Origin of the sequence: Rothia mucilaginosa (genome assembly GCF_964210535.1) — a bacterium.
Taxonomy (GTDB): domain Bacteria; phylum Actinomycetota; class Actinomycetes; order Actinomycetales; family Micrococcaceae; genus Rothia; species Rothia mucilaginosa_F.
This window is the reverse complement of the sequence record NZ_CAXOMR010000004.1, coordinates 1-57,671: the sequence shown is the minus strand read 5'-3', so window position 1 is coordinate 57,671 and position 57,671 is coordinate 1. Positions and strand designations below refer to the sequence as shown.

Here is a 57,671-nt window from a genome sequence, read left to right as displayed (position 1 = left end):
GGTTCTGTATGAGCCGTATCTCATCTTACCGTACTAACGACCGTAACGGGGGTATGTGTTCGGTTGGTGGATACCCTAAGAGGCTCGAATCACGTCTTTTACGCCTCGAGGGGTGGAAGATAGCGCTCGCACACCCGCAGCAGACGCTCACGCAGCTCAATCGAACGCTCCGACAGCTCACGCTGAATCCGCACGTACTCAGCCTTACCCTCGGTCGTCTCCACCGGAATCGGCTCATACCCCCAGTCACGAATATCGTAGGGGGCTGCGCGCATATCCAGTTCACGCGCATCCCACGCCAGGTCAAAACAATCCATGACCAGAGTCGAATCAACCAGCGGAAGCAGCTTGTACGCCCACTTGTACACGTCCATATTCGCGTGCAGGCACGCGGGCTGTTCCAGGACGCGCTGCGTCTCGCGGGTCGGCTGCAGCTCGTTCAACGGTGCCGCCTGCGGCATGAAGAAACGGAACGCATCAAAGTGCGAGCAGCGGATGCGGTGCTCCTCCACCACGCGGTCCGTGCCCTCCGCACCCAGGCGCAGCTGTAGGTAGTCGTGGCGAATATTGTTCTCCACCGACTTGTACGCCATCGCCCACTCGTGCATGCCGAAGCAACCGAACTGGCCCTTCTTTGCGGCCGTGTTACGCAGGATCTCGTGGGTGAAGGCGAGGGCGGTGGCGCGGCGCTCCACGAAGTCGGTGACGTCCACGGTGACGGCGGAGGCGGCATTCACCTGGGCGCGCGCAACCTGCAGGGAGCAACCAGCCTCAAGGAGTTCCTGCTCGGTTGCGGGCCGGTAAAAACGCCAGGAGGCGCGCTCGGGCGCATCCAGCAGGATGATGCCGGCTCCGGGGTGCCAGCGCTTAAACTGGCCGGGTTTGAGCGTGTAGTAGGTGAAGAGGAAGTCCTCCACGGGGTGCACTTCGTGGCGGGCGCGACGCTGCGCAAACGGGTCGGCGTAGCGGCCGGCACGCGCCTCATGGGCGGCCGCGGCGGCACGCCATTCGCGGGCATCCATCACCGGGGAAAATACAACACTACTCATGCTTCTAGCCTAAACGATGCTGTGACAAGGTAGTGGACGTAGCAATGTCTATCTAGTTACTAGAAGACCGGGCTTTAAACTCACGTTCATAATCGTCAAACTGTGGGCTATTAATCACTGCAGTCCGAAGATAACGGGCAAATTGACCCGCTCCTGCTCGTTCAAGTGCGCGAGGAATATCAGTCTCCGTGAATCCCTTAGAGTGAGCATAAGATTCCTGGGAAAGATAGACCTCGGCAAATAAGGAGGGATGAGCGTATTCGGTGAATTGCATCAGAAAATCATCCGCGCTGAGTGTCTCATAATTTTGAATATTCTGAGCTTCTTCCGTGGAAGCATAATCGAGCAGTTTGCGGTCATCGGTGACTAATGCGTGCATGCCGCCGTGTTGGGCGGCAGCATGCACATGAAGATCGTTTATATCGGGAAAGCCAGCAACTGGTTCAACAGGGAAACCTGCGATTAGGGACTTGCAGGATGTCAGGATTTGTTGTTTCCATTTCTCAATTTTTGCATCATGAATCATTGGGTCCTTTCGGCGTGTGTGGTATCCAAACTCATCCATGATTCCGGTGGATACGTATGGAGCGAAAAATCTGTAGTCACTCTCCTTTGTCAAAAGGAGAATCCAATCGCGAAGAGTCTTAGACATCAGAATGTTCGTATCCAGTAGGACAGATTCAGCATCTGATAATGTGCTCTCTTTTACCACGCAGGTCCTCCGATAATGTCGTTGAGATTGTTCTCTTCCTCAAATTTCCAAAGATCTTTGAGAGCTTGTTCCTTCTGAGCGATGGTCTTCTCCAAAAGGGTCTTGCGGAAAACTTCTGCGTCCCCGGTGCGGATGCGGAAATGGCTTCCTACTTTGAACGCGGGGAGCTCGCCGGAACGAATAGCCTTCATAAGGGTCGGGCGTGAGATGCCAATGCGACGAGCTGCCATAGTAGTGGTCAAGTACTGTGGGTTGGTCTGAATCTCGATGCGCTGGCCCTGTGCTAAAGCATGCAAAACCTGTTGAATAACTTGGCTAAGCGCATCACCGATTTCCTGGCTTTCATTCCCTGAAACGGTCAGAGTAACGGCAGTTTCGTTTGAGTCCCCGAGTAGCTTTTTTGCTTCGGTTTGGGCTTGATTAAGGGTTTCCTCCTGCAGGAGTTGGGTGTTGGGCATCTTTGTTCCTTCCTTGTATTACTGGATTGCATTTGGTGCTTAGCTCAAGTAAGTTAGAACCTCGCAAAATGTAGTCCAGTAGCTATAACTCTACCTTGTATCTGAAATAACTGTAAAGTGTTTCAGTTATTTCATTTGTAAACAGAAAAGGGGAGGGGCGGTGCTGAGAAAACCCAGCACCGCCCCTCCCGAAGCGTACAGCCCACAAACGAGCTAAACCCTAGCGGCCAGTACCACCGTAAACAGTAGCCTCGCCCTCAGCATCCAGACCGAACGCAGTGTGCACCGCGCGAACAGCCTCATCCAGCTTGCTCAGCTCAGTAATCACCGAAATACGAATCTCAGAAGTCGAAATCATGTCAATGTTCACGCCAGCGTTAGACAGGGCCTCAAAGAAAGTGAACGAAACACCCGTGTTAGTCTTCATGCCTGCGCCAACCAGCGACAGCTTACCAACCGACTCGTTGTAAATAACCTCCTGGAACCCCAGCTCCGCCTTAGCATCCTCCAGCGCCTTCAGCGCGGTGGGGCCCTGATCCTGATCCAGGGTGAAGGAAATATCGGTCACGCCGGGGCGGTCAGTCGGCACGTTCTGAACAATCATGTCCAGGTTAACCTTCGCCTCATTAATCAGACCGAACACCTTAGCTGCCGAACCGGGAACATCCGGAACACCAACAACAGTAATCTTTGCGCGGGTGCGATCATGCGCGACACCAGAAATCAGGGGCTGTTCCAAGGGAATCTCCTTCAGATGGGTGGGGGTCAGTTCCGCGGACTCCTCCGGGATCACAATGGTGCCTTCAAGGTTCGAGAACGAAGAACGCACGTGAAGCTTCAAATTAAAACGACGAGCATACTCAACACTGCGCAGGTGCAGAATCTTCGCACCGTTCGCCGCCATCTCCAGCATCTCTTCACTGGTGATGGTATCCAGCTTGTGCGCGGTCGGCACGATGCGCGGGTCGGCAGTGAAAACGCCGTCCACATCCGAGTAAATCTCGCACACATCAGCGTTCAGAGCAGCAGCCAGAGCAACAGCAGTCGTATCAGAACCGCCGCGGCCCAGAGTCGTAATATCGCCGCTCTGACGGTTCATACCCTGGAAACCGGCCACAATCGCAATATTTCCGGCCTCAATCGACTCACGGATACGCTCCGGGTTGACCTCCACCAGACGTGCAGAACCGTGCACGCCGTCGGTAATCATGCCAGCCTGAGAACCAGTGAAAGACTGGGCCTTAGCACCCAGGTCGTTAATAGCCATCGACAGGATGGCAGTTGAAATGCGTTCACCGGCGGTCAGCAGCATGTCCAGCTCACGGGAAGGAGTGACATTGCTGGTGACCTCTGCGGCAAGGTCGAGCAGCTCATCGGTGGTGTCACCCATAGCGGACACCACGACGACCACATCGTTACCTGCCTTCTGAGTGTCCACGACGCGGCGGGCAACGCGCTTTACGCCCTCCGCATCAGCTACGGAGGAACCGCCGAACTTTTGGACGATCAGGCTCATTGATATCTCCAGGTCAGTTACTTGTGTGCCACCGGCAGAGCGCCGGTTCCTCACCTATAGTAGACGGCGTTCAGTCCGCACGGCTAACTAAGCCCCCGTATGTATTGATTCGTGGAATATTACCGAATGTTACGCGGGTCGTGGCGGGCCCGGGAGCGCGAACCCTACCGCGCACGTACTAGTGGTGGAAGGCTAGGTCCACGGGTTCACGTAAGTCACGCCCGGCAGCGGCGGAACGTCCGGTTTCGGGGTGCGTAACGGGGCGTTCTGAATCGAGCGGATGCGCTCCTCGTAGTCGGCGCTGCGGAACACCTCGTGAGCCTCCTCGGGCTCTTCGGGGTTCTCGGAGGCAACGGAGCCCTGGGAAACGGTGGGGTCCTCGGGGCTTTCGGACGTCTCAGGGTTTTCGGGTGTTTCGGCGTTCTCCGCTGCGGGTTCCTTGGCGGCGGGTTCGCCCTCGGGGGCCTCAGCCTCGCCGTTTTCGGCGGCCGGAGCCTCCCCGCCGTCCTGCAGGACCCGTTCGATGAGCTGCTCATCTACCGTGGCCTGCACGCCGGCGGGCGCGGGAACCTCACCGGCGGGAGTACCCGGTGCCTCCAGGTCGTCGAACATGCTGGAGTTCCAGCGGCGGCGGCTCTGCTTCGCCTCCTCGGCACGCACCGCGGCGGCCTGCTCGCGCTCCTGTTCTTCCTCGCGGTTAGCCCGCTCAAAATCCTCGGCGGCGGTGTGAACCGCGGCGGTGCCCTCGCTGATCACGCGGCGACCCTCCAGCGCGCGACCCAGGGTGATTTCGTCGGCATACTCCAGATCGCCGCCCACCGGCAGGCCCGAGGCCAGGCGCGACAGGCGCACACCCAGCGGCACGAGCATGCGCGAGAGGTAGGTTGCGGTCGCCTCACCCTCAAGGTTCGGGTCCATCGCCAGAATAATCTCCTGGATGCGCTCATCCGCCAGGCGGGATACCAGCTCGCGGATGCGCAACTGCTCCGGGCCCACGCCCGCCAGCGGGTTAATGGCGCCGCCAAGTACGTGGTAGCGGCCGGTGAAGGAACGGGTGCGCTCAATCGCCACGACGTCCTTGGACTCCTCGACCACGCACAGCACCGACGGGTCGCGGCGCTCGTCGCGGCAGATGGGGCACAGCTTCGTCTCGGAGACGTTGCCGCACTCCTCGCAGAAGCTCACGCTGGTCTTCACCGTGGAAATCGCGTTGGCCAGGCGCGCCATATCGGCGGCGTCAGCGTTCAGGATGTGAAAAGCGATGCGCTGAGCCGACTTGGGGCCCACACCCGGCAGGCGGCCGAGCTCGTCAATAAGGTTTTGAACTGCTCCCTCGTACATGGCTTCTCCTTCAGATGCGGTGCGTTGCGCTGGTGTGTTGTGCTGGTGCGTTGCTCTTGGGTGACGTTATGAGTATGCACCCAACCCCTGACAGTTTAGGGGCGTTTCGCGTAGCGGGTAGGTGCTGGAATGAGTGCGCCCGCCATCGGTGCGATGGCGGGCGCGGCACCTGCCGGGTGTTAGATTCCCGGATTAGGGCTGGTGCAGGGGGCGTTCGTCAATGACGGTGCCACCAATAACTTTTTCGATAGCGCGCAGGCCGATGAAGGTGCTATTTTCGACCTTCTCATCATCCTCAGAGACGTAGTCCTCATCGGATGCGGCGCGTGCCGGACGAGCCGGTGCCGCCGGTGCGCTGGGAGTCGGCGCGTTAGGAGTCGGTGTGGCAGGTGCGTTAGAAGCCTGTGCTGCGGGCTTCTCATCGCTTGCCGGAGCAGTATCAGCCGGTGCTGCCTGCAGTGCCTCTGCCAACGGGCCTGCCGCCGCGAGGGGCCCCGCGGGGGCAACCGGAGCAGCGAGCGGGCCAGCCGGTGCTACAGGCTCAGCGGGGATTGCGGCCGCAGCGGGTGCCTCAACCGGTTCAGCGTAGGCGGGCTCATCCTCAAAAGGGGGCTCCTCCTCATACGGAGGTTCCTCCGCGTGAGGAGGCTCCTGTGCGAACGGGGGCTCCTGTGCACGCTGGGGTTCAGCAGCGCTCTCCTGCTGCGGAACTCCACTACCGGAGGCCGCAAAGGAATCACGCTCACCAAAACCACCCGCCGGAGCAGTCGGAACCTGCTGAGCTACCGGAGCAACCGGGGGCTCAGGCGCAAGCGGGCCAGCCGGGGCTTCCTGAACCGGTGCCTGCACTGCCGCCTGGGCAGCCTGCTGAGGTGCCTCCTCGGGGGCGCTCTGCGGAATCGGGGCAACCTCCCACGCACCCAGGGGCGCATCCACGCTCGTAGACTCGGGGGTGTTTGCGCCGGTCAGCGGCTGACCGTGGCGACGCCACGCATCCTCACCGCCGCGCGGACCATCAGCCAGAGGCGCCGGCTGAGCGGGCTGCGGGGGAGTCTGCTGAACGGGCTGCTGAGGCACCTGCGGGGCAACAGTCGCAGGAACTGCAGGCTGCGCTGTGGGCGCACTGGGCGCTGCGGGCTGAGCAGCAGGCTGAGCTGCGGGCTTGACCTGCTCACCGGGCTTCGCCACCTGAGCGTGAATGGTCACCTGACGGCGCAGAAACTCACTCACGCGGGCGGTCAGCTCGGGCACAAAGCCCTTGACCGCGCGCAAAGTCGCAATGTCGGCGCTCACGTACAGGGTTGCGCCGTCCATGCGGGCGGGGCGAACCTTCATCAGCTGCTCCGCCGCACCGGGAACGCTCATTCGGTTAAGAATGGCGCGCCAATTACCCTGAACCGCCGCCAGGGGATCGTTCGGGTCAAGCTTCAGAGGCGCGGAGGGGGCACCCGCCGCAGCGGCATCAGCTACAGAAGAAGCCGGGGCATGAGGCGCCGCCGGGGTGTTACCCGCTAGGGGAGCACCAGCCGCAGGTGCGGACTCCTGCGCGGTCGGTGCCAGAGGTGCAGCACTAAGGGGCGCACCTGCCAGCGGGGGAGCACCCGCGCTAGCCTGCTGAGAGCCGCCCCGCTGAGGGGCTACCTGCTGCGCGGGCTGAGCTGTCTCCTGAACCGGGGCGCTAGGAGCCTGTGCACTAGGTACCTGAGCTTCAGTAACCGGAGTCTTAGGTGCCTGGGTCTTAGGCATTAGACCAGCCGCCGCCATACCCGCCGCACGAGCCGCAGACATGCCGCCCTGCGCCGGGGCAGAACCAGCGGAACCCGAGGAACCAGCAGTACCAGAAGCCACGCGGCGCTCCAACACCTGCAGGCGAGAAGCCAACGCCGCAACCTCCGCGCCACCGACAGAACCCTCCACCGCAGGCAGAAGCAGACGCGCACACAGCAACTCCAGCTGAAGCTGCGGATTCGCCGCACCCGTCATACCATTCAGAGTCTCATTCGCCGTACCCGCAGCAACCGTCAGCTCACGCTCACCCAAAACCTGAGCCTGCTGAGCCAGACGCTCCAACTGATCCTGCGGAACACCCTGCAAAATCTGGCCGGCAGCCTGCGGAACAGCCTTCACCACAATCAAATCACGCAGACGCTCCAGCAGATCCTCCACAAAACGGCGAGGATCCTGACCGGTAGCCACCACACGAGACACCGCACCAAAGAGAGTCGGCGCATCCTTCGCACCCAACGCCTCAATAACCTCATCCAGAAGCTGCGCGTGGGTATAACCCAGCAGCGCCACCGCACGGTCATACTCAATACCGTTCTGCGAAGACGCACCAGCCATCAGCTGATCAAGAATCGACAGCGAATCACGCACCGAACCGCCACCAGCACGAATCACCAGCTGCAGCACACCCGGCTCAACCGGCACCTGCTCCTGCTCACACAGACCCTGCAGGAACGGCAGAAGAACCTCCGGCGGAACCAGACGGAACGGGTAATGGTGAGTACGCGAACGAATCGTACCCAGCACCTTATTCGGCTCCGTCGTCGCGAAGATAAACTTCACGTGCTCCGGCGGCTCCTCCACAATCTTCAGCAACGCATTGAAACCCTCACGGGTCACCATATGCGCCTCATCAATAATGAAGATCTTGTAACGGTCACGCACCGGCGCCAAAGTAGCGCGCTCACGCAGGTCACGGGCATGATCCACGCCGCCGTGGCTCGCCGCATCCATCTCAATCACGTCAAGAGAACCGCCACCATCACGCGAAAGCTCACGACACGAATCGCACACACCACACGGAGTAGGAGTCGGACCCTGCGCACAGTTCAAACAACGCGCCAAAATACGCGCCGACGTGGTCTTACCGCAACCACGCGGACCCGAAAACAGGTACGCGTGATTCACACGGTTCTTTTCCAAGGCGACCATAAGAGGTTCGGTCACGTGCTCCTGCCCGATAACCTCAGCAAAGGTTTCGGGGCGATAACGACGATAAAGGGCAGTGCTCACGGCAACCTCTTCAACTCGGGGGTGCGGATAGGACAATCCCTACCATTTTAGACGCTTTACCCCTCAGCCCGAGTGGCCGACAGTCACCGGTGAACACGCCACCGCACCGCCGCCGCCGTGACACCTACCATGGATGCTCACCCGGGTGGCATGTACGCCCACAGAAATACCGTGGACGCACCGAATTCCCAAGAACCCAAAAATCCGGTACACTGGTTCTTGCCTCTTACGTGGCGTTATCTTGGAAAACTCCCCCAGGACCGGAAGGTAGCAAGGGTATTCGAGCTATGACGGGTGCGTAGGAGGTCTTTTTTTACCCAAAATCGGCTACCTGATACTCGTGCACCCGTCATATGCACTGCGTGCCCGCTCCGCTGGCGCTCCGCGGCTTCGGATCCGGATTCCGCCTCTAGAGCTCGGCGGCTTCGACGCAGGATTTATTACCTCGCGCGCTCGGAATCCTGCGCCTCAGTTCGCGAGCTCAGAATCCGGATCCTCAGCGGTTGCGTAGGAGGTTTTTTCATGCCCAAAAACAGGGGCACAAGCATCCACAAATGTGCTTTCTGTTACTTTTCCCATCCAGGACTTGCGTGCTTCGCAAAAGCGTAGTAAAGTTTTATTCGTTGCCTGCGCAATGCGTAGAAAACATAGCTGGAGGATTCGCCTAGCGGCCTATGGCGCACGCCTGGAACGCGTGTTGGGTTAACAGCCCTCGGGGGTTCAAATCCCCCATCCTCCGCCACCGATCCCCGGTCTTAGATTCTAAGACCGGGGATTTTTTATACCCCTTGGTACTATTTCTTCAGAACCCCACGGTTACACGCGCCGCCGAGGCGCCCCACACCTGCAGAAAGCACCACCATGATCTTCAAAAAAGTAGGCGACAGCCGCCCCTACCCCCAACACGGCATGACCCACGCCGACTGGGGAGGAATCCCGCCGCAGCAGGTACGCCTCGACACCCTCATCACCACCCAAAAAACCCTCAACCTTGAGACCCTACTCGCCGAAGACTCCACCTTCTACGGTGACCTCTTCCCGCACGTGGTCAAATGGGGCGGCGAACTCTACCTCGAAGACGGCGTGCACCGCGCGCTACGTAACGCCCTGCACCGCCGCGCCGTCATGTACGCGCGTGTACTGGACCTGGACTCCATCTCACCGGCGCTACTGCCTGGCGCGTAAAAACCTACCCGAATACAGAAAAAGCCGCGGACCGATGCAAAGAAGCATCAGGTCCGCGGCATTTTTGTGACGTATAACTGAGCTACGTTCCGCGGTTCAGGTTCCACGGTTCAGAGGTGCCACGCTTAGGATGCGACCTTCAGGTTCGCTTCCTGCACCGGGGACTGCTCCGGCAGAGACTCCTCGGAATCCAGACGAACAGGGTTGCCCTCGGCGTCAAAACGCGCTCCGAGGCCCATCTGAATAAAACGGATAGTATTCAGGATCTGGCGCTCGCGGGTCTCCTCATCCGGTGCGTCCTCAGCGCGGCCAGCGCTCGAAGAGAGTGAACCGTGCACGAGCATCGCCAGCTCGCGAATATCGTTCTTGGGAATGTAGTTCTCGGCAATCGCGGCAGAGAGGATATGCGCCAGCACCATCTGTAGCTCGTGCACGTGCTTGCCGAGCTTTGCGTAGGACTCGGGGGAGAGCATGGAGCGCATTGCCGGGCCCGGGGGCAGGTGGCGGCGCGCCAAGTCGTTGATCTGCAGGCGAATGTACACGGCGAGCTGGTCAATCGGGTTTTCGATGCCCTCCAGGCCGACGCGCAGTTCGTTGAGGAAGCGTTCGGTCTCGTCCAGGGCGTAGGCGACCAGCAGTTCGCCCATGTCGGCGAAGTAGTTGTAGACCGCAGTGCGGCCGATGCCGGCGTTCTTGGCGACGTCGGTCATGGTCAGGCCGGAGAGGCCGCGGTTGTAGAGAATCTCGCCGAAGGAGTTGAGGATAGCGCGCTTGGTGTTTTCGCGCTGGGCGGCGTTGGTTGCTGCAGAAATACGAGGCATAGTGACACTCTACCCCAAATCGTCAGCAAATGACGAATTTATCGAATGTGTCACCAAGAAATTTGCGTAATCCATGCAAATTTTCACGAATGTGACAAAATAACCGGTCCTACAGGAACCCCAAACGCGTAGCCGCCGCCAAATCAGCACCCACCAACGACGCAATCGGATACCCCGTATGGCCACGCCCCGGAGTCACCTGCAGAAGAGTCCGCGCACCCAACCCCTCGTAGAACGCGCTACCCTCCTGCGCCGCAATACGCGCCGACCAGCTCCCCTCAGCACTCGTCGCCATACGCCGCCGGCCCGAGGGGGAACGCCCATCCAGCACACCCACATGCCAGCTCATCAGCAGACGCTCATGCGAAGAAGGATTCAGCGCAGCCTGCTCACGCACCCGCGCGGGCACACCGTCAGCGCCGCCGCCGCCGATGAAGGTGGCGCCGCCTCCGCGAATCCAGTCAATATCGTGCGAGAGCAGCTCGTAGCTGAGGAATTCCGCGCCACCCGAATAGCCTGCAAGCCAGACGCGACTCATATCCACCCCGTACGCCAGGGCAATCCCTTCAATGAGAGCGCGGACCATCCTGCCGTTCGAACGGGCGCGAACCCACCAGTTATAGGTCAGCGGAGGCGCATAAGAGCCGGCATCGGTCAGTCGAGGCTCCCGCAGGCTACCCGGCGAAAGCACCGGCACGGACAGCATATTGAACTCAGCCGCCACCTTCGCCAACTCTGCACGCAACGGGGAAGTGCGGCGCAGCAGACGGCTACCGGCACGCGAGAGATGATCACCATCAAAATAGAACAGCACACCGGGCGCAGACTCAGACTCGGTCAGAAGATGCAGGTTATCGACCCTGTAATAGATATTGCGGCCGCGATGCGTAAACGACCGATACCCGAGAAGTTCAGAGGACGCCAGCAGCATCGGCTCAAGAAGGGAAATGCCGGTACGAACCGCATGCGCCGCATAGGTCAGCAGCGGATGCAACCGCGGGATATGTGCGCTGAGCCTACGCTGATTGCGGTGCCGCCTCTTCTGCGCTCGACGTGCAGAACGCCGTAGCGAACGTCGTATCGAGGCGCGTAGAGCACGACCCGTACCCGCTTCCAGCAGGGATGCCACCTGCTCAGTACGGTGAGCGCCGCTGCGGTAAACTCCGCTACGGTGAACTCTGCGGCTCAGTCTCTTCATATCTCCATTGTAAATGTGAGGGTTCTGCCGCTACCGGGATGAGATGGTGCCGCAGGCATCCCACGCCGGGTAACCGGGTGCATGCGGCGTCCACACTCTTGAAAGAGGCGCAGAAACCTGCCGCCGCCACGGCATATAGGTACTATTAGATAGGCTCGGGTGGCAGACGAGCCGGTGAGTAGCGCCCTGCATAGCGTGCTCACCCACCATGCGTGAGGGCGGTGTCCTCGCGTCAAGAAACACATCGCATGAAGAAAGACTTGGGGAAAGTAATGGCTAAACCCGTTAGCGAATCTAAGGCTCAGACGAGCACCGTCAAGGTGCCCTGGGCTGGTCGCCGCGGCTACTTTGATCTGCTGCTGGGCGCGTCCTGCGTCATCCTGATTATCTCGAATATTGGCGCAACCAAGGGCGTGGAGTTCGGCCCGCTGCCCTTCGATCTGCCCGTTATCGGTAACACCATCGTGACCGACGGCGGTTTCTTCCTCTTCCCCCTGGCCTACGTGATTGGCGACCTGCTCTCCGAGGTGTACGGCTTCAAGCGCGCTCGCCGCGCCATCGTGGCTTCCTTCGTGGCAGCCGCCTTTGCCGCCGTGTGCTTCCTAGTCATCATGTACCTGCCGGCCGCGGGATTCTACGAGAACCAGAAGTCCTTTGAGGCGGTGCTGGGCCCCGTGTGGCAGATTTACGCCGGTTCTCTGCTCGGCTACCTGTGCGGCCAGACCCTGAACGCCTGGGTGATGGTGTCCATGAAGAAGGCTACCAAGGGCCGTTTCCTGTGGCTGCGCATGATTGTCTCCACCCTGGTCGGAGAGCTGGTTGACACCGTAATTTTCTGCTCGATTGCGGCTCCGGTGCTCGGCATCGAGACCCCCGAGGCTTTCCTGAACTATGTGCTGGTCGGCTACGTCTACAAGTGCCTGGTTGAGGTTATCCTCATGCCCATTAGCTACCCGATTATTGGTTGGTTCAAGCGTCACGAACTCGAGTACGTGGCATAGGCTAACCTCCTTACAGCTGATGTGCAGAGCCGCCCGGCCTAACGACTGGGCGGCATTGCCTTTTCAGATTTGTTCAATACACAGCATGTCTAAGAAAGAGATACGTTATGTCTAAACTGCAGGGGAACACCCCCGAGCAGTCGGAGAAGAACGACTCGTTGAATCGTTCCCTCTCCCACGGCCAGTTGACCATGATTGCAATGGGCTTGGCGCTGGGTACGGGCCTGTTCCTGGGCTCCTCCTCCGCCATTAAAATTGCGGGCCCTGGCGCAATCCTCTCTTACGCTATTGGTTCGATGATTGCGGCAACCATTGCTGCGTGCGCGGGCGAAATGTCCGTGCGTCATCCCGTCCAGGGCGGTTTCGGCACCATTGCGAGCCGATACCTGAACCCCTTTAGCGGCTATCTGACTCGCTGGGCGTATTGGGCGTGCACCGTGCCGCTGGCTGGTGCTGAGCTGGTGGCGGTTGGCCACTACATGGCGTACTGGTTCCCGGATGTTCCCCTGGCTGTGTTCGTTGCTCTCTTCGGCGCGATTATTCTGGTGCTGAACCTGGTGAGCGTGAAGTCCTTCGGCGCCCTGGAGTTCCTGCTCTCTTCGATTAAGGTTTCTGCCGTCATCGTGTTCATGGTGATTGGTGTACTGCTGGTGTTCGTGGGTCTGCCCGGTCACACCGCTGCGGGTACCGCAAACCTCGTGAACGACGGCGGCTTCCTGCCGAACGGCCCGGCATCCATCTGGATTTCGATGGCTGTTGTCATGTTCTCCTTCGGCGGTGTGGAAATGATTTCTCTCTCCGCCGCGGAGGCGAAGGACCCGGCACGCTCGGTGGCAACCAGCGTGAAGGCAATGATTTGGCGCCTGTCCACCTTCTACGTGGTGTCCATGGCAATTATTCTGTGCCTGGTGCCCTGGCAGACCGCCGCACAGAACTCGGAGCTGACCGAGTCGCCGTTCGTGCTGGTCTTCTCTGAACTGGGTATCCCCTTCGCGGCGGACATCATGAACTTTGTGGTGCTCGTTGCTGCGCTCTCTGGCGCTAACGCCTCCCTGTACGCGGCAACCCGCCTGCTGCATGCCCTGGGCTCCGACCGTATGGCTCCCGCAGTGGCTGCCCGCACCTCCTCGCGCGGCGTACCGGTCGTGGCTCTGCTCATCTCCTTCACCGGCGTTGTCGTGGCAACCGTGATGGCTGTTGCCAAGATTGGCGACATCTTCGCCCTGCTCATGGCGCTGGTGACCCTGTGCATCCTGGTCGTGTGGATTATGATTCTGCTGACCTATCAGGCGTACAAGAAGGACCAGAAGAACGCATCCTCCTTCACCGTGCTGGGTGGTCGCGTCACCGCAGGTCTGGCTCTGGCGGGTGTTCTGGCGACCCTGGCGGCAATGTTCATGCTGCCCGGCTCGGGTGTTCAGGAATCCATCATGGTCGGCATCGTCTTCTTCGTGCTGATTTCTATTGGCTACGCCATCTCCTCGAAGGTTCAGGGCGGTTATGAGCGCCCCGATTTGGACGCTATGCACGCCGACGAGGAAACCAACGCGGCACAGCACTAAATAGCGTGAAAGCCTCGCGAGGCTGAACCATGAAAGGCACCGGATGGGGGAGCACCCCTGCCCGGTGCCTTTTGCTTTCTGCGGGTTCTGGCGGTGCCGTTCTGAACGGCTCGGGCGTGCCCGTAGAATAGTTAACTATTCGCACCTGTCACCGAGGATATGAGGCCGCGGGAGCCGGGTGCGAGCACACATTGCACATCACGCCCCTAAGGCGTACTGACGGAAGGCACCTTCGTGTCCCACAACGACGATACCCGCAGCCACGCTGTAGCGGGGACCGCCGGGCAGCGCACCCTGAAGCGTTCTCTGTCCCACGGACAGATGACCATGATTGTGATGGGTTCCGCGCTTGGTACGGGCCTCTTCTTGGGCTCGGGCACCGCTATTGCGATGGCTGGTCCTGCGGTCATTCTCACTTACGCTATTGGTTCTGCGCTCGCTTCGGTGATTGGTGCGGCAACCGGTGAAATGGCGGTTCGCTACCCTGTCCGCGGCGGTTTCGGCACTATTGCTACCCGCTACCTGGGCCCGTTCGCGGGCTTTTTGACTCGCATCGCCTACTGGACGGCGACTGTGCTGATTGCCGGTGTTGAGCTGGTGTCGGTGGCGACCTACCTGAATTATTGGTGGCCGCAGCTTCCGCTGTGGACGGGTATCGCCGCGTTTGGTGTGGCGCTGATTGTGCTGAACCTGACGAGCGTGAAGTCCTTCGGCATGCTGGAGTTCTTCCTTTCGTCCATTAAGGTCATTTCGATTGTTGCCTTCCTGCTGGTGGGCCTGTGCCTGATTTTCTTCGGTCTGCCCGGCCACGCTGCGGTGGGTACCGCGAACCTCTTCAATGACGGCGGTTTCATGCCGAACGGCCTGCAGTCGGTGTGGCTGTCGCTTGCCGTTGTGATGTTCTCCTTCGGCGGTATTGAGATGATCTCGATTTCTGCCGCGGAGGCGAAGGACCCCTCCCGTTCGGTGCGTTCCTCGGCGAAGGCGATGATGGTTCGCCTGGCGACCTTCTACGTGCTGGCGGTTCTGATTGTTGTTGCCGTCATCCCGTGGCGTTCGGCGTCGGGTCTGGGCGACGCTGTGGATGCTTCCCCGTTCGTTCTGGTCTTTGAGCAGTTGGGCGTGCACGGTGTGGCGCACTTCGTGAACTTTGTGGTGCTGATTGCGGCGCTGTCGAGCGCGAACGCGAACCTGTACGCGGGTGCGCGTCTGCTGCACTCTCTGGCGGCTGACGGCATGGCGCCTATCCAGCTGGCTCAGGTGAACCGCGCTGGCGTTCCGGCTCGTGCGGTATGGCTGTCGACCAGCGGCATGGTCATTGCTATTCTGCTGGCGCTGTACAGCCCGAAGGAAGCATTCCTTTCCATGATTTTCGTGATTATGGTCTGCGCGCTGACCGTGTGGGTTCTGATTCTGTTCGCCTACATTGTGTACAAGCGTGTTGAGCCTGCAACCGATGGTTTCCGCTTGTGGGGTGGCCAGTTCACTGCCGCGGTCGGTGTTCTGCTGCTTTTCGCGGTGTGGGTTGCGCTCTTCATGGTGCGCGGTTCCATGATTCCGGCTGTGGTGGGTGTGGGCTACTTTGTGGTCCTGAGCCTGCTGTACTTTGCTCGTATCCGCCACACTCACGTGATTGATGAGCAGACCTTCGTGGAGGCTCAGCAGGCAACCGGTGAGTACGACGCCATGAAGTACGACGCTGATCATGCTCTGGAGACCGCGGCGAAGCTGGGCCGTTAGGGCCTGCGGTTCTGTGTCCTGGGGGCTTTTCCCTGAGGCCTTGAGCGGGGTAGTCCGCGGCTAGTGCGGGTAATAAACGAAAAATACGGAAAATTTCTGGAATTCCTCGTAATAAACCCGTAAAAATACCGTGGGCTCCCGAAGCCGGTCTATCATGGACAGTGAACCGTATGATCTTGTATGCGTTCAAATGTCTGTGTGTTGGATGAGGCTCGAAAGCATCGTAGCTTTCGAGCCTCATCATTTTAATTTCTGAGCATATTTTTAGAGCATTAAACCTAGATAATGTGTTCATTTGTTTTATAGTGCGAACCTGTGTGAACAGCCCCCTCAAAGCGGCGGGGGAGTAGAGTTAAAACCATGCAAAGCCACGAAAACACCCCCGAAAAGAACTCCGCCTCCGAGGCTGGTACCACCGACGAACTGCTGGTGCACGTACCCGCCCGCTGGGGCGACATGGACGCCTACGGCCACGTCAACAACGTCGCCATGCTCTCGATCATGGAAGAAGCCCGCGTGGCGCTCTTCGGCCCGCCTCCGTCGTCTGGTGAGAAGCCTACCGTGGCACCGCAGCCTCCGATTCCGCTTTTTGACCTGGTTGCCGAGGGCGTGCAGGCGCTCATTGCCGAGCACGGCATCCGCTACCTGGCGCAGCTGCCCTACACCGGCGAGCCCGTACCCGTGCGCCTGAGTGTGGAGAAGGTCAGCGCCGCGTCCGTGCGTATCGGCTACTCGATTCTCTCCCCGGTGGACGGCCGCGAATGCGTGCGTGCCTTCACCGTGTTGGCGTTCTGGGATTCCGTGGCGGGGCGACTGACTCGACTGAGCCCCGAGCAGCGTGAGCTGTTGAGCTCCTACCTGCCGCAGAAGTAGAGGCTGGCGCTCCGCTGTAATAAAACGGCATTGAACGGGGGTAAGCGTATGCTTTAAATACCTTCTGCAAAGGGTGCAAAAGGTTCATTCCCGGGAGAGATAACAATGCCGTTTCACCACACTCAGGCAGGCTCCGCCGGCTGGGGTCGCCGCACGATGCGCGCCACCGGATGCGCCGCCGCCCTGCTCCTCGCCCTGACCGGCTGCTTTGGCGGTTCTAAGAGCGAAAACTCCTCGTCGACCCCCAGCCCCTCCAACACAGCTAACCACTCGAAGTACCCGCTCCCTTCCTCCACGGCGTCGCCCACGAAGAAGACCGAACCGACCGTCACCGAGACCCGGGTATCAGCCCCCGCAGAGAGCGCCGAGGCGAAGGCATCCGAATCCTCCGCACCCGCTGAGGCGAAGGAAACCCCCACCGCGGCCGCGACTCCCACCGGTGACACTCCCCGCGCGCCCGAAAAGGTAGAGGCTGAACGCGCCTCCGCAGGCGAGCGCTGCGGACACATCGGACGCAAGGGCTACCTGAAGACCGGCGCGGAAATCATCGTGCTGCGCGGTACCGTGGACTGCGCCCACGCGCTGGATGTGCTGACCGAGTACGTCACCACCCCGCGTGCTGACGACAACCTGACCCAGCATCAGGTTGCGAAGGTTCAGGACGCCACCTGCTACTGGAACCCGCAGTACGAGATGGCGGAGAACCGTCGCGAGGACCGCGGCGCCCCCGAATGCACTATTGGCGATGATGTCGCCTTCGTGGCGCGCCTGCAGAACCCGGACGCTCCCGACATCCCATTCCTCATGGATCCTGCCCGGTACGATTCCGGTGCCGGCTACTACCGTTTCAAGAGCTACGATGAGCGCACCGTCTGCGAGTTGAACGCCGCTGAGTCGACTCTGACCTGTGAGCGTCGTCTGGGCGGTCAGCTCACCGATGGTAACGGCGCGGTGGGTCGTACCTTCTCGGCGCCGGTGCGCATCACCCGCATGAATTTTGCTACGGGTGCCTACGATGAGCGCGTGGAGGATGTCGCCCCCGCGACCCTGCATGCCGAGAGCACGACTGCGAACACGCTCATGTTGCGCCCGAATAATGTGACGACGTTCCCAGCTGCTTCCGGCAAGCAGATTACCTGCTACGGTGAGCCGGAGGATGGCATGATGACCTGCCACGATGGCGGAACCTACTCGGTGCCCATTGGTGGAGGTCAGTTCTAAAACGGAGCGCGCAGGCATAATGGTTTGTCGATAGCTCAGGAGGGGCTCCCCGCAATGCCGGGGAGGCCTCTCCTTTCGTGCTCTTGGGGCTACTTCGCGAGTTCTTGAGATGTCATATCCACATAGCTAGCTCACAGGTAGCGTCTTTAGAATACTGGTTAGGAACCCGAACCGAAGACGCAGAAAGGTCACCATGCATCCGGCACAGAAGCACTCTACCCAGACTTCTTCTACTACTCTCCGCACCGCTAAGCGTTACAGCCCCGTGGCGCTCGGTGCCACGCTCCTGCTGGCGCTGTCGGCATGCTCCGGAGGCGCAACCACCGCCTCCCCGAGCGCTACCGTAGCCCCCAGCCCGAGCGCTACGAGTGCAAAGGCGACCCCGTCTCCCACTCGCACCGTAACGGTTACTGAGAGCACCCCGACTGCGGGCACTGTGCACACCCCCGCCGCGGAGGCGACCGTTACCCCTGGCACCATCACCACCGTAAGCCCTGCAACGACTGCTCAGGCGAGCGCGAAGGCGAGCTCCTCCGCATCGGCGAAGGCCGGTTCGAACGCTTCGGCGAGCGCATCGACCACCGCTAGCCTGTCCAGCTCGGATGTTCAGTCTGCTGGCGGTAGCTGCGGCAGCATGGACGCTACCGGCTACCTGAAGCACAACGGAGTTGTTCAGGTGACCTCCGGCGCGGTGGATTGCCTGTTTGCGCGTGAGCTGATCCGCCAGTTTGTGGTGCAGAACCCCGCCGAGGTGACCGATAAGGCGAATGGTGAGCGTACCGTCATGTCGGCGCGCTGCTACTGGAAGCCGGGCGACGGCGCGGATCGTGCGACCCCCGAGTGCGTGTCCCTGGATGGTGGCAGCACCGTCATTACCGTGAAGCTGACCAACTAGTTTACGACTCACACCCGGCAGGGCACACCCCAGAAGGAACCCCCCCGCAAGCACGGGTGTTAAACACAAGCGCCGCGTTGACGACTCATTCGTCAACGCGGCGCTTTCGTGTCTCGAAGCTATCTCAAGCAGCTGGCGCGGCGGGTTTTAGAGCTCCCCGCGGGTGCGGGCGGCGAGCACGTCATCCAGGCGGGCGAAGGTCGAACGCCAGGTGGTGCGCACCTCCTCGTGGACCGAGGCGGGCATGGGTCCAATCTCGATAACGATGCGGGTACCGGAGCCCACACCGTCGGCGGTAATCACGGTTTCGGGGAAGAAACGGTGACGCTGGTACACCAGCACGCTACCGGGGTTGCCCAGGTGGTCGGGCAGCTGCTCGGCGTACTCAATCTCCTTGAACGGTTCAATGCTCAAAAAGCGGCTCTGCAGAATGCAGGACACCGAGGGGTCAACCTCGTTGATCATGGACAGGCGCTGCATGCCGCCGACGACGGGCTCCACGACAACGTCGGTGGGGCGCACGTGCCAGCCGGCGGGGCCGTACCAGCGGACCAGCAGTTCGGGGTCCAGGTAGGCGCCGAAGACGTCCTCGACCGGGGCTGCGATCTCGTGGTCGAAGACGAGAAGCTCCTCATCGGGAACATGAGTGATGCTCATAGGGTTCTCCTTAAATAGGTTGAAGAGCGGGTTTAGGGCTTCTTGCCGGAGTAGTAGTTGCCGAGGAACTCGTCACGGTACTCGAAGTAGGTGCCGTCCTTGATGGCTTCGCGGGCGTCGTCCACCATGCGCACGATGAAACGCTCATTGTGGATGGAGGCGAGGGTCGCCGCCAGACGCTCGTCCGCCTTGAAGAGGTGACGCAGGTAGGCGCGGGTGTAGTGGGTGCAGGTGTAGCAATCGCAGCCCTCGTAGATGGGCGAGAAGTCCGCCTTGAAGCGCGCGTTGGTGATGTTGTAGCGGCCGGTGGGGGAGTAGACGGCGGCGTTGCGTGCCACGCGGGTGGGGGAGACGCAGTCGAAGGTGTCTACACCGTTCTCGATGCCGACGAAGATGTCGTCGGGTTCGGAGATGCCGAGCAGGTGGCGGGGCTTGGATTCGGGCAGCTCTTCGGCGCACCAGCGCACGATGGTACCGAGGTTTTCCTTCTCGAGTGCACCACCGATGCCGAAGCCGTCGAAGGGCATGGAGCCGAGATCCTGGCATGCCTTGCGGCGCAGGTCTTCGTACTGGGCGCCCTGAATCACGCCGAACAGTGCCTGGTAGGGCTTGCCCACGCGCTCTGCGGTGAGACGCTGGTGCTCAGCGATGCAGCGCAGCGCCCACAGACGGGTGCGTTCGAGCGCCTCCTCCTGGTAGCCGCGGGAGTTGTAGAGGGTGGTCAGCTCGTCGAAGGCGAACATGACGTCGGCACCAATCTGGTGCTGAACCTGCATGGACACCTCGGGAGTGAAGCGGTGAATCGAGCCGTCAATATGCGACTTGAAGTTCACGCCGTCGTCGTCAATGTGGGCGAGGCGTTCCTTGCCCTTCGCCACGTCGTCGTCGCCGAGGGGGCGGCCGTCGGCGCCCTTAGCGTCCGCGACGGTACCCATATCGATAACCTTCTTGAAGCCGGAGCCCAGGCTCATGACCTGGAATCCGCCGGAGTCGGTGAAGGTGGGTCCGTCCCAGTTCATGAATGCGCCCAGGCCGCCTGCCGCGTCGAGGATTTCGGGGCCGGGCTGCAGGTACAGGTGGTAGGCGTTGGAGAGCAGAGCCTGAGCGCCGAGCTCCTTCATGGATTCGGGCAGGACCGCCTTGACGGTTGCCTTGGTGCCCACGGGGGTGAAGGCGGGGGTCTGGATCTGTCCGTGCGGGGTGGTGATGACACCGGTGCGTCCGCGGAACTGTCCGCCGTTGGCTTCTACACGTTCAGCGCTGGGGGAGGCGGTGTCCGCCAGGCGGCTGGTGATGGTGAAGCCAAAGTCCTCGGTAGGGAAAGAATTATCTAGAACGCTCATTCTTCTCTCGATTGTTTGCTTTCCGTCTGAATGTCTACACCCTAGCCTACCGGAAAACCCCGCCTCTCTTGCCGGAGGCGGGGTTCACGAGAATTTAGCTGAGGGTAGCTGGGTTTAGCTCGCCTTAGCCGGCGAAGTCGCCGAGCATATCCACAGTCGGCACGAAGAAGAGGGTGCCGGTCACCGCAGTGCTGAAATCCAGCAGACGGTCGTAGTTGGCGCCATCCACGCCGGTGAACATGTTCATGAGCATCTTCCGGACGGTCGAGAAGGTGCTGGCGTAGCAGATGAAGTAGGTGCCCAGCTCGTTGTTACCCACGGTGCCGAAGGGCATGTTGTCGCGAATAACCTTGAAATCGTCACCGATATTGGCAATAGCGGAGTGCGAGTTGGCGGGCTTCTCGTCCTCGCTCATCTCGATGTCGTCGTGCTTGGAGCGGCCAATGACCTTCTCCTGCTCGGAGACGGGCAGGGCGTTCCACGCGGTCATGTCGTGGATGTACTTCTGCACGAACTGGTAGCTGCCGCCCCTGTACATGGGGTCGCTGTCACCGATGACGCCAAAGTATTCGCGTGCCGCGGGGGTCTGCGGGTTCTCGGTGCCGTCCACAAAACCGATGATGGAGCGGCCGTCCCAGTAGCGGAAGCCGTGCACCTCATCCAGTACCTCGGCAACATCGCGCAGAGCCGCGGTAATAGCGGACGCCATATCGTAGGCGACGGACGGCTGGGTCGCGCGGATGTGGAAGTGCAGATCGCCGGGAGTGGACACCGCGGTGTGCTTAGGGCCCCTAATCTCCTCGAACTCCACGAGCTCTTGCGGCAGCGGCTTGGGCAGATCCAGGGTCAGCCACGCGCTGTGGCTGATACCCAGCACAACGCTGGCGTTCTCGGGAGAGTAGCGGTTCGCGGCGGTGTGGTTGAGGTTAATAACGAGCCCGCAGAGGTTCTGGAACCCCTCAATGAGCGCATCCTGGCTGATGTCTTCCTTGAACTTCCACACCATGAAAATGGTGTTAGCGTTCGGGCTGGCAGTGACCTGTTGTGATTCTGAAGCAAGCATAAAGTTCACCGTACGCCTGCCTGCAAGCCCCCGCAATGAAACCAGCCCTAACCTTTCTGCACTGGTGAGAGAATGCGACGATGCGAGAACGCACCGCTGGGAGAAGATTAGGGCTGGGGCAAAGAACGGCAGCTTTTTTAGAAGCCGTGGGAGGCGAGGTCACGGGCATGCGCCAGACGCGCCGCCGTCTCAAAAATAGTCCACGCCTGCACCTGGGTGGACAGCTCCACCGGCGCACCGGGCTTCACGACCTTGCTCATCGGCTCGGTAAAGCGCGGGGAGAACTGCACGAGCGCCTTACCGCGAATCTCGTTCGGGTCAATGCCGTACTCGTTCATCGGCAGGTCGGGGTCGAACTCGCGGCGACCCTCCCACAGGGCGCGTGCGGTCGAGTACACCAGGGTGGATGCGAGCGCTCGCGCCTCATCGCTGAGCAGCGGCGAGGATGCCGCCATGCCCAGGTAGCGCACGAGAATGCCGGTGAACAGGCCGCCGTCGCCGTCACCGTGAGAGACGAGGATGCGGCGGCGAGCACCGGAGAGGAACTCCACCTCTTCGGTCATGTGCTTGACGATACCGACGATGAGGCGCTCGGCGCGCTCGGCAGGATCCACCTCGCAGGGCACACCGGATGCCGCCAAACTCAGCAGCGCACCCAGGGCGGTTCCCTGGTTGTAGGTGAATTCGCCGCGCTCGTACTCGTACTCGTCGCCGCGCACGTTCACGCCGTCAATATAGAGCGAACGTTCTGCATCCCAGAGGGTTTCATTCATCCAGTCTATGAGCGCGGCGGCAGTCTTCGGGTCGCCCGCACGCACATACGCCAGGGCGGTCGGCGCGGTCGCCGCAGCATTCACGAAATCACGCTTGGACTTGCGCCAACTCATGCCGCCCACCGGGGAGAAACCCTTCGCCAGCTGCTCGAAGAGAGCCGCGCCAGCATCCTGAGCGGCAACATCGTTCGCGCCGGTGAGCTCAATGCAGAAGGAATTCATGCGGCCCACCGCGAGGGTCAGCCACGCCATATCGTCAAAGTAGTCGTTCGCGAAGCGGCCGTAGTTACGCACGTTAATGCCGCGCAACAGCGCGCGGGCACGGTGCAGCTCCTCCTGAGCGGCGGTGATATCGCCCTCGCGCAGGTGACGCTGACCGGCATCGATCACGCAATCCAGCAGGTGCGCCTGCCACCAGTAATGCCAAGCGTTCAGGCGCTGGCTCAGCGGGCGCGGGTCCGGCACCTGCACCGAACCGATGAGGGCGCCGGGAACGCCAAGAATACGATGCACGAAGGTGTCGGTGACGCTGACGGCTGCGGCAGCGGCATGCGAGGAGGTGCGCTCGGCGTACTCGCTAATCGACTCCAGAGACTGCGCGTTGTGGGAAGACGGCTGGGAATTCATGGACCCTCTGTAGTGTGCGGTGAAGTATTACGTCTGAAATTATCCCATTTTTTGCCCTCTGAGCGCCCGGATGCTGTGGGCGGGCTCTCGGGTGTGATCCCTCTTCGAGAGCCCGCCAAGAAGATGCACCGCAGGGAACGGGATGAACGACACTCAAAAACCGCTTAGGCGGCGGCAGCCAGCGAACGTCCGCTGTACAGATCCACCCGCTCACCGGTGATGGGGTGCTCAAAGTGCAGGCTATACGCCAGCAACTGCAGCGGGTACTCGGGGCGGTCGGGCGCGTCGGGTAGCACCTGCGGGTAGAGCACATCGCCCAGAATGGGGGAACCTAAAAGGTTCAGGTGCGCCCGCAGCTGGTGCGTCTTGCCGGTGTGAGGAGCCAAATCGTAGAGCGCCCATTCTCTATTCGGTTCGGTGCGCCAGCCCTCAACCGCCTGCGCGCTCGGGGTGAAAGTCCGCAGAATCTTCGCGGTTGTCAGCGTATTCGGCTCCACGCCCTGCGCCGCGCACTGTTCCTCAGAAAACTGCTGAACCTGCAACTGATCGCGAATCTTCTGAATATGCGAACGCACCTGCAGGCCCTCCGCACTCAGCGCCCGCTCCGCGGCGGCGGGGTCGGCGGGCACCGGCGCTACGGCGCGGTAGGTCTTCGACACCTGACGATGCTGAAACATCATCTGGAAGGGACGGCGCGCCTCCACGGTCTTAGCAAAAAGCAACACGCCCGCGGTCGGGCGGTCCAGGCGGTGAATCGGAATCAGCAGCGGGTTCTGCTCGCGCACCCGCAACTTGGTCAGCGCAGTCTGCGCAATATAGGAACCGCGCGGGGTGGTCGGCAGAAAATGCGGTTTATCAATCGCCAGCACGTGCTCATCCTCGTAGAGCACCGGCATGTCCGAGGGCAGCTCCGGTTCGTCGGCAAGCTCGCGGAAGTACCAGATGCGCTCGCCCGGCATGTAGGGGCTATCGCTGGTCAGGATTGTGCCGTCGTCCAGGTGCACCTCGCCAGTGTCGAATCGGGCGTGAATAATCTGCGGGTCGTTCGGGTAGAAGCGCGCAATCAGATAGTCCGCAATGGTCGCCGGGGCGGTGCTATTCGGGAAGAGCTCGACGGGGAGCTCCTCTAGGTGCGGCAGAATCAGCTGAATCGGGTCGATGCCGTTCTTCTGAGCCAGGGGAGGGGTCAGGAGGCGTCGGTGCGTGCGGCGTGCAGGCTTCGCCTGGTAGTTTGCGCCGGGCTGTGTACTGGGTTGCGTGCGGGTGGTGTTCTGTGCGGGCATGGCTCTACTCTACCGCCTGCGCGGGGCTGGTCGGTGACGGCTCAGATGAGCAGAGCTGAACCGGGCTGTCTACCGGATGAGGCGGGTGGAAATAATGCCGTGGGTCTGGCTGTGGGGTTGCGAAAATCAGTTTTGTCTGACACTCATGCACGTTTGTGTGAATGCGTGGAGCAAAAAACGAAAACTTCACAAATTTTTGAAATTATTGGACATTTAATTTAAAAAAGCTGCATTAATTTTACAAAAAACAGTGTTTAAGTGCGGTATTTTCGAAAATGCTGTCAAATCAGAAACTAATAACCCTCAATTTAGCCCCTGTGGTTTTTCTAAGTATAAAAGATGTAAAGCAATTAAAGACCTGCTAACCTTGGCATCCTACGTCATAAACACCTTAATAAAGGCTGGAAACCGCCTTAAAGCGGTACGATTAAGACACAGAAGTTCGAAATGTCGAACGAAGGGGTCGAAATGGGACAGAAACAGCGCAAGGATGCAGAGATTAAAGGAACAGCCCCGATGACAGCGATGCAATCGGACAATTCTCAAACACCGGAAAATAAAGCAGGAGAGGTTATGGAACATTCACAAAAGAATGCAGAGCCTCGCACCGGTGCCCTGCGCATGGAACCGCACGAACGCGAAGAGCAAATTCTGAAAATTGCTGCAGAACATTTCACTCGCCGCGGCGTGCTCGGTGCCTCCATGAGCGCTATTGCCCGCGATGCAGGCATCACCCGAGCCCTGCTCTACCACTACTTCCCCGGCAAGGATTCCCTGGCGGCAGCCGTCACCCGACGCGAGGCCAACGCGGTCCTTGAGGCTCTTGGCGAGCACCACGAAAACCCCGAGGAAGCACTCCGCAGGGCACTGCGCACCTACTTCCTCGTCGTAGCCGGTGTCCCCACCCCCGGTGGGGAAGACTTCCCGAACAACCCCACCGACTACCTCGAGTGGATGCTCGAGCGCACCGGCATGCCGATTAATGACCGCACCCGCGTCATCCTCGGAGGCTGGTTGCAGCTCGTCGATTACTTTGCCCTGCACGTCGTGCAGCTCAACCCCCGCGATCAGCGCACCGTTCGCTCCCGCGGTCTCGGACTCGAAGAAGCTATCGACCTGTGCTTGGGCGCCGTGGACACCCTCACCGGCGGCTACTAATCACCTCAAGAGGTGACAGGTCAATGTAGGACTTCCCGCTCCGATGTTTGGTTATGTGCTCCACGGCAAAGGCGACGTGGACATCCGGGCGGTTATTCCTCCACCACGCCGCTTGCGACGTGGTGGACTCCGGGAACACCACCCGGTTCGTGAGTAGGGAAACATAATGCCCCGTACCCCCTTTCCGTGAGGGTACGGGGCATTATGATGCTCAGATTTTGTGATGTTCAGGTTGAGGTTAAAGGAATTGTTTTAATGTAAGGCTGAGCTTGAGGTTCTGCCCAGTCTAAATGGAGCGGCGCAGCGACAATCCGCGAACCGTCGCATAGAAACCCTGCGCCTGTAGCGCCGCACGCAGCGCCTCCATCGGATGCTCCACAACCTCGCTACCGGAGGCGCTCAAAGTATGGGTACCCAAAAGCTCCACATCGTTGACCTTCTCCACCGAAATCTTCTCCGCACCACCGGCGGACACCAGGCGCGCCAGCGCGGGGGCCGCCGCCTCCAGGAGTATCGGGTCGGTCGTAAATGCTAGCAGGGTCTTCGCCCCGCGCTCCACATACAGCACCGGGGCGCCGTCCACCAGCACCACGCAGGCGCCCGCCTTACGCGCCGGGCGGTGCTTCACCGTGCCCTCACCCTCGTGCGCAAAGGAGGGAATCGCGGGCCAGCTCAACGCCGCACCGTACGGGTTCGCCGGGTCGGTCGCCGCCAACAGAGTTACCGTGAACGTGCCGTACACCTGCTCGGTATCGGTACGCTGCGGGGTGTAGGCGCTCGCACCGAAACCCTGTGGACCTGCGGGAATACTGAGATTATCGGCGGCGGAACGCAACAGATCCACCGTCGCCGGGGCGGCAAACTGAGCCGCGCCCAAACCCTCAATAAAGTAGCCGCGACGCACCAGCGCACGATCCTCAGCCGCCGAATAAATCCGGTACAGCTGCGAGAACCCGCCGGCAGAATCCTCCACCTGCAGGCACCCGCGAGTCAGCACACCGTAGCGGTCCAGCAGCAGGTCGGCACGTGCGAGCGCCGCAACCGTTGCTTCCACAGGCTCCTGAAGGAGTGTGTCCACGCGCGAGAAACGGCCGCTATCCTGCGGGGCAACAGCGGGAGTGGCGGCATGGAAGCCACCGCGTAGGGAACGCAGGCCGCGCCCGGTGGTAGCGCCGTATCCGCTAGTCGGTGCCGAATATCCGCCGGAACTATAGCTGTCAGCACCGTAGCCGCTCGCCATGCCGTTACCCATGGAGGCGCGCGCCGCCGCAATACGACCCGCGCCGCGGCGACCCACCCGCGACAGACGCGCGGGAGCCGCCGGCGTCGGATGTGCACTGCGAACGCCCGCAAGCATTGCCCGAACCGGCGCGAAACTATCGTTCGTCACCGCACCAGCCCACACCAGACGCCACAGCGCCGCCGAAACCTCCGCCGCATCCGGGAAGGTCACCACCTGACCGGTGGGCGCCGCCGCACTCATCAGCTGCGCCACCCGCTCACGCAGCGCCGGCACGAACAGGCCGCCGTGAGCCAGCGCCTCATAGATCGCGTGCTCCAGCGTGCCAGGAGTCTGCAATGCCTCCCAAAGCTCGGGGTTCTCCGCGCGCAGCAGCTGCTCCGGGTAGTCCTCGCCCAGAGTCAGCGAAGAACTCTCGCTCAAATGCAAGCGAATCCAGCCGTCAGACTTCTGTGCGCTACCGCCACCGAGCTGCCCCGCGCCGGTGAAGAACACCCTGCCGCTTGCCATAAGCTCGTCCAGCATGTGCGGCTGGTAGCCGGGCACTCGCGCCGGCAGAATCAGCGTCTCCAGGGCGGAGGCGGGGACGCGTACACCCGCCAGCTGGTCGATGGCGGTGAGCAGGTCCTCTATTGCGGTGGCAGAGTTTTCGGTGGCGTTTTCTGCGCCGTTTTCAGCGGCAGGGCTGAGGGGTACCGCCCTCTCGCCCACCACCGTGGCGGTGCGGCGGGAGGGGAGGAATGCACCGTAGGCGCTCGCCTCCGGCAGGGTCTGTGCAACCCGTACCGATAAAGAACGAACGTTCTGCCAGGAAGGTAGGAAAGCGCCATAGACCTGCGCCGATACCGGCTCAATCTCCTCACGTAGCGCCGCCAGGGAGCGGGCACGAATCGTACGCAAAACCTGCGCATCCACCCACTCAACACCGACCGCACCGGGCGTGCGCAACACCTCGGGCAGGAACTCACCGGAGCTCAAGCGGCGCTGCTGCTGAAGGCGCTGCAACACCGGGGTCAGTACACCCACACCCACCGGAGTCAGGCGCGAAAAATGCTCCGCCGCCTGCAGTGCCGTAAAAGGAATATGGGTGCGCGCGTAGCGAGACACCAGGTCCTCAAGAGGCTCCGCGACCGGCTCCAAGAGGGCAGTAGGAAGCGCCGCGGCGGGCATAATGCCCAGCCCATCGCGCAGGCGCGCGGCATCCTCAACCACCGCGTAGTACAGCTGCGGCTTGGCGTTCTCCTCGGCGGTATCATCGGCAGTTCCCATGAACGAGAACGCGCGGCGCGAGCGTACCAGCTCCTCCGCTAGGGCACGCGCCTGCTCCGTGCTGGCGTGTGTGCCGTACTCCTCGCCGTAGTTTTCGGAGTCCTCATGCTCAGCGCCGGGCGCCTCAGCCTGCGGGTTGTCAGAGCGCAAACGCAGGCTCAACTCCTCCGCGCTCAACGGACCCAGCTGACGCAAAAGATCCGCAACACCCTCCACCCCGGAGGCGCGGTAACGCTCACCGGTGCGTTGCAGGCGTTGCTGAGTCTGCACCAGCACCGCCGGATCCAGCAGGTCACGCAGACCGCTCGAACCCAGCAGTTCAGCCAGTAGCGCCGGGTCCAGCGAGAGCGCGGCGGCGCGGCGTTCGGCGGCGGGTGCGTCGCCGTCGTAGAGGTGCTCAGCAACGTACTCAAAGAGCAGAGTGCGCGCAAAAGGCGAAGGCTCGTTCGTCTCAACCTCCAGCATGGACGCCGCCCGAGACTGCAATGAGCGGTGCACCTGAACCAGCGCCGGAACATCGTACACGTCCTGCAGGCACTCGCGCGCCGTCTCCAAAAGCACCGGAAAATCAGGGTACTTACGCGCTACATCCAGCAGCTGCGCCGCACGCTGACGCTGCTGCCACAGCGGGGTGCGCTTACCCGGATCACGGCGCGGCAACAGCAGGGCACGCGCCGCATTCTCACGGAACCGAGACGCAAAAAGCGCCGAATCGCCCACGCGTTCGGTGACAATCGCCTCCAGCTCGTCCGGGTCAAAGAGGAACAGGTCAGCGCCGGGCGGCACATCCTCCATGGCGGGTAGGCGCAGAATCAGGCCGTCATCACTCGCCATGACCGAGGCATCCACCCCGTACCGCTCCTCAATGCGGGCACGCACCGCCAGCGCCCAGGGAGCGTGCACACCGTAGCCCAGCGGCGAGTGCAGGACCACGCGCCAATCGCCCAGCTCGTCGCGGTGCCGCTCCACAATCATGCGGGTATCGGAGGGAACCGCCCCCGTGGATTCGCGCTGCTCACGCAGGTAGGCGAGCAGGTTATCGACCGCCCAGGTGTCCAGCCCGAGCTGTTCGAGCTGCTGGCGGGCGGCGGCGCTATCGGTGGCATCCAGGCTGGAGAGGGCGCGCGTGAACGCACCCGTCTGCACACCCAGGGCGTAGGGGCGGCCCATGCGGTCGCCGTGCCAGAAGGGCAGGCGCGCGGGCTGACCGGGTGCGGGGGAGACCCGCACCGCGTCGTGCGTAATTTCTTCGATGCGCCAGCTGCTCGCGCCCAGGGTAATGACCTCGCCGGCGCGGGATTCGTACACCATTTCTTCGTCGAGCTCACCCACGCGCTTGGGGCCGCGCTCCTCATCGCCGCCGACCAGATAGACCGGGAAAAGGCCGCGGTCGGGAATCGTGCCGCCGCTGGTGACGGCGAGGCGCTGCGCACCGGGGCGGCCCTCAATACTGCCGGAGGGCGCCTCCTCGGTGGGGGTGCGGTCCCAGATGATGCGCGGGCGCAGTTCGGCGAACTCGTCGGAGGGGTAGCGTCCGGCGAGCATCTCGAGCACGGAGTCGAAGAGGGCGCGCGGCAGCTCGGCGTAGGGGGCGCTACGGCGTAGCGCCTCGTACCAGGAGTCCACGCTGATGGGCCCGAGGGCGCAGGCGGCGACGGTCTGCTGTGCGAGCACGTCCAGGGGGTTGGTGGGGACGGTAAGCGGCTCGAGGGTTCCGCTGCGCATGCCGGCGAGGGTGACGGTTGCTCCGAGTAGGTCGCCGCGGTGCTTGGGGTAGAAGAAGCCGCGCGAAATTTCGCCCACGCGGTGTCCGGCGCGCCCCACACGCTGCAGTGCGGAGGCGACCGAGGGCGGCGCCGCCACCTGAATGACAAGGTCCACGTGGCCCATATCGATGCCCAGCTCCAGGGAGCTGGTGGCGACCACACAGCGCAGGGTTCCGCCCTTGAGCGCCTCCTCGATGAGGGTGCGCTGCTCCTTGGATACGGAACCGTGGTGCGCGCGGGCGAGCGGCGGTACTTCGGCGATATCAGAGATGCCTGCCGCGTAGTCTTCGGGACTGATGCCCTGCTTCGCGAGGACGCGGCGCAGGTGAATATCGTTGAGTGCTGCGGTGAGCTTTTCCGCTAGTCCACGCGAGTTAACGAAAACAATCGTAGAACGGTTCTTCTCAATATGGTCGACGATGCGTTCCTGCACACGCGGCCAAATGGAAGTCTCAGGGCGCGCGCTATCAGGAGTTTCGCGGAGTGATTCTTCCGGGATAGTGAGCGTATTTTTGGGCGCGGCGTTATCACCCTCCTGCGCCGGGTTCACCTGCCCGGCTTCCTGCCGTGCTATTTGACCAGGGAACACGCCAATGGCATCTTCGAGCGTGTAGGGCACGCTCGCCGGGGCGTTTGTGGCGCTGGAAGCAGGCTGCGCTGTACCCTGCGGCGAGCCGCTAGAAGCTGAGCCCGCGCCTCCCTGCATCTCCGAGGGTGTGTATTCTGAGGGCGCGTAGAGCCCCTGCCCGTAGTCGTTGGCGCCTCCGAGCGCCGCCATATCGGGCACGGGCACACTCAGGCGCAGGTCCCATTCTTTGGCAACCGGGCGGCTCATGATGGTCACCGGCTGAATGCCACCGAGGAACCGGGCGACCGCCTCCGGGTTTTCGACGGTTGCGGAGAGACCAATGCGCTGTGCGGGCTTTTCGAGGAGCGCATCGAGGCGTTCGAGGGATACTGCCAGGTGCGCGCCGCGTTTGGTGGCGGCAAGGTTGTGAATCTCGTCCACAATCACGGTGGTCACGCCGGCGAGGGTGTTGCGGGCGGCGCTGGTGAGCATGAGGTAGAGGGATTCGGGGGTGGTGATGAGAATGTCGGGTGGGTTGCTGATGAGTTGGCGGCGTTCGCGTGCGGGGGTGTCGCCGCTGCGCACGCCCACGGTGATGCTCGGCTCGCCAGTGTCGTTGCCGCTCAGGCGGGTGATTCCGGCGAGGGGCGCGCGTAGGTTGCGTTCGACGTCCGCACCGAGTGCTTTGAGGGGTGAGATGTAGAGGATGCGCGTGCCGCCCGCGGTGCCGGTTTCGTGTTCGCGGTGGAGGGCGTCGAGTGCCCAGAGGAAGGCGGCGAGGGTTTTGCCGGAGCCGGTGGGGGCGATGATGAGGGTGTTGTTGCCGTTGCGGATGCTCTCCCAGGCGCCTTCTTGGGCGGCGGTGGGTGCGCTGAAGGTGGCGCGGAACCAGTCGCGTACGGGGGCGGAGAAGTGGGAGAGTGCGTCGGTCATGTATCTATTATGGCGGGGTTTATGGTGTGCGCCTCTTGAATTGTTGGGGGCTGGGGGAGGAAGATGTGCTTGACAGGTTCCCAACAAGCCCATAATGTTTTACTTGTAAAGTAATCGATTGAGAGAACAACACAAAGGAGCACCACCATGACCCGCCTGAACGACGAACAGCTCATCAACCTCTTCCACGAGCCGCGCACCGTCTCCTCCTTCACCGAGGAGCCCGTCACCGACGAGCAGCTGCGCCGCATCCAGGAGCTCACCTTCTACGGCCCCACCGCCTTCAACAGCCAGCCCCTGCGCATCACCTGGGTCAAGAGCCCCGAGGCACGCGAGCGCCTCGTCGCACACCTGGCTGACGGCAACAAGGCTAAGACCCAGGCGGCACCGGTGACCGCAATCCTCTCCGCAGACGCGAACTGGGTAGAGCACGCTGACACCTTCAACCCCAACGCTGCTGGCTTCATCAAGGGCTTCTACACCACCGAAGAACTCGCCACCCCCGCCGCTGAGCTGAGCGCTCACCTGCAGGCAGGCTACTTCATCACCGCAATCCGCGCCCTCGGTCTGGATGCCGGCCCCATGACCGGCGCAGACTTCGCTGGCATCAAGAAGGAATTCTTCGCGGACAACGCAGAGATCCCTTTCCTCGTCGTCAACATCGGTCACGGCGAGGCTCCCGCATACCCGCGCGGTGCACGCTTCAGCCACGATGAGGTTGCCCGCTCCCTCTAAGAGTACGCGGCTACCGCATAGCTAAAGCTAAACCCTAGATTTAGGCTTATAGATAGTTCAAGGGCGGTTCCCCATCGCGGGGAACCGCCCTTGAACTATATGTGAACTATATGCGCACACAACGTGCCAGAGATGTTGTCACATCTGCAATGCCGCGTTAGCGGGCACCAAACTGACCCACCGACAGCTGCGGAACAGACGAGGAACACGCGGTCGTATCCAGCGGAACAATCACGCCACCGGAACCGGAGGGAAGACCCACCAGGAAGCCCTGAACCGGGCGGCTACCGCAATCGTCGCCGAAGCGTGCCGGGTACACCGAACGCAGTACCGCGGTGGTGCTATCGCCGGGGTTGAGGGTCACACCCGCAGGGTTCATGTACTCGTCGGAGGTGGAAGCCTCACGACCAACCCAGGTTCCCGAAGGACCCGCATGGACCACGCGCGGGTAGCCGCGCAGGGTGCAGGGGGAGTTCGAGGAGTTCTGGAAGTACAGGGTGTAGTTTCGGGCGCCGGGGGAGCCTTCTCCAATAGCAACCGAAACGTTCAGGTCGTCCAGATCGCACTGGGTCGGTCCCTCAGCAGCGGTGTTGTTGGAGGAGTTAGAGGACTTCTCCGAAGAGCTCGAGGAATTCGAGGAGTTGGAAGAATTCGACGAGTTCGAGGAACCGGAGGAGTTCGAAGAGTTGCCCGAAGAGCGAGAACCCGACTGTGAAGACGAGTCTGAGCCCTTCTGGGAGTCCTGCTGAGAATCAGAGTCGTCCGACTTGTTCTGCTCGGAACCCTCGTGGGAGGACTCAGAAGAATGAGAGTCAGAGCTCTGCTTCGACTCGTGAGTCTCGGTGTGGGAAGAAGACTCAGAGTGCTCAGAGGAAGACCCGTGGTGTTCCGCGTCGGGGGAGTTCACCACGGTAATGGAGCCCGGGGTCACCGAAGGGGTAGCCCCGTCGGAGGCTACTCGAATCGTGCCGGGCTTGACCGAAGCCGAAGCGCTCGGCTGTGCCGAGGTACCTTCAGCTTCCTGACCGGCCTGGGACGCGCCGCATCCACTGAGCGCTAGCACGCAACAGAGGAGGGTGGTTGATGCGAGTACCTGAGCCGATTTAAACATGATTACATCGCCGCCTGCATTTGGATTTCTGCTCCGTCCATACCGGGGGCGTACTCGACCTGGCAGCACAGGCGAGAGTACTCGTTGGCGACATCGTCGACCATGTCGAGCAGGTCCTGCTCAGCTTCGGTGCGCTCACCGGAAGCTGCGAAGTGCTCGGGGTCGATGAAGCCGTGGCAGGTAGCGCAGGATGCGTTACCACCGCAGGTTGCGAGGACCGGCACGCCGTTAGCCTGGAGGGTTTCCAGGAGGGTGTGGTGGTCTTCCCACTGAATGTCGTAGTTTACGCCTGCTTCGTCAGTGACCTTAATCGTTACGCCCATGCGTTCTCCTTCTTCTGTAGTGATGCGTTTCTATTGTAGAGGTAGGGGCTGTTATTCACCGTACTTTGTGGCGCATCCCCAACCCTACCGTCACGCATATCACGGGAACGCATATTAATTTTTATGCTGAGTAGCATGTCTGTATTGCCCCCAGTCTACCCCGTATTGCCCTGACAACGCGGGATATTGGCGCCAATGAATACTGCCCCCAGATGCAAAGACATGCTGGGGGCAGTATAAAGAACCGGCACGCGGGTGCGCTTTAACGGTGACGAAGACCTACTCGGATTCCTTCTCCGCGCTCTTCTCGGCGTCCTGCTTTTCTGCGCTGTGGTCATCAGTATTCTGGACGCTTCGTCCCGGACCGCGCACAATACCTCGCACGCTATCGCGCGGGTCGGCGTAGCGCAGGTCAATACCGAAGGTATTGCGGATCTGGCGTGCCGAGTTCAGGTGCCAACGCTGCGAATCCGAGGGAGTCACCGAGGTGACCGCCTTCTGCCCCGGAGCCAGCTTCTCGTGGCGGATATCGTAGTGCTTACCACCCATGGTGATGGTGAAGCCGTGCTCCTGCAGTAGCTGCACGAACGCATCCACATCGTGCGGGATCTTGCGACCGCGCTGCCTCTTCGTGCCGCTCATCCTCGGCTGCGATTCGAAGGGGTTACGGCTGGGCGCGGTGCCGCGACTAATACGAATCACCTGCTGGTCGGAGTGCGAGAACTCCACCTGGTAGCCGTTGAGCGAGTACACGGTGCGGCTACTGCCAGGAATCGGGCGGCGGTCCTCAGCCTCATCGAGAATGCGGGCAATATACTCGCCGGTCAGACCGAGCGCCTTGAGCTGAGCCTGAGCCTCCGGGGAGAGCTGGTAGCCTCCCGCGAGGGCCTGCAGCGGGCGTAGCGCGAGTACCTCGGCGGTCAGGGGGTTGAGCACCACCTGGTAGCCTTCCTCCTCATGCGTATAGAGGGTGACTTCGCGGCCGTAACGGTTCTCCTGCGCGCTCTCCTGAACCACGGTGCTTGCGGGCGATTCGATGATGTCCAGTAGCAGCTCGTAGGTGAGGCCGTGGCGCATCATGTAGTCCATCACGCCGGGGAGCACACCGTAGATGCGGCGGCGCGGCGGCACGTCGCCGTAGAATTCCTTCTCGATGCGTGCGGCAATACGCTGGTTCTCCAGAGGCACCTCGGTCAGCGGGATAAGGCGCTGGTTGGAGGGGCGAATCTTGGCGCGTGCGGCGGCGGGCTTGGGTGCCTGACGGTAAGCGTCCACGAGGGCCTGCTGCTGTTCCACGAACTCCTGGGCAATGAGCGGCAACAGGGTGAAGTAGAGCTCTGCCGCTTCGGGCTTGAGCGCGCCGTTCTCATCGAGCAGAGAGGCGCCATCCTTAGCGAATAAATCCCACGGCTTATCGCTTGCAGTGTTCTCTTCGGAACCCTGATTATCCCGGTAGCTATAGGCGGCTAGGGAGGCAAGCTCCTGCAGGCGAACGTACACCTCAAGAGGAACGGTAATCTGCTTCGCGGACATTATTTCTCCTCCTCAGTAGTGTTTTCTGCCTGGGTTGCCTTATCTTCTGCCTGCTTCGCCAGGGTGTTGCTGAGCTCATCGAGCTGCGCCTTACGCAGGGCTTCCGCGTGCAGGTGATGGAAATCCGGGGTCTTCGCCAGAGCCAGAACGGTCCGCTCATCCGGCGAGATTGCAATTTCCAGACCCTGCGCCGCGTAGATGCGGGTCCAGCCGTCAGCCATGCGCACGCTTTCGGGGCTGTTCAGCGTCTGAAGCATCAGATCGAAAACGAACGGCGGGTTCTTCTTCAGGAAGGTGCGGGCGCGCTCGCTGAACTCAAGCTCCAGGGCATTGAGCGAAGTGTATTCGCCCTGCGCCAGGGATGCCTGCGCCGCCTCGTTGTAGTCGGCGTCGTATTCGTCGATCACGGTAATGACTTCCGCGGAGGCGGTGTTCACGTCAACGCGGTAGTCATCGTGCGTGAAGCGGATGGTCCAGTCGTTGATGCGTTCCGCTTCGCCTTCGCGCAGGATGGTGCGCACGAGTTCTTCGCTGATGTTTTCGCGGTCGAGGCGGGCGCGTAGGCTCGGGCGCAGGCGGTAGCTGCGTTCGCGATCCTCGGCGGTAACGCCGCGAGGCGCTGCGGCTACCGGCTCTACTGCTGGCTGAGCGGCGGGTGCACTCGGGGTGGGCACGGCAAGCTTCGGCGCACCCGGTTTCGGCGCGGTCGGCTTCGGCGCGGTCGGCTTCGGGGCTGCGGGCGCACTCGGCAAGGACTGGGCGAGCACCGGCTGATCTTCAACGGCTGCCTGCTCGGTTGCCGCTGCCGACTGGTTAGATTCCGCGGCGGCGGCTTCGGCAGCTTCTTCTGCTGCCTGCTGACGGGCGCGCAGACCCTCCAGGTACTCTTCGATGCGCGGCGGTCGGTAGGTCAGCGTGGACTTGCGGAACATACCGGGGGAGGGTGCGCCGGGAGTCGGCACTGCAGGCTTGGGAACGGTAGGCTTGGGCGCAGCGGGCTTGGGCGCTGCGGGGGCAACCGCGGCGGGCGTCGGAACCGTCTCTTCTGCAACCGCCTCTGCGGGGGCTTCCACAGATGCTTCTTCCGGCACTCCGAGAGCCGGGCTGGGCGCCTGTGCCGCACGTGCCGCAAAGAGTGCGGGGGAGGGCGCCGGCTTGGGTGCAGCAGGCTTGGGGGCTGCGGGCTGCGGAGTATCTGCTGCGCTAACTTCAGCATCCTCAGTTGCGGCAGGTTCGACAGAAATAGTTTCAACCTCAGCCTCAACCCCAGTAACAGGGTCTGCGGCAGCTTCGGCTACCTGCAGCTCGTCCTGCTCCTCTTCTGCAGGCTCTTCCTCGCCGCGACGCAGGGCGGCGACAAGTTCCTGACGGGAGGTATAAGGAATGATTTCCTCGGGTGAGTCGATATATCGGGGGAAGTTCTCGTAGAGAATCTTCGCCGCGGCCTCAAAGAGTTTCTCCGTGGTGGTGTTGGCGGCGGGTGCGCAGGGGCAGAGAAGTTCCCGACGCTGCGCGTCATAGAGGGACCAGTGGGCGCATCGTTCGGTGGGCGGGAAGTAGTCGAGCGTTCCCAGGTCGGCTATGTCGATGAGCGCACCTATCAGGGACTGCGGAATGGATAGCTGTGCCATAGTGCTCCTTCGCGTTGTCTGCTCTCCAGCCTATGTGTGGAGGGTCCTCTTTCCATCGTAGGCGTTTTTTGGCGGGTGTGCCCCGGAGCACGTCATCTGGGAGCATAAATCTGTGGATTCACAGGTTGAGGCGCACTTTTAGTGCAGTTTTTGGGCGCGGATGCGGCGGTCGGTGGAGCGTCTTCGCTACACCTCTATATAGGTATCTCTGCATGCCGCAGCTTCTACACGTCTGTAGTTTCTGTATGCTGTGTTTCTGCATACCGCGCCGTCTGCCGAGTGAGTGGCGCCTTCTGCACACAACTTCTGGGTACACAAAAAATCCCCGGTTCCGAAGAACCGGGGATCGGTGGTGCGCCCGAAGGGATTCGAACCCCCAACCTTCTGATCCGTAGTCAGATGCTCTATCCGTTGAGCTACAGGCGCATGTTCCTCGCTTCGGATTTCTTCAACCCGTCGCGGCAACAGGTACTACTATACGGATGTCCTCGAGGGCGTGCAAGCCGAAAATCTCGAAATCTACCCAAATTCCCCTCCGAAGGAGTCGAAAATACCCCGTTTTGCCGCATGATTCCGCGGTTTTTGTGTTCGCAAAATTTTTTCAAAATATTTTTGTTTCGCTCCAAAACCTGCCCTGGAACCGCCCGAAACACCCGCCTCGACCCTGCAGAATCACTCAAAAATACTTCAAAAAATCTTTTCGCCCCAAAAGAATGTGATGCGCGGAACGTAAGAAATAGCGTCATAGAGGGGTGTTCGGGTCATTAATGCGTTATTCTGTAAGCATCACGAGGAAGTGGAGACTGTCCAAGCGTGCATATTCACGATTATTTGCACGCTTGTAGTGTTTAACTGCTTCTTTGTTACTGCAGACCTATCCGGATCAACGTAGTATCCGGGCCACCGATTGAAGGGGAAAACGTCAATGGCTGACACCTCAACTCGTACTCTCTCTGCTGAGCTCGAAAAGGAGCTGCAGAGTGCACCCACTACCCACCAGGGCCTTCTGGATTGGGTTCGCGAAGTTGCGGCCCTGACCCAGCCCGCACACATCTACTGGGTCGACGGCACCCAGGAAGAATACGACCGCCTGGCACAGGAACTGGTCGACGCTGGCACCTTTGTTCGCCTGAGCGATCACGAATTCCCGAACTCTTACGCAGCTTTCTCTGATCCCGATGACGTGGCACGCGTCGAGGAGCGCACCTTCATCTGCTCCGAGACCGAAGAGGGTGCAGGCCCGACCAACAACTGGCGTGACCCCGTCGAAATGAAGCAGACCCTCTCCGGTCTGTTCGAGGGCTCCATGCGCGGTCGCACCATGTACGTCATTCCCTTCGTCATGGGCTCCCTGAAGGCTAAGAACCCCAAGATCGCTGTTGAGCTGAGCGACTCCGCATACGTTGTCTGCTCGATGCGCATCATGGCGACCATTGGTAAGGACGTTCTTGCCAAGCTGAACGAGACCAACGGCTTCTTCGTCAAGGCTCTGCACTCTGTTGGTGCACCCCTGGAGCCCGGTCAGGAAGACGTTCCCTGGCCCTGCAACCCCGAGAAGTACATCGTCCAGTTCCCCGAGACCCGCGAGATTTGGTCCTTCGGCTCCGGCTACGGTGGTAACGCACTGCTCGGCAAGAAGTGCTACGCACTGCGTATCGCATCCGTTATCGGTCGCGACGAGGGCTGGATGGCAGAGCACATGCTCATCCTGAAGATGACCAACCCCGAGGGCAAGGTTCGCTACATCTCCGCAGCGTTCCCCTCGGCTTGCGGTAAGACCAACTTCGCAATGATGGAGCCCACCATTGACGGCTGGAAGGCTGAGATGGTCGGCGACGACATCGCATGGATTGAGTTCGACGAGAACCACCAGGCACGCGTGGTCAACCCCGAGGCTGGCCTGTTCGGCGTGGCACCGGGTACCGGTTACTCCACCAACCCGAACGCTATGAAGGCTATCGCCAAGGGCAACACCATCTTCACCAACGTTGCACTGACTGACGACGGCTCCGTCTGGTGGGAGGGCAAGACCGACGAGGCTCCCGCACACCTGATTGACTGGACCGGCAAGGACTGGACCCCCGAGTCCGGCCGCCCCGCAGCTCACCCGAACTCCCGCTTCTGCACCCCCGCATCCCAGGTCGACATGCTCGCTCCCGAGTACTACGACCCCGAGGGTGTGCCGCTGAGCGCTATCGTTCTGGGCGGTCGCCGCAAGACCACCGTTCCGCTGGTTTCTGAGTCTGAGAGCTGGGAGCAGGGCGTGTTCCGCGCTGTCACCCTGTCCTCTGAGACCACCGCGGCCGCTAAGGGTGCTGTCGGCGTGATTCGCCGCGACCCGATGGCAATGCTGCCCTTCATTGGTTACAACGCTGGTGACTACTTCAAGCACTGGATTGACCTGGGCAAGAAGCACGGCGCTGAGAACATGCCGAAGGTCTACTACGTCAACTGGTTCCGCCGCACCCCCGATGGCGGCTTCGCATGGCCCGGCTTCGGCGAGAACTCTCGCGTCGTGAAGTGGATCTTCGACCGCCTGGACGGCAAGGCTGGCGGCCAGGAGACCTTCCTGGGCACCGTTCCCACCAAGGAAGACCTGGACCTGACCGGCCTGGAGATTTCCGAGGATGAGCTGAAGGCTGCTCTGGCTGTCTCGAAGGAAGAATGGGCTGCTGAGCTGCCCGGCATCGACGAGTGGCTCGAGAAGTTCGGCGACAAGCTGCCCGCTGAGGTTCGCGAACAGCGTGACGCTCTGGCGAAGGCTCTGGAGGGCTAAGACACTCCAGCTAATACCTAAGGTTTAGCGCCTTGAAGGGGCGGAATCTCCCGGTGAGATTCCGCTCCTTCCTTCCGTTTATGGGGCTCGTTTGAATCCCTGTCAGATGGGAGGTGATGAGTCGTCTCTCGGAGAGCTGTGAGTGTAAGGCTATGCAGTCCATCTGCTCTTGAGAAATACTCTAAAGATATCGGGAAGGCTACGAGAGCATGATTATGGCTGGCCCTGATTTCTTGCCCTCTCGCTACCCCTATACAATGCCAATGTAAGATTTTGAGCGCTCTGAGCCTATGTCTGAGCCCAGGCAGGTTTAGAGCAATAGTTGCCGCCTATGTAGAGGTGGCGGTAACACGAGAAGGATAGAAGGAGTATCCATGCGTTTGACAGCATTCTCGGATGTCTCGCTCCGCGTTCTGATGCTCCTGTCTGCCCTGGAGCCCGGTCAGAAGCTTTCCACTCAGAAGATTGCTGAGGGAGTGGACACCCCCTACAACCACGTGGCGAAGGCTGTGGCTTTCCTCGTGAACATGGGTTACCTGGACTCGACTCGCGGTCGTTCCGGTGGCGTCATGCTTTCGGACGCGGGTCGTTCTGCGACCGTCGGCACTATTCTTCGCGCTACTGAGGGCGATATTCCCATGATTGAGTGCGAGGATGAGAACGGCCACTGCCCGCTGGATAAGTTCTGCCGCCTGCGCAATGTGCTGGCGAGGGCTCGCGAGGCGTTCTATGCTTCGGTTGATTCGGTGGTCATTAGCGAGCTGACTGCCGGTGCGCGCCCCGTTGGTCCGGTGTTTGTTGAGCTGGGCTTTGCGCCTCCGGAGAATGCGTTGCCTGCACGCTAGGCTGGCACGCTGCGAGAAATACATGATACCTGTGGAGCTTTCCGGTGGGAGGCTCCATAGAGTTTTTAAGGCGTTCTTGCGGCTAACGCGGGCCTGTTGGGGTTTTCCCGGCGGCTTTCTGCGGAGGTTTTTGAGGGAGCACCGGGAGTGTCTATGCCTCTGTCTGCGGGGGTGCTGGAACCTGTGTGATTCCTGAATTTGTGCAGGAAATGCAGAAAATTGCAAACTTGCTTTTCAAATGCAGAAAATGTGACCATATTCATTTTTGCACCACACTGCATACTTTCCGTAGTAAATATATTTTCGCTCCAGAATTTTTATGCATACTTCGGGGCTAGTCACCCGGCGAACTCAAAAGCAGTGCTGAAAATATATAGTGTGACGCTCGGCTCTCTCTTTGAGTCAGGGTGAACCATAAGTAGCATCTATAGTGCCAAATAACCCTCGGAGCATGACCTGCACTCAGCGCAAACACCCCGCAAAATGCTACGGTAAGGGTGCTTTGTAAACACTCTGTCACCAACTGAGCTGTCCGAGTGAACGCCCCCGCATCACCCACATCAAGGGCGTCACCACAACGACCGAGGTGACCACACAGGAAGAAGGCATGACATGCTCTCCGAGAAGTCCCGCCCCATTATTGAGGCAACGCTGCCCATCATTGCCGAGCGCATCAACGACATCACCCCCGACTTCTACCGTCGAATGTTCGCCGCTCGCCCCGACCTGATGGACGGCATGTTCTCCCGCTCCTCTCAGCTCGAAGGCACCCAGCCCAAGGCGCTGGCAGGCTCCATCGCCGTGTTCGCCTCCTACATCGTTCAGAACCCGAACTCCTACCCCGACGAGGTCCTCTCCCGCGTTGCACACAAGCACGCATCCCTGGGCCTGAAGGAAGAAGAGTACCCCACCGTCTACAAGTACCTCTTCGAGGCAATCGCCGCTAACCTGGGCGACCTGGCTACCCCCGAAATCGTTGAGGCATGGACCGAGGTCTACTGGCTCATGGGCAACGCCCTCATCAAGCTGGAGAAGGGCCTGTACGCATCCCAGGCAAACGACGTCATGTTCGCACCCTTCAAGCTCGTTGAGCGCAAGGAGACCGGCGAGAACGTTGTCGTTCTGACCTTCGAGCCCGCCGACGAGACCCCTATGACCGAGTCCAAGGGTGGCCAGTACATCTCCATCATCGTTCCCGCACGCGACGGTCTGCGCCAGGCACGCCAGTACACCCTGCTGCCCAGCGAAAAGAACCAGCGCCGAATCGGTGTGAAGCTCGACCCCAACGGCGAGATGACCTCCATCCTGCACGAGCTGGAAGTCGGCGCAGTCGTCGAGATCTCCAACCCCTACGGTGACCTGACCCTGGAAGGCTTCGGCGACCCCGAGGCACCCCTGTACCTCTTCTCCGCAGGTATCGGCACCACCCCCATGCTCAGCTTCCTCTCCGAGCTGGTTGAGAAGGGTTCCGAGCGCCCCGTGACCGTGGTTCACGCAGATCGCCGCCTGGACACCTGGCCCCTGCGCGAAGAGCTCACCGAGCTCGTCGGCAAGCTGCCCAACGCACGCCTCGTCTCCTTCATCGAAGGTGAGGGCGGCGACTTCACCGGCCGCGTTGACGTCTCCAAGCTGGACGTTCCCTCCAACGCTAACGTTTACCTCTGCGGCCCGCTGCCCTTCATGCAGGGCGTACGCTCCGCACTGGTGGAGGCAGGCGTTCCCGGCAAGAACATCAACTACGAGATCTTCGGCCCCGACCAGTGGATGCTCCACGACCAGGCACGCGAGGCATAAAAACCCCGTAAGCCGGCTCGTCCGCTAGGTTTCTTAAACCCGGCTAGGTTCTTCCTCTTAGACAGAAGAACCTAGCCGGGTTTTTAGAACTCAAAATAAAAATCCCGCCCCGCAGACGAATCTGCGAGGCGGGATTTTTAGTAGCTAGCTAGTGCTTAGCCCTGGCGAACCAGAGCCAGAACCTCGTCGCGGACGCGCTCCATAGTCGCAACATCCGGTGCCTCAAGGTTCAGGCGCAGGAAAGGCTCAGTGTTCGAAGGACGCAGGTTGACCCACCAGCCCTCTTCGGTGTTGGTGAAGGTGGTGCCGTCGGAGTCCTCAACAACCACGGGAGCGTTAGCGTAGTGTGCACGCACGCGGTCCACAGCGGCAGCCTTGTCTTCGATCTCGGAGTTGATCTCGCCGGAGGCAACGTACGGGGAGTACTTTGCGCTGATCTCGGAGAGGGGCTCATCGCCGCCACCCAGAGCAGCCAGCACGTGCATTGCAGCGAGCATGCCGGTGTCTGCGTTGAAGAAGTCCTTGAAGTAGTAGTGAGCGGAGTGCTCGCCACCGAAAACGCCGTTCTCCTCAGCCATAACAGCCTTGATGAAGGAGTGGCCCACGCGGGTCTTCACTGCGCGGCCGCCCAGCTTCTCAACCAGCTCAGGAACAGCCTTCGAGGTGATCAGATTGTAGATGATGACGGGCTCTTCGTTACCCTCAGCCTTTGCACGAGCAATCTCGCGCTCAGCAACCAGAGCGGTCACAGCCGAAGGAGTGACGGGCTCACCCTTCTCGTCGATGACGAAGCAGCGGTCAGCGTCGCCGTCGAATGCCAGACCAATGTCAGCACCGTGCTCAACAACAGCCTTCTGCAGGTCAACCAGGTTAGCCGGCTCCAGCGGGTTAGCCGGGTGGTTCGGGAAGGTACCGTCCAGCTCGAAGTACAGGGGAACGATTTCCAGGGGCAGGCCCGGCAGGATGGTGTCACCCAGAACAGCGGGAGTGGTCATACCACCCATGCCGTTACCAGCGTCAACAACAACCTTCAGGGGGCGGATGGAAGACAGGTCAACCAGCTTGCGCAGGTACTCAGCGTAAGGCTTGAGGATGTCCTTCTCAGAAACGGTGCCGACCTTCTCCACAGAAGGAATCTCGCCCGCATCCAGGTACTTCTGAGCCAGGTCGCGAATATCGAACAGACCGGACTCGGAAGACAGAGGAACAGCGCCAGCCTTAGCCATCTTCATGCCGTTGTACTCTGCGGGGTTGTGGCTAGCGGTGAAGGTAACACCGGCAGCGTTCTCAACGCCACATGCGAAGTACAGAACGTCAGTGGAGATCAGGCCGATCTTCTCAACATTTGCACCGCGAGCGGTTGCACCCTGGGCGAATGCATCCATGAATTCGGGGGAGGAGGGGCGCATGTCGCCACCGACCAGGATGGTCTGGCCCTCCAGGCCCAGAACGTCTACGAAAGCCGCACCAGTAGCGCGAACAGTCTCTGCGGTAATGGTCTCGCCGACGATGCCACGCACGTCGTACGCTTTGAATGAGTCATGTAGATTAATAGTAGTCACGCCTTTTATTTTAGCGGTAAAGAAGTGCAACTAGCCTCTATAATGGGCAGGTAAAACCTTATAAATTCCGCTGAATGTATGGGTTTTTTATCACTTCACTTACTTCAAACAACTCACGTCGAGAGGTATTTTCCCCCATGGGTGAGATTTTTTCCCTAAAAAACCAGATTCAGAATTACGCGTGGGGCTCCCGCGAAATTCTCGGACGCATGCGTGGCGTGCCTGTCCCCACCGAACAGCCTGAGGCTGAGGTGTGGGTTGGCGCGCATCCGGCTGCGCCCTCCCGTGCCACTGTTGACGGCACCGAATCCCCGCTCAACGAACTGATTGTGGAGAACCCTTCCCGCTTCCTGCGCCCGGACCGTACCTCCGATTGGTTCCCCTTCCTCTTTAAGATCCTTGCGATTGATGCACCCCTGTCCATTCAGGTGCACCCCACCCCCGAACAGGCTATCGCCGGCTTCGAGGATGAGCAGGCACGCGGCATTGCGATTGACGCGCCGCACCGCAACTACAAGGACCGCTACTCCAAGCCCGAAACCGTCATTGCGCTGACCCAGATGCGCGTGCTCACCGGTGTGCGCACCTCCGAGCAGCTGGCAGAACTGGCGAAGGCGTTCAAGGCTGACTGGCTGGCAGAGCGTGTGGAGCTTACCCCCAAGCAGTTGCTGACCGAGATTATTCGCATGCCCGAAGACGCTGCCGCGGCCGCTGTTGAACAGCTCGTCGAGGCGGCAGCAGAGCTGACCGGCTCCGACGACACTGTCATTGCTGACGCCGCTGAGCTCGTACAGATTGTTGCCGGCAAGTACCCCGGTGACCGCGGCCTGCTCGTCGCCTTCGTCATGAACCTGGTACACCTGGCGCCGGGCGAATCCGCATTCACCCCCGACGGTCAGGTGCACGCCTACGTCTCGGGTACCGCCATTGAGCTGATGAACCCCTCCGATAACGTGATGCGCGCGGGCCTGACCGCAAAGCACATCGACACCGAGGAGCTCATCAAGGTGCTCGGCGAAAGCCAGGACGCCCCCGTGATTCAGCGCCCCACCCCCGATAACGCACCCGTGGGCACCTACGCCATGTGGGATGAGCGCATGAGCGTGACCCGCATCCGCGTTGAAGAGGGCAAGCCGCAGGAATACACCTTCGAGGGTATTAGCGCCGCACTGAGCGTATCCGGCGAAATCACCATTCATGCGGCAGACGGCAACGGCACCGAAGAGTTCGTGCTGGGCGCCACCGAGTCGGTACTGCACGTGGGTGAGCCCTCCGCGGCAACCCTGAGCGGTAGCGGCGAACTGTACATCGCTTCGTACGTTTAGGAAATACTTCTAGACAGTTATAACTAGACAGTTATAAGGGGCATCAAAAATAGGTCGCTCCGCTAACGAAGCTAATAAAGAATCCACGTTCTTCCCTGTATTTATTCAGACCGGGGAGGCGTGGATTTTTTATGCCCCGTCAGCGTGGGTAACGGCGGCTTTTGTGTTCCCCCTGCAGAATGTGTTCTGAGTAACCTATAATTAGTCTTATAAATATGCGTATACCTGTGCCTTTATGCACGCATTCCCTCGGTACGCAGCCCCACATCACTAGGAGAACACCGTGAAGATCATCCTCACCGTCACAGGCATTGACCACGAAGGCATCATCGCCGCCGTGACCGCAACCCTCGCCGAGCGTAAGGTCAACGTCCTCGACGTCTCCCAGACCATCATGGGCGAATACTTCACCATGATCATGCACTGCTCCTTCGACGAAACCCAGCAGAACCTCATCGACCTGCAGGAAGCCATGGCCGGTGTCGAACACGAACAGAAGGTGCAGATTCGCATCCAGGCAGAATCCATCTTCAAGGCAATGCACACCATCTAGGCGACCACCATGATGAACGACAATATTCTTGAAACTATCCGAATGATCGAGGAGCAGAAGCTCGATATTCGCACCGTCACTATGGGCATCTCCCTGCTCGACTGCGCCGACTCTGACGGCGAAGTAGCCCGCCGCAAGATCTACGACAAAATCACCAGCCGCGCAGCGAACCTTGTCAGCGTCTGCGAAGGCATCGAGGCTGAGCTCGGCATCCCGATCGTCAACAAGCGCATCGCCGTCACCCCCATCGCGCTGGTGGCAGGCGCCTCCGGCGATGAGGACTACGTAGAATTCGCCCGCACCCTCGACGCGGCAGCCAAGGCAGTCGGCGTGAACTTCGTCGGTGGCTTCAGCGCCCTCGTCGACAAGGGCATGACCCCCGCCGATGAGAAGCTGATTCGCTCCATCCCGCGAGCGCTCGCAGAAACCGACGTGGTCTGCTCCTCCGTAGACATTGGCTCCTCCCGCGCCGGCATTAACATGAGCGCCGTCAAGCTCATGGGTGAAACCATCCGCGCCACCGCAGACCTGACCGCGGACTCCCACGGCTTCGGTTGCGCCAAGCTCGTCGTCTTCGCAAACGCCGTCAGCGACAACCCCTTCATGGCGGGCGCATTCCACGGCGTGCAGGAGGCGGACACCACCATTTCCGTGGGCGTCTCGGGTCCCGGCGTGGTGCACCGCGCCCTGCAGAAGGTCCGCGGCGAATCCTTCGACACCTGCGCCGAAGAAATCAAGAAGGCAGCCTTCAAGATTACCCGCGTCGGTCAGCTGGTCGGTACCCTCGCCGCTGAACGCCTTGGCGTGCAGTTCAACATTATCGACCTCTCCCTGGCGCCCACCGCAGAGATTGGCGACTCGGTCGCACACATCCTTGAAGAAATGGGTCTGGAAACCGTCGGTACCCACGGTACCGTCGCAGCCCTCGCATTGCTCAACGATGCGGTGAAGAAGGGCGGCCTCATGGCGTGCTCGAACGTCGGTGGCCTCTCCGGCTCCTTCATCCCGATCTCTGAGGACATCGGCATGATCGAATCCGCCGCAGCCGGACACATCAGCCTCGACAAGCTCGAAGCAATGACCGCCATCTGCTCGGTTGGCCTGGACATGGTTGCGGTTCCCGGCGATACCCCCGCCTCCACCCTGGCCGCAATGATTGCCGACGAGGCAGCCATCGGCGTGATGAACCACAAGACCACCGCGGTCCGCGTCATCCCGGCGGTTGGCCTGGGCGTAGGCGACATGGTCGAATTTGGCGGCCTGCTCGGTCGAGCACCCGTCATGCCGACCCACACCCCGAGCGCGGAGGCGTTCATCGCCCGCCGTGGTCGTATTCCGTCGCCGGTTCACGGTTTCCGCAACTAACCTCTAGGCACTTTTAGAGTGCTATAGAAAAGGGGAGGCACCGAAGAATATCTCTTCGGTGCCTCCCCTTTTGCTGTATGAGCTACCAAGAAGCTTCTAGTACACGAAACGGCTCATCAGCGCCTCAAGCGCCAGACGTGCATTCGCGTTTGTCCGCAGGCGACGCAGAGTCAGCTCGACCGCCTGCACATCCTCCAGCAGTTGTTGGGCGGAACGGCGGGCGCAGAACGCCTCCAGAGGCTCGCGCAAATGCTCATTAACCAGCGGAGCCTGCGCAGACAGAGCCACCGTCAACGCATCACGCAGAACCGTCTGAACCTGAGCCACAGAACGCAACAGCGTATCGGAGGAAACACGCTTAGCGCGGCGCTTCTGATGCTCCTCTAGGCGGCGAACCTGCGCTCGCAAAGAGGGCGAAACCCGCTCACCCTCGCGGATACCCAGTAGCGCCAGTAGCTCCTGGCGTTCCTGCTCATCCTTGAGAGTGGAGACGGCCTGGGCGTCCTGATCGGCAAGATCGGTGAGCTTTTCCGCGGCGTTAAAAGCCGAAGAAATAGAACGAACATTCAGAATCAGGGAGGTAATCAACTCCCGACGAGCCATCGCCTGCTCATCGGTCGCCAAACGGTACCCCTCCTGCGCATCGCCTAGAGCCAGGCGCGCCGCACGCTGCGCCAGCGGGTCAGCCACGTCGTGCGCCAGCAGATACTCGTGCACCTGCGCATCGGTCGGAACCGGCAACTGCACCGGACGACATCGCGAACGAATCGTCACCAGCACGTCAGTGGGGGAGGGCGCCGTCAACAGCCAAATCGTATGCGGCGGCGGTTCCTCAATCGCCTTGAGCAACACATTGGAGGTGCGCTCCGGCATGCGCTCGGTGTCCTCCACCAGAATCACACGCCAACGACCCACGGTCGGGCGGTCCTGAGCCTTCATAACCAGCTCGCGTGCCTCATCAATGCTGATCTGCGTCGCCTCAGTACTAAAGTGCGTGAAATCTGCGTGCGAACCGTTCATGACGGTCACGCAGCCCTTGCACTGGCCGCAGCCGCGGTTCTGCGGGTCGGGCTGCTCGCACAGTAGCGCGGCGGCGAAAACCTTTGCCGCCTCACGGTGAGGGGCACCGGTCGCCCCCGTAAAAAGCCATGCGTGCGTGGGTCGGTCGGCGGCGGCATCCGTGTGTAGTTGCTGGAGCTTATCGGCGGGAATCAGCAGGGTATCCCAGAGGCTCATGAGTCCTCCTTACCGGTGCGGACCAGCTCACGGGCGGCAAGCAGCGGCTCAACCACCTCAAGCACGCGCGCGTGCACCTGCTCAATCGTGCCCACGCCGTCAATGATGCGGTGCGAGCCGTTAGCGTCCTCGCGGGCAATCTGCTCGAAGGCACCGTGAATACGCGCCTTGAACGCCGCACCTTCAGCCTCAATGCGGTCGACGGTGCCGCGCTGGTCCATGCGCTCCTGCTCGGCACTCAGTGGCACGCTCAGCAGCAGGGTTGCGTCGGGAACCAGATCGGCGGTAGCCCAGCGGCTCAAATCGACAATGGTCTCAACGCCCAGGTCACGGCCTACGCCCTGGTACGCGGCGGAGGAATCAATATAGCGATCGCTCAGCACGATGGCACCCTCAGCGAGCGCGGGGCGAATCAGCTGGGAGGCGTGCGCCGCGCGGGATGCCGCGAAAATCAGCGCCTCGGTGCGGTCGTCAATGGTGCCCTGACCTGCCTCAAGGACGAGCGCTCGTAGCTTTTCGCCAATCTCGGTGCCGCCGGGTTCGCGGGTGGTGATGACACGGTATCCGCGGGCGCGTAGTGCTTCATCCAGCAGGGCGAGCTGGGTGGTTTTGCCGGCGCCGTCGCCTCCTTCAACCACGATAAAAAGCCCGCGGCGACCGGTCGGGTCGGCGGGAAGATTCTGCGCATCGGGGGTGTAGCTGAGAGTATCCATCACCCTTAAGGGTACCGGGTCTGCCCAAATCCTCGGTGTGGCTTCGGCGACGGTTCCGAACAGCATTGAGCGCGCTTACAGGTAAAAAACATGTAAATCCTGTGTACCGTCACCGGCGTGGGCGTGCGTTCTGGGCGTGGGTGTGCCAGGCTTAAAGGCATGAGTGCAGATAACCACGACATGAATTACTCCGCCGAGACCTTCGTCGTCTCTGGCGGCCGCCCGGCACACGAGCATGACGCGCCGGTGAACCCCCCGATCGTTCTTTCTTCCACCTACCGCGGCGTGGACGCTGTCAACATTGAGCAGGACCGCGTGTACGCCCGCTTCTCGAACCCCACCTGGGAGGGTATGGAAGAGGTTGTGGCGAAGCTGGAGAACGCATCCCAGCCGGGTCTGCTGTTCCCCTCCGGCATGGCTGCTGTCGCCGCTGTGATTGACCTGGTTCCGGTTGGCTCCATTGTGCTGATTCCGAAGCATGCGTACATGGCGTCGGTGACCCTGTGCAAGGATTTGGAGCGTCGCGGCATCATCGAGCTCATTCGCGTGGACATTGAAGACACCGAGAGCGTTATCGCCGCCATGGAGGACGCCGCATCCCGCGCTGGCGTGACCCCCGAGAACGTGAACTACTCGGCACCGAAGGTTCTGGCGTGGCTGGAGAGCCCCACCAACCCGATGCTTGAGGTCGCTGACCTGCCCGCCCTGCTGTCTACCGCTCGCCGCCTGGGCATTGTGACCGCGGTGGACAACACCTTCGCGACCCCGATTCTGCAGCGTCCCCTGGACTTGGGGGCTGACGTGGTGGTTCACTCCGCAACGAAGTTCCTTGCAGGCCACTCTGATGTTCTGTTGGGCATGACCCTGACCTCGAATGAGGAACTGTACAAGGCGATGCTGCACCACCGCATCACCAACGGCGCAATCCCCGGCCCCGTGGAGGCGTGGCTTGGTCTGCGCGGTCTGCGCACCCTGGCGCTGCGCGTGGGGCGTGCGGTGCAGAACGCGCAGGTACTGGCTGAGCGCCTGAGCGAGCACCCCTTCGTGACCGAGGTGCGCTACCCGGGTCTGGAGAGCGACCGCGGCCATGAGGTCGCGAAGAAGCAGATGGATGGTTTCGGCGCGATTCTGTGCGTCACCCTGGATACCGACGCGGCGGGCGCCCGTAACGTCGTGGAGGCGCTGAAGCTGTGGACCCCGGCAACTTCCCTGGGCGGTGTGGAGTCCCTGGTGGAGCGTCGTCGTCGCCACGGTAACGAGCCGGATTCGATTCCTGAGTCGTTGCTGCGCCTGTCGGTGGGTATTGAGAACGTTGATGACCTTTACAATGACTTGGTTGAGGCCTTTAAGGCCGTCCGCTAGGCATCTTGCTAGGGTTGTCTAGAGAAGCTGCTGATTCTAAGGAATACTATGTCTCCTATTCTGCTGGTCTGGTATGTGACCACTTTTGTTGATACGCTGCTGGCTATTGCGGCTGCTGTGGTTGGTGTGCTGGCGTTTGTGCGTGCGTGGATGTCTCCGGCGAACGCGTACGATTTTGCCGGTAAGCGCCCGAAGAACACGTGGCTGGCTTTGACCGGTGGTTCTGCTGCGGTGTCGCTGTTTAGCGTTTTTGCTGCGGTGACTGGCGGCGGTAATACTGTGCTGATTCTTCAGCTGGTTGCTGCTGTGATTAGCTGCGTGTTCCTGGCTGGTGTGTGGCCTTCGGTGGGCCGCCGCCGTTTCTAGCGTTAGCTTGTGCGCTCGCTTTGAGCGATAGAGTGTGAGGCCTCGCGTGCCCTCTGGCGGCTTTGTCCCGGTCGGATGGTGTGCGGGGCTTTGCCCTTTTCTGGCGGGGTTTTTGAGCCTTTCGTTCTGGTAGAAAAGACCCTTATAAATTTTTGGGAGAATGCATATTTTCTATGCCTTAAGGCATGACAAACCGGCGGGTAAATGAAAAAATAGAGGTATGACTTACAAACTAGTACTCCTGCGCCACGGCCAGTCCGAGTGGAACGAGAAGAACCTGTTCACCGGCTGGGTGGACGTTAACCTGACCGATAAGGGCCGCGCTGAGGCTAAGCGTGGCGGCGAGTTGCTGGCAGAGCGCAACATCCTCCCCGATGTTGTTCACACCTCCCTGCAGCGTCGCGCAATCAACACCGCAAACCTTGCACTGGATGCAGCAGACCGTCTGTGGATTCCCGTCAAGCGCACCTGGCGCCTGAACGAGCGTCACTACGGTGCTCTGCAGGGTAAGAACAAGTCCGAGATCCGCGAGGAATACGGCGACGAGAAGTTCATGACTTGGCGTCGTTCCTACGATGTTCCGCCGCCCCCGCTGGACGACAACGACCCCTACTCGCAGGCAAACGACCCCCGCTACGCGGATGTTGAGAACGCTCCCCGCACCGAGTGCCTGAAGGACGTTCTGGGCCGTATGCTTCCCTACTGGGAGTCTGACATCAAGCCCGACCTCGCAGCAGGCAAGACCGTTCTGGTTGCTGCACACGGTAACTCCCTGCGTTCGCTGGTCAAGCACCTCGAGGGTATTTCCGATGAGGACATTGCTGGCCTGAACATCCCCACCGGTATTCCGCTGTACTACGAGCTGGATGAGAACTTCAAGCCCGTCAAGGCTGGCGAGTACCTGGACCCCGAGGCTGCTAAGGACGCTATTGCTGCCGTAGCAAACCAGGGTAAGTAATACCTTCGGCAGGGTTTTTCCCCTGTTATTGTGATGAGCCGTCCACCGGTAAGGTGGGCGGCTCATTGCGTTCTCTGCAAGGTTTCTGCACGGAGCGCGTGCCTGAGAAGAAGAGCGTTCGCCTGAGTGCTGGGTATCGGCCACATTTATACTGAGTGGGGTACTCGAATAGAAGGGAAGTACATGGATGCCGGTCTGATCGCCTTTATTGCGGGCATGATAGGTCTGCTGGTGGGCGTCCTGAGCATGAACGCGGTGGCGCGTAGTGAGCGTGAGCAGGAGCGTAGCTTGGTGTCGGCGCCGGCGCTGCGTGATGGTGCCGCTCAGGTGCTTGCTGTGATTGGTCGCGCCTACCTGGTGATTGATGAGGTGGGCGGCGTGGTTCAGGCTTCTCCGGGTGCTTATGCGATGGGTCTGGTGCGTGGCCATACGGTGGCGTCTGATGAGCTGGCGGATATGATTCGCACGGTGCGTCATCGCGGTATTTTTGTGGAGCGTAGCTTTGAGATTGACCGCGGTGAGGGTGAGGCGCTGGTCCTGGATGTGCGTGTTGCTTCGCTGGGGGACGAGTACATTCTGGTGCTGGCTGATGACCGCACTGAGATTTCTCGTGTTCAGCGTATGCGTAATGACTTTGTGGCGAATGTGTCGCATGAGTTGAAGACTCCGGTGGGTGCGGTGAGTCTGTTGGCTGAGGCTATTGAGCAGGCGAGTGATGACCCTGAGGCGATTGAGTATTTTGTGGGTCGTCTGCATAAGGAGACTCGCCGCCTCTCTGCGCTGGTGCGTGACATTATTGAGCTTTCGCGTCTGCAGTCGACCGATGTGATTGCGCGCGGTGGTCCGGTGTCGGTGCCTTCTTTGGTGGCTGATGCGGTGGATCGTTCGCATATTGTGGCGGAGGAGAAGGACATCCAGATTTCTACCCGCATTGAGGAGGTCCCCGAGGTGTATGGTGACGCCGAGCTACTCGGTATTGCTGTGCAGAACCTGGTGGAGAACGCGGTGCGTTATTCGCCGGAGCATACAAAGGTGGATATTTGGGTGCACCGTGTGGCTGATCAGCTGCTGGTTGAGGTTGCTGATCAGGGCGTGGGTATTCCGGAGGACGAGCAGAAGCGTATTTTTGAGCGTTTTTACCGGGTTGATCCGGCTCGTTCGCGTCAGACGGGCGGCACTGGTTTGGGCTTGAGCATTGTGAAGCATGTGATGACTCAGCACGGTGGTAGCGTGACGGTTCGGTCGATGCCGCAGGAGGGATCGACGTTTACGTTGGCGTTGCCGCTGAATGAGGCTCCGGTCGCAGTGTAGTGTTAGCGGTATAGGTTTTATGGAATCGAAGGAAGTTATTGATGTCTAAAATTCTGATTGTTGAGGACGAAGAGGCCCTCTCGGATCCTCTGGCGTTTTTGCTGGGTCGTGAGGGTTTCCAGACGATTGTTGTAGATAACGGCCTGGATGCTCTGCCGGTGTTTGACCGCGAGGGCGCGGATCTGGTGCTGCTGGATGTGATGCTTCCGGGCATGTCCGGTATGGAGGTGTGCCGTAAGCTGCGTGAGGTGTCTTCGGTCCCGATTATCATGCTGACCGCTAAAGATTCTGAGCTGGATAAGGTTCTGGGTCTGGAGCTGGGCGCTGATGACTATGTGACGAAGCCGTATTCTGCGCGTGAGTTGATTGCTCGTATCCGTGCGGTGTTGCGTCGTCGTTCGGCGGAGACTGATTCCGCTACTGAGTCGGTGCTGCAGGGCGGCCCGGTGCGTATGGACATTGACCGCCATGTGGTGACGGTTAACGGTGAAGAGATTTCTATGCCGTTGAAGGAGTTTGAGCTCCTTGAGATTCTGCTGCGCAATGTGGGTCGTGTGATGACTCGTGGCCAGCTGATTGAGCGCGTGTGGGGTGCCGACTATGTGGGCGATACGAAGACCTTGGATGTGCATATTAAGCGTCTGCGTTCGAAGATTGAGCCGGATTCTTCTGCTCCGCAGTATGTGGTGACGGTTCGCGGCTTGGGCTATAAGTTCGAGGCATAGGCGGGCTAGAGACTGATGACTTCTACTTCTGCGGCGAATACTGCTGTGATTGTTTTGGCGGCTGGTTCGGGTACTCGCTTGGGTGAGCCGATCCCGAAGGCTGCTGTGCGTGTGCATGGACGTACTTTGCTGGATTATGCGTTGGAGGGTGCGCTCGCTTCGGGTGTTGCTGAGCATGTGGTGGTGACTGTGCCTGCTGATTGTTCGGTGAGTTGCCCGGAGCTTTTGGAAGATGCCCGCCGTGCCGGTGCGTTGATTACTGCCGGCGGTGATACGCGTACTGCTTCGGTGGTTGCGGCGTTGGATGCGTTGAAGGATGCGCAGGTTCCGGTGGATTATGTGCTGATTCATGATTGCGCTCGTGCGTTTACGCCGCCGCAGGTGTATCACCGTGTGATTGAGGGGCTGGGTTCTGAGAGCCCGCAGGGTGTTGTGCGTGCGGTGATTCCTGTGTTGCCGGTGGTGGATACGGTGAAGACCGTGGATTCTGCCGGCCTGGTGACGGGTACTCCTTCGCGCGCGCAGATGCGTGCGGTGCAGACTCCTCAGGGTTTTGAGGTCTCTGCCCTGTTGGCGGCGCATGAGCGTAGCCGCTCCCTGCCGCCCGAGGAAGCGGAGCTGCTGACTGATGATGCCATGGCTATGGAGGCGGCGGGCGAGCCGGTGTTGACGGTTGCCGGTGATGCGGATGCGTTTAAGGTGACGACTCCGATGGATTTGCGGGTTGCTCGCGCGCTGTTTGGTGATTCTGCTTCCTAGGCTTGCCGCCTAACGCCTCCTACACCTGCCTCTGTAGTGGGGCGGGCACTGCCGCTGAGAAGATTTTGATTGATTGAAGGGTCCTGTAATGACTGTTATTCCTCGTGTTGGTACCGGTGTTGATGTCCATGCTTTCGGTGAGGAGGGCACTCCTCTGTATATTGCTGGCCTGCATTGGCCGGGCGAGCGTGGTTTGAGCGGCCATTCTGATGGCGATGTGGTGGCTCATGCTGCTGCTGATGCTCTGTTCGCTGCCTCGGGCACGGGGGATCTGGGGTCGAACTTCGGTGTGGACCGCCCGGATATGAAGGGCGCTTCGGGTGTCCGCATTCTTTCTGAGGCTGCGGCGATTGTGCGTGCTGCTGGTTTTGAGATTGGTAATGTGAGCGTTCAGCTGGTGGGTAACCGCCCGAAGTTCTCGCCGCGCCGCGAGGAGGCGAACCGCGTGCTGAGCGAGGCGGCGGGTGCCCCGGTGACGGTGATTGCCACGACTACTGATGGTTTGGGTTTGACGGGCCGCGGTGAGGGCGTGGCTGCTATTGCGACGGCGCTGGTGTATCCGCGTTCGTAGGTGTTTGGTTGCTTTGAACCATTCTGTAACCTATCGCTGATTTACCGACCCGGCGTCTGAACCGACCCCGTAGAATGAGAGTGTGACTATGCGTTTTTATGATTCTGCTTCCGCGACTATTCGCGAGTTTGAGCCCGTCGTGCCCGGTGAGGCGCGTATCTACTATTGCGGTGCTACGGTGCAGGGTGAACCGCACCTGGGCCATATCCGTTCGGCGCTGGTGTTCGACCAGCTGAGCCGCTGGATGCGTTACCGTGGCTTGAAGGTGACGACGGTCCGCAATGTCACTGATATTGATGACAAGATTTTGGCGAAGTCTGCTGATTCTATGGAGCCCGGTTTTGAGGGTGAGTTCCCGAATGAGCAGTGGTGGGCGCTCGCGTACCGTTTTGAGAAGGTTTTTGCTCAGGCGTATGCGGCGTTGGGTATTGACCCGCCGACGTATGAGCCGCGCGCGACCGGTCATATTCCGGAGATGTTTGCTTTGATTCAGCGTCTGATTGACCGCGGCCACGCGTACCCTGCGCTGGATGATTCTGGTGACGTGTATTTTGATGTGCGTTCGTGGGATAAGTACGGCGCACTGACGAATCAGAGTGTTGAGGATATGCAGGATTCTGCGGATGCTGATCCGCGCGGTAAGCGTGACCCTCGCGATTTTGCCCTGTGGAAGGGTTATAAGGAGGGCGAGCCGCTGACTGCTTCGTGGGAGTCTCCGTGGGGTCGCGGCCGTCCGGGCTGGCATCTGGAGTGCTCGGCGATGGCTGGTAAGTACTTCGGTTCGCGTTTCGATATTCACGGTGGCGGCCTGGATCTGCGTTTCCCTCACCATGAGAATGAGCTGGCGCAGTCGACTGCTGCTGGCGATGATTTCGCGAACTTCTGGATGCATAACGGCATGGTCACCTATGAGGGTGAGAAGATGTCGAAGTCTATCGGTAATACGATTTCGCCGGCGCAGATGCTTGAAATGGCTCGTCCGCTGGTGGTTCGCTATTACCTCGGTAGCGCGCATTATCGTTCGGTGCTGGATTACCGTCCGTCGTCTCTGCAGGAGGCAGCAACCGCTATTGAGCGTGTTGAGGCGTTCCTTGCTGCTACTCAGGATGTGCTGAAGCCGGGTCGTGAGGTTCCGGAGGCTTTTGCTGAGGCGATGGATGATGACGTGAACATTCCGCGTGCCCTGGCGGTTCTGCATGAGCAGACTCGTGCGGGTAATGCTGCGCTTGCTGCTGGTGAGGATGCTTCGGATGCGGCTAATGCTGTAATGGCGATGGCTGAGGTTCTGGGTCTGGCGCAGCTGATGAGCTTTAACGCTGAGGGCACTTCGGGTGCTGAGCATGAGGCTCTGGATGCGCTGATTCAGGCTGTGTTGGCGGAGCGTGCGGATGCTCGTGCTCAGAAGGATTGGGCGAAGGCTGATGCGATGCGCGACTTGTTGGCGTCTGCTGGTGTGCAGGTGAAGGACGGCGCGAATGGCTCGACGTGGAGTGTTGGCTAGAGGGTGATGTGCCCCGCGTTTGTGCGCAAGGCTTAGGTCGCGCGGGTTCTCTCGCGTAGACTCGTATTCAAAACTTTGACGAAGGAAGAGAAGAATGGCTAAGGCAGGTTCGCGCCCGGGCGCTACCAGCAAGAAGAAGGGTGCTACTAAGGGCACTGGCGGTCATGGTCGTAAGGCGCTTGAGGGTAAGGGTCCTACTCCGAAGGCTGAGGACCGCGTTTATCACAAGGCGTATAAGATGAAGCGTGCGGCTGAGCGTCGCGCTGCTACCGGTACGAACCGTAAGTTCCAGACTCGTCTGGGTGGTAAGCGTGCTAGTGATGAGCTGGTGACTGGTCGTAATGCGGTGCTTGAGGCTCTGCGTACTGAGATTCCCTCGAAGCACTTGTACATCATGAGCCGTGTTGAGGTTGATGACCGCGTCCGCGAGATCATGACTATTGCGAATAAGCGCAATATTCCGATGCTGGAGATTCCGCGTAGCGAGCTGGACCGCCTGACTGATGGTTCTGTGCACCAGGGCGTTGCGATGCAGATCCCTCCGTACAAGTACCCGGATGCTACCGACCTGGTGCTGGATACTATGGAGCGTTGGCACTCGGGTAAGCTGTCGACTCCGCCGCTGTTTGTTGCGCTGGACGGTATTACTGATCCGCGTAACCTGGGTGCGATTATTCGTAGCGTGTCCGCGTTCAGCGGTGATGGCGTGATTATTCCTGAGCGTCGTTCGGCTGCTGTGACTGCTGGTGCGTGGAAGACTAGTGCTGGTGCGGCTGCTCGTATTCCTGTTGCGATGGCGACTAATCTGACTCGCGTGATTCAGCAGGCTAAGGAGCAGGGTATTTTCGTGATTGGTCTGGATGGCGGTGGCGATATTGAGCTGCCGGCTCTGGAGCTTGCGAATGAGCCGCTGTGCGTGGTGGTTGGTTCTGAGGGTAAGGGCCTGTCCCGCCTGGTGACTGAGAACTGCGATCAGATTGTGTCGATTCCGATTGACTCGGCAATGGAGTCTTTGAACGCGGCGATGGCTGTGGGCATTACTCTGTACGATGTGTCTCGTCGTCGTGCTGCAGCGAAGTAGAGACTGGCTGTGAAGAGGGAGGGCGCCCCCGTGAGGGGGTGCCCTCCCTTTCTATGTGTTCTCTTCCTGTCTTTATCCGAGGTTTCGGGGGAGTTTTAGGGGCTTTTGGGCCTCTTGTGAGGCTTTTTAAACTTTTTTTGAAGAAATTTTGAAGGGCTTACCCAGCGTTGACTAGGGGTTTTAGTACTCTGTTTAGGTCAGGTTGAACCTAAAACCCCTTATTTGTGTCCCACTTCACCTGTTTTCGGGTTGCAGGGGTGTTTGG

45 protein-coding genes, 2 tRNA genes and 1 other RNA gene are annotated in these 57,671 nt (G+C 60.5%); 26 read left to right on the top strand and 22 right to left on the bottom strand.

The window, feature by feature from the left end:
• Positions 1–98: 98 nt before the first annotated feature.
• From AB8C10_RS02610 to AB8C10_RS02585, 6 genes are all read right to left on the bottom strand, one after another.
• The gene (locus AB8C10_RS02610) at positions 99–1,049 is read right to left on the bottom strand and encodes a 3-methyladenine DNA glycosylase (protein WP_368866746.1); all 951 of its coding nucleotides are present in this window, start codon (positions 1,047–1,049) and stop codon (positions 99–101) included.
• Between the two features lie 52 nt (positions 1,050–1,101).
• Positions 1,102–1,761, bottom strand: coding sequence for a PIN domain-containing protein (locus tag AB8C10_RS02605; RefSeq protein WP_005507191.1), 660 nt, complete (start codon positions 1,759–1,761; stop codon positions 1,102–1,104).
• On the bottom strand, positions 1,755–2,219 hold the full coding sequence (locus tag AB8C10_RS02600; RefSeq protein WP_070541855.1) for an excisionase family DNA-binding protein: 465 nt from the start codon (positions 2,217–2,219) through the stop codon (positions 1,755–1,757). Before AB8C10_RS02600 ends, AB8C10_RS02605 begins: the two co-directional genes overlap by 7 nt.
• A 220-nt stretch (positions 2,220–2,439) precedes the next feature.
• On the bottom strand, positions 2,440–3,735 hold the full coding sequence (locus AB8C10_RS02595) for an aspartate kinase (protein WP_368866745.1): 1,296 nt from the start codon (positions 3,733–3,735) through the stop codon (positions 2,440–2,442).
• A 192-nt stretch (positions 3,736–3,927) separates the two neighbouring features.
• The gene (gene recR, locus AB8C10_RS02590; RefSeq protein WP_368866744.1) at positions 3,928–5,076 is read right to left on the bottom strand and encodes a recombination mediator RecR; all 1,149 of its coding nucleotides are present in this window, start codon (positions 5,074–5,076) and stop codon (positions 3,928–3,930) included.
• 192 nt (positions 5,077–5,268) lie between these two features.
• The gene (locus tag AB8C10_RS02585) at positions 5,269–8,094 is read right to left on the bottom strand and encodes a DNA polymerase III subunit gamma and tau (protein ID WP_368866743.1); all 2,826 of its coding nucleotides are present in this window, start codon (positions 8,092–8,094) and stop codon (positions 5,269–5,271) included.
• A 217-nt stretch (positions 8,095–8,311) separates the two neighbouring features.
• On the opposite strand from AB8C10_RS02585, the gene ffs reads away from it, so the two are divergent.
• The 3 genes from ffs (at position 8,312) to AB8C10_RS02570 (ending at position 9,279) form a co-directional block, all read left to right on the top strand.
• Positions 8,312–8,408: signal recognition particle sRNA small type (gene ffs / locus AB8C10_RS02580), an RNA gene on the top strand.
• 339 nt (positions 8,409–8,747) lie between these two features.
• Positions 8,748–8,836 (top strand) — tRNA-Ser (locus AB8C10_RS02575).
• Between the two features lie 119 nt (positions 8,837–8,955).
• Positions 8,956–9,279, top strand: coding sequence for a type II toxin-antitoxin system VapB family antitoxin (locus tag AB8C10_RS02570; protein ID WP_005507186.1), 324 nt, complete (start codon positions 8,956–8,958; stop codon positions 9,277–9,279).
• Between the two features lie 125 nt (positions 9,280–9,404).
• Here the strand turns inward: AB8C10_RS02570 and AB8C10_RS02565 are convergent, their stop codons facing one another.
• Both AB8C10_RS02565 and AB8C10_RS02560 read right to left on the bottom strand, forming a co-directional pair.
• The gene (locus tag AB8C10_RS02565; protein WP_049340301.1) at positions 9,405–10,100 is read right to left on the bottom strand and encodes a TetR/AcrR family transcriptional regulator; all 696 of its coding nucleotides are present in this window, start codon (positions 10,098–10,100) and stop codon (positions 9,405–9,407) included.
• A gap of 109 nt (positions 10,101–10,209) precedes the next feature.
• Entirely contained in the window at positions 10,210–11,298 is a 1,089-nt protein-coding gene (locus AB8C10_RS02560; RefSeq protein ID WP_368866742.1) for a hypothetical protein, read from the bottom strand.
• A 272-nt stretch (positions 11,299–11,570) separates the two neighbouring features.
• Here AB8C10_RS02560 and AB8C10_RS02555 point away from each other — a divergent pair, with 272 nt between their 5' ends.
• The 6 genes from AB8C10_RS02555 to AB8C10_RS02530 all read left to right on the top strand — a co-directional run bounded on the left by AB8C10_RS02555 (position 11,571) and on the right by AB8C10_RS02530 (position 18,590).
• Entirely contained in the window at positions 11,571–12,299 is a 729-nt protein-coding gene (locus AB8C10_RS02555) for a queuosine precursor transporter (RefSeq protein ID WP_368866741.1), read from the top strand.
• A 107-nt stretch (positions 12,300–12,406) separates the two neighbouring features.
• Positions 12,407–13,861, top strand: coding sequence for an amino acid permease (locus tag AB8C10_RS02550; RefSeq protein ID WP_368866740.1), 1,455 nt, complete (start codon positions 12,407–12,409; stop codon positions 13,859–13,861).
• 234 nt (positions 13,862–14,095) lie between these two features.
• Positions 14,096–15,601: an amino acid permease gene (locus tag AB8C10_RS02545; RefSeq protein WP_368866739.1), complete on the top strand. Its 1,506-nt coding sequence runs from the start codon at positions 14,096–14,098 to the stop codon at positions 15,599–15,601.
• A 360-nt stretch (positions 15,602–15,961) separates the two neighbouring features.
• Complete coding sequence (locus AB8C10_RS02540; RefSeq protein WP_368866738.1) at positions 15,962–16,474, top strand: acyl-CoA thioesterase; 513 nt, start codon at positions 15,962–15,964, stop codon at positions 16,472–16,474.
• A 105-nt stretch (positions 16,475–16,579) separates the two neighbouring features.
• A complete protein-coding gene (locus AB8C10_RS02535) occupies positions 16,580–17,695 on the top strand; it encodes a phosphoglycerol transferase (RefSeq protein WP_368866737.1) in 1,116 nt (371 codons plus the stop codon).
• A 193-nt stretch (positions 17,696–17,888) separates the two neighbouring features.
• Complete coding sequence (locus tag AB8C10_RS02530) at positions 17,889–18,590, top strand: hypothetical protein (protein WP_368866736.1); 702 nt, start codon at positions 17,889–17,891, stop codon at positions 18,588–18,590.
• A 147-nt stretch (positions 18,591–18,737) separates the two neighbouring features.
• Here the strand turns inward: AB8C10_RS02530 and AB8C10_RS02525 are convergent, their stop codons facing one another.
• The 5 genes from AB8C10_RS02525 to AB8C10_RS02505 all read right to left on the bottom strand — a co-directional run bounded on the left by AB8C10_RS02525 (position 18,738) and on the right by AB8C10_RS02505 (position 24,336).
• Positions 18,738–19,247: an SRPBCC domain-containing protein gene (locus AB8C10_RS02525; protein ID WP_368866735.1), complete on the bottom strand. Its 510-nt coding sequence runs from the start codon at positions 19,245–19,247 to the stop codon at positions 18,738–18,740.
• A gap of 32 nt (positions 19,248–19,279) precedes the next feature.
• Positions 19,280–20,590: a tRNA guanosine(34) transglycosylase Tgt gene (gene tgt / locus AB8C10_RS02520; protein ID WP_044150805.1), complete on the bottom strand. Its 1,311-nt coding sequence runs from the start codon at positions 20,588–20,590 to the stop codon at positions 19,280–19,282.
• A gap of 124 nt (positions 20,591–20,714) precedes the next feature.
• Entirely contained in the window at positions 20,715–21,653 is a 939-nt protein-coding gene (locus AB8C10_RS02515) for a Dyp-type peroxidase (protein WP_368866734.1), read from the bottom strand.
• A 137-nt stretch (positions 21,654–21,790) separates the two neighbouring features.
• Positions 21,791–23,053 carry a glycoside hydrolase family 76 protein gene (locus AB8C10_RS02510; RefSeq protein WP_368866733.1) on the bottom strand — a complete coding sequence of 421 codons (1,263 nt, stop codon included), beginning with the start codon at positions 23,051–23,053 and terminating at the stop codon, positions 21,791–21,793.
• Positions 23,054–23,217: 164 nt separating this feature from the next.
• Positions 23,218–24,336 carry a pseudouridine synthase gene (locus AB8C10_RS02505; protein ID WP_368866732.1) on the bottom strand — a complete coding sequence of 373 codons (1,119 nt, stop codon included), beginning with the start codon at positions 24,334–24,336 and terminating at the stop codon, positions 23,218–23,220.
• A 573-nt stretch (positions 24,337–24,909) separates the two neighbouring features.
• Here AB8C10_RS02505 and AB8C10_RS02500 point away from each other — a divergent pair.
• The gene (locus tag AB8C10_RS02500) at positions 24,910–25,494 is read left to right on the top strand and encodes a TetR/AcrR family transcriptional regulator (RefSeq protein ID WP_311450006.1); all 585 of its coding nucleotides are present in this window, start codon (positions 24,910–24,912) and stop codon (positions 25,492–25,494) included.
• A gap of 286 nt (positions 25,495–25,780) precedes the next feature.
• On the opposite strand, the gene AB8C10_RS02495 is transcribed toward AB8C10_RS02500, so the two are convergent.
• A complete protein-coding gene (locus tag AB8C10_RS02495) occupies positions 25,781–31,270 on the bottom strand; it encodes a DEAD/DEAH box helicase (RefSeq protein WP_368866731.1) in 5,490 nt (1,829 codons plus the stop codon).
• Between the two features lie 147 nt (positions 31,271–31,417).
• Between AB8C10_RS02495 and AB8C10_RS02490 the strand changes: the two genes are divergently transcribed.
• Positions 31,418–32,005: a malonic semialdehyde reductase gene (locus tag AB8C10_RS02490; RefSeq protein ID WP_368866730.1), complete on the top strand. Its 588-nt coding sequence runs from the start codon at positions 31,418–31,420 to the stop codon at positions 32,003–32,005.
• 157 nt (positions 32,006–32,162) lie between these two features.
• On the opposite strand, the gene AB8C10_RS02485 is transcribed toward AB8C10_RS02490, so the two are convergent.
• The 5 genes from AB8C10_RS02485 to AB8C10_RS02465 all read right to left on the bottom strand — a co-directional run bounded on the left by AB8C10_RS02485 (position 32,163) and on the right by AB8C10_RS02465 (position 37,029).
• Complete coding sequence (locus AB8C10_RS02485; RefSeq protein ID WP_368866729.1) at positions 32,163–33,116, bottom strand: DUF4232 domain-containing protein; 954 nt, start codon at positions 33,114–33,116, stop codon at positions 32,163–32,165.
• A gap of 2 nt (positions 33,117–33,118) precedes the next feature.
• Complete coding sequence (locus tag AB8C10_RS02480) at positions 33,119–33,439, bottom strand: 2Fe-2S iron-sulfur cluster-binding protein (protein WP_315297115.1); 321 nt, start codon at positions 33,437–33,439, stop codon at positions 33,119–33,121.
• Between the two features lie 279 nt (positions 33,440–33,718).
• A complete protein-coding gene (locus AB8C10_RS02475; RefSeq protein WP_368866728.1) occupies positions 33,719–34,972 on the bottom strand; it encodes a cell wall biosynthesis glycosyltransferase in 1,254 nt (417 codons plus the stop codon).
• Entirely contained in the window at positions 34,972–36,603 is a 1,632-nt protein-coding gene (locus tag AB8C10_RS02470) for a DNA repair protein (RefSeq protein WP_368866727.1), read from the bottom strand. Before AB8C10_RS02470 ends, AB8C10_RS02475 begins: the two co-directional genes overlap by 1 nt.
• Positions 36,604–36,953: 350 nt before the next feature.
• A tRNA-Arg gene (locus AB8C10_RS02465) sits at positions 36,954–37,029 on the bottom strand.
• A gap of 499 nt (positions 37,030–37,528) precedes the next feature.
• On the opposite strand from AB8C10_RS02465, the gene AB8C10_RS02460 reads away from it, so the two are divergent.
• The 3 genes from AB8C10_RS02460 (at position 37,529) to AB8C10_RS02450 (ending at position 42,018) form a co-directional block, all read left to right on the top strand.
• Positions 37,529–39,379, top strand: a complete 1,851-nt coding sequence (locus AB8C10_RS02460) for a phosphoenolpyruvate carboxykinase (GTP) (protein WP_368866726.1) — start codon at positions 37,529–37,531, stop codon at positions 39,377–39,379.
• A gap of 374 nt (positions 39,380–39,753) precedes the next feature.
• Positions 39,754–40,224 carry an RrF2 family transcriptional regulator gene (locus AB8C10_RS02455; protein WP_049327323.1) on the top strand — a complete coding sequence of 157 codons (471 nt, stop codon included), beginning with the start codon at positions 39,754–39,756 and terminating at the stop codon, positions 40,222–40,224.
• A 612-nt stretch (positions 40,225–40,836) separates the two neighbouring features.
• Complete coding sequence (locus AB8C10_RS02450) at positions 40,837–42,018, top strand: FAD-binding oxidoreductase (protein ID WP_368866725.1); 1,182 nt, start codon at positions 40,837–40,839, stop codon at positions 42,016–42,018.
• Positions 42,019–42,173: 155 nt separating this feature from the next.
• On the opposite strand, the gene AB8C10_RS02445 is transcribed toward AB8C10_RS02450, so the two are convergent.
• Positions 42,174–43,580, bottom strand: coding sequence for a phosphomannomutase/phosphoglucomutase (locus tag AB8C10_RS02445; protein ID WP_368866724.1), 1,407 nt, complete (start codon positions 43,578–43,580; stop codon positions 42,174–42,176).
• A 137-nt stretch (positions 43,581–43,717) separates the two neighbouring features.
• Here AB8C10_RS02445 and manA point away from each other — a divergent pair, with 137 nt between their 5' ends.
• From manA to AB8C10_RS02430, 3 genes are all read left to right on the top strand, one after another.
• Positions 43,718–44,905 (top strand): mannose-6-phosphate isomerase, class I, encoded by a 1,188-nt coding sequence (gene manA / locus AB8C10_RS02440; RefSeq protein WP_368866723.1) that lies wholly within the window; start codon positions 43,718–43,720, stop codon positions 44,903–44,905.
• A 283-nt stretch (positions 44,906–45,188) separates the two neighbouring features.
• Positions 45,189–45,458 carry an ACT domain-containing protein gene (locus AB8C10_RS02435; RefSeq protein ID WP_294641240.1) on the top strand — a complete coding sequence of 90 codons (270 nt, stop codon included), beginning with the start codon at positions 45,189–45,191 and terminating at the stop codon, positions 45,456–45,458.
• 9 nt (positions 45,459–45,467) lie between these two features.
• Positions 45,468–46,823 (top strand): PFL family protein, encoded by a 1,356-nt coding sequence (locus AB8C10_RS02430; protein WP_368866722.1) that lies wholly within the window; start codon positions 45,468–45,470, stop codon positions 46,821–46,823.
• A 96-nt stretch (positions 46,824–46,919) separates the two neighbouring features.
• On the opposite strand, the gene AB8C10_RS02425 is transcribed toward AB8C10_RS02430, so the two are convergent.
• Together AB8C10_RS02425 and tmk are read right to left on the bottom strand one after the other, a co-directional pair.
• Positions 46,920–48,059, bottom strand: a complete 1,140-nt coding sequence (locus AB8C10_RS02425; RefSeq protein WP_368866721.1) for a DNA polymerase III subunit delta' — start codon at positions 48,057–48,059, stop codon at positions 46,920–46,922.
• Positions 48,056–48,772, bottom strand: a complete 717-nt coding sequence (gene tmk, locus AB8C10_RS02420; protein ID WP_368866786.1) for a dTMP kinase — start codon at positions 48,770–48,772, stop codon at positions 48,056–48,058. Before tmk ends, AB8C10_RS02425 begins: the two co-directional genes overlap by 4 nt.
• A gap of 159 nt (positions 48,773–48,931) precedes the next feature.
• Here tmk and AB8C10_RS02415 point away from each other — a divergent pair, with 159 nt between their 5' ends.
• The 9 genes from AB8C10_RS02415 to rlmB all read left to right on the top strand — a co-directional run bounded on the left by AB8C10_RS02415 (position 48,932) and on the right by rlmB (position 57,406).
• Positions 48,932–50,134, top strand: a complete 1,203-nt coding sequence (locus AB8C10_RS02415; RefSeq protein ID WP_368866720.1) for a PLP-dependent aspartate aminotransferase family protein — start codon at positions 48,932–48,934, stop codon at positions 50,132–50,134.
• A 48-nt stretch (positions 50,135–50,182) separates the two neighbouring features.
• A complete protein-coding gene (locus tag AB8C10_RS02410; RefSeq protein ID WP_049338204.1) occupies positions 50,183–50,500 on the top strand; it encodes a DUF2516 family protein in 318 nt (105 codons plus the stop codon).
• Between the two features lie 220 nt (positions 50,501–50,720).
• Positions 50,721–51,458 (top strand): phosphoglyceromutase, encoded by a 738-nt coding sequence (locus AB8C10_RS02405; RefSeq protein WP_105361129.1) that lies wholly within the window; start codon positions 50,721–50,723, stop codon positions 51,456–51,458.
• 183 nt (positions 51,459–51,641) lie between these two features.
• The gene (locus AB8C10_RS02400) at positions 51,642–52,769 is read left to right on the top strand and encodes a sensor histidine kinase (RefSeq protein WP_296545454.1); all 1,128 of its coding nucleotides are present in this window, start codon (positions 51,642–51,644) and stop codon (positions 52,767–52,769) included.
• Between the two features lie 41 nt (positions 52,770–52,810).
• The gene (locus AB8C10_RS02395; RefSeq protein ID WP_005507150.1) at positions 52,811–53,494 is read left to right on the top strand and encodes a response regulator transcription factor; all 684 of its coding nucleotides are present in this window, start codon (positions 52,811–52,813) and stop codon (positions 53,492–53,494) included.
• A 15-nt stretch (positions 53,495–53,509) separates the two neighbouring features.
• On the top strand, positions 53,510–54,253 hold the full coding sequence (gene ispD, locus AB8C10_RS02390) for a 2-C-methyl-D-erythritol 4-phosphate cytidylyltransferase (RefSeq protein ID WP_368866719.1): 744 nt from the start codon (positions 53,510–53,512) through the stop codon (positions 54,251–54,253).
• A gap of 88 nt (positions 54,254–54,341) precedes the next feature.
• A complete protein-coding gene (ispF, locus tag AB8C10_RS02385) occupies positions 54,342–54,824 on the top strand; it encodes a 2-C-methyl-D-erythritol 2,4-cyclodiphosphate synthase (RefSeq protein ID WP_049354501.1) in 483 nt (160 codons plus the stop codon).
• A gap of 82 nt (positions 54,825–54,906) precedes the next feature.
• The gene (cysS, locus tag AB8C10_RS02380) at positions 54,907–56,325 is read left to right on the top strand and encodes a cysteine--tRNA ligase (protein ID WP_368866718.1); all 1,419 of its coding nucleotides are present in this window, start codon (positions 54,907–54,909) and stop codon (positions 56,323–56,325) included.
• Positions 56,326–56,419: 94 nt separating this feature from the next.
• Positions 56,420–57,406 carry a 23S rRNA (guanosine(2251)-2'-O)-methyltransferase RlmB gene (gene rlmB / locus AB8C10_RS02375; protein ID WP_368866717.1) on the top strand — a complete coding sequence of 329 codons (987 nt, stop codon included), beginning with the start codon at positions 56,420–56,422 and terminating at the stop codon, positions 57,404–57,406.
• Positions 57,407–57,671: the final 265 nt, after the last annotated feature.

Bases quoted from the DNA above. Each gene is read 5' to 3' on its own strand.
- AB8C10_RS02555 (WP_368866741.1), top strand. From the start codon at position 11,571: ATGGCTAAACCCGTTAGCGAATCTAAGGCTCAGACGAGCACCGTCAAG.
- AB8C10_RS02405 (WP_105361129.1), top strand. From the start codon at position 50,721: ATGACTTACAAACTAGTACTCCTGCGCCACGGCCAGTCCGAGTGGAAC.
- AB8C10_RS02395 (WP_005507150.1), top strand. From the start codon at position 52,811: ATGTCTAAAATTCTGATTGTTGAGGACGAAGAGGCCCTCTCGGATCCT.
- AB8C10_RS02470 (WP_368866727.1), bottom strand. From the start codon at position 36,603: ATGGCACAGCTATCCATTCCGCAGTCCCTGATAGGTGCGCTCATCGAC.
- AB8C10_RS02505 (WP_368866732.1), bottom strand. From the start codon at position 24,336: ATGCCCGCACAGAACACCACCCGCACGCAACCCAGTACACAGCCCGGC.
- AB8C10_RS02610 (WP_368866746.1), bottom strand. From the start codon at position 1,049: ATGAGTAGTGTTGTATTTTCCCCGGTGATGGATGCCCGCGAATGGCGT.
- recR (WP_368866744.1), bottom strand. From the start codon at position 5,076: ATGTACGAGGGAGCAGTTCAAAACCTTATTGACGAGCTCGGCCGCCTG.
- AB8C10_RS02535 (WP_368866737.1), top strand. From the start codon at position 16,580: ATGCCGTTTCACCACACTCAGGCAGGCTCCGCCGGCTGGGGTCGCCGC.
- AB8C10_RS02410 (WP_049338204.1), top strand. From the start codon at position 50,183: ATGTCTCCTATTCTGCTGGTCTGGTATGTGACCACTTTTGTTGATACG.
- AB8C10_RS02525 (WP_368866735.1), bottom strand. From the start codon at position 19,247: ATGAGCATCACTCATGTTCCCGATGAGGAGCTTCTCGTCTTCGACCAC.
- AB8C10_RS02530 (WP_368866736.1), top strand. From the start codon at position 17,889: ATGCATCCGGCACAGAAGCACTCTACCCAGACTTCTTCTACTACTCTC.
- AB8C10_RS02455 (WP_049327323.1), top strand. From the start codon at position 39,754: ATGCGTTTGACAGCATTCTCGGATGTCTCGCTCCGCGTTCTGATGCTC.
- AB8C10_RS02475 (WP_368866728.1), bottom strand. From the start codon at position 34,972: ATGTCCGCGAAGCAGATTACCGTTCCTCTTGAGGTGTACGTTCGCCTG.
- AB8C10_RS02450 (WP_368866725.1), top strand. From the start codon at position 40,837: ATGCTCTCCGAGAAGTCCCGCCCCATTATTGAGGCAACGCTGCCCATC.
- AB8C10_RS02550 (WP_368866740.1), top strand. From the start codon at position 12,407: ATGTCTAAACTGCAGGGGAACACCCCCGAGCAGTCGGAGAAGAACGAC.
- AB8C10_RS02485 (WP_368866729.1), bottom strand. From the start codon at position 33,116: ATGTTTAAATCGGCTCAGGTACTCGCATCAACCACCCTCCTCTGTTGC.
- AB8C10_RS02595 (WP_368866745.1), bottom strand. From the start codon at position 3,735: ATGAGCCTGATCGTCCAAAAGTTCGGCGGTTCCTCCGTAGCTGATGCG.
- AB8C10_RS02565 (WP_049340301.1), bottom strand. From the start codon at position 10,100: ATGCCTCGTATTTCTGCAGCAACCAACGCCGCCCAGCGCGAAAACACC.
- AB8C10_RS02510 (WP_368866733.1), bottom strand. From the start codon at position 23,053: ATGAATTCCCAGCCGTCTTCCCACAACGCGCAGTCTCTGGAGTCGATT.
- AB8C10_RS02460 (WP_368866726.1), top strand. From the start codon at position 37,529: ATGGCTGACACCTCAACTCGTACTCTCTCTGCTGAGCTCGAAAAGGAG.
- manA (WP_368866723.1), top strand. From the start codon at position 43,718: ATGGGTGAGATTTTTTCCCTAAAAAACCAGATTCAGAATTACGCGTGG.
- AB8C10_RS02400 (WP_296545454.1), top strand. From the start codon at position 51,642: ATGGATGCCGGTCTGATCGCCTTTATTGCGGGCATGATAGGTCTGCTG.
- AB8C10_RS02495 (WP_368866731.1), bottom strand. From the start codon at position 31,270: ATGACCGACGCACTCTCCCACTTCTCCGCCCCCGTACGCGACTGGTTC.
- ispF (WP_049354501.1), top strand. From the start codon at position 54,342: ATGACTGTTATTCCTCGTGTTGGTACCGGTGTTGATGTCCATGCTTTC.
- AB8C10_RS02600 (WP_070541855.1), bottom strand. From the start codon at position 2,219: ATGCCCAACACCCAACTCCTGCAGGAGGAAACCCTTAATCAAGCCCAA.
- AB8C10_RS02500 (WP_311450006.1), top strand. From the start codon at position 24,910: ATGGAACATTCACAAAAGAATGCAGAGCCTCGCACCGGTGCCCTGCGC.
- AB8C10_RS02425 (WP_368866721.1), bottom strand. From the start codon at position 48,059: ATGAGCCTCTGGGATACCCTGCTGATTCCCGCCGATAAGCTCCAGCAA.
- AB8C10_RS02540 (WP_368866738.1), top strand. From the start codon at position 15,962: ATGCAAAGCCACGAAAACACCCCCGAAAAGAACTCCGCCTCCGAGGCT.
- AB8C10_RS02480 (WP_315297115.1), bottom strand. From the start codon at position 33,439: ATGGGCGTAACGATTAAGGTCACTGACGAAGCAGGCGTAAACTACGAC.
- rlmB (WP_368866717.1), top strand. From the start codon at position 56,420: ATGGCTAAGGCAGGTTCGCGCCCGGGCGCTACCAGCAAGAAGAAGGGT.
- AB8C10_RS02430 (WP_368866722.1), top strand. From the start codon at position 45,468: ATGATGAACGACAATATTCTTGAAACTATCCGAATGATCGAGGAGCAG.
- AB8C10_RS02515 (WP_368866734.1), bottom strand. From the start codon at position 21,653: ATGCTTGCTTCAGAATCACAACAGGTCACTGCCAGCCCGAACGCTAAC.
- AB8C10_RS02570 (WP_005507186.1), top strand. From the start codon at position 8,956: ATGATCTTCAAAAAAGTAGGCGACAGCCGCCCCTACCCCCAACACGGC.
- tgt (WP_044150805.1), bottom strand. From the start codon at position 20,590: ATGAGCGTTCTAGATAATTCTTTCCCTACCGAGGACTTTGGCTTCACC.
- ispD (WP_368866719.1), top strand. From the start codon at position 53,510: ATGACTTCTACTTCTGCGGCGAATACTGCTGTGATTGTTTTGGCGGCT.
- AB8C10_RS02490 (WP_368866730.1), top strand. From the start codon at position 31,418: ATGACCCGCCTGAACGACGAACAGCTCATCAACCTCTTCCACGAGCCG.
- tmk (WP_368866786.1), bottom strand. From the start codon at position 48,772: ATGGATACTCTCAGCTACACCCCCGATGCGCAGAATCTTCCCGCCGAC.
- AB8C10_RS02560 (WP_368866742.1), bottom strand. From the start codon at position 11,298: ATGAAGAGACTGAGCCGCAGAGTTCACCGTAGCGGAGTTTACCGCAGC.
- AB8C10_RS02415 (WP_368866720.1), top strand. From the start codon at position 48,932: ATGAGTGCAGATAACCACGACATGAATTACTCCGCCGAGACCTTCGTC.